This is a genomic window from Chelatococcus sp. YT9, assembly GCF_018398315.1.
GTDB lineage: Bacteria > Pseudomonadota > Alphaproteobacteria > Rhizobiales > Beijerinckiaceae > Chelatococcus.
Genome location: NZ_JAHBRW010000001.1, coordinates 3,548,592 through 3,605,931 on the forward strand (window position 1 = coordinate 3,548,592; position 57,340 = coordinate 3,605,931).

General features: G+C 62.6%; 51 protein-coding genes and 1 tRNA gene (1 of these 52 running past the window's edge). 26 read left to right on the forward strand and 26 right to left on the reverse strand.

Annotated features, from left to right (window positions below):
* A protein-coding gene (locus tag KIO76_RS16405) for a GNAT family N-acetyltransferase (protein ID WP_213324264.1) crosses the window boundary here: on the reverse strand, positions 1–502 show its 5' end (the start). 716 nt of this gene lie to the left of the window's left edge; 502 of the gene's 1,218 nt are visible here — the first part of the coding sequence; its start codon is at positions 500–502; its stop codon lies off the left edge, out of view.
* Between the two features lie 225 nt (positions 503–727).
* On the opposite strand from KIO76_RS16405, the gene KIO76_RS16410 reads away from it, so the two are divergent.
* Entirely contained in the window at positions 728–1,783 is a 1,056-nt protein-coding gene (locus KIO76_RS16410) for a polysaccharide deacetylase family protein (protein WP_213324265.1), read from the forward strand.
* A gap of 8 nt (positions 1,784–1,791) precedes the next feature.
* On the opposite strand, the gene KIO76_RS16415 is transcribed toward KIO76_RS16410, so the two are convergent.
* A complete protein-coding gene (locus KIO76_RS16415; protein WP_213324266.1) occupies positions 1,792–2,007 on the reverse strand; it encodes a DUF2842 domain-containing protein in 216 nt (71 codons plus the stop codon).
* A 166-nt stretch (positions 2,008–2,173) separates the two neighbouring features.
* Here KIO76_RS16415 and KIO76_RS16420 point away from each other — a divergent pair, with 166 nt between their 5' ends.
* The gene (locus KIO76_RS16420) at positions 2,174–3,241 is read left to right on the forward strand and encodes a COX15/CtaA family protein (protein WP_213324267.1); all 1,068 of its coding nucleotides are present in this window, start codon (positions 2,174–2,176) and stop codon (positions 3,239–3,241) included.
* Between the two features lie 276 nt (positions 3,242–3,517).
* On the opposite strand, the gene KIO76_RS16425 is transcribed toward KIO76_RS16420, so the two are convergent.
* From KIO76_RS16425 to KIO76_RS16435, 3 genes are all read right to left on the reverse strand, one after another.
* On the reverse strand, positions 3,518–4,810 hold the full coding sequence (locus tag KIO76_RS16425) for an O-acetylhomoserine aminocarboxypropyltransferase/cysteine synthase family protein (RefSeq protein WP_213324268.1): 1,293 nt from the start codon (positions 4,808–4,810) through the stop codon (positions 3,518–3,520).
* Between the two features lie 11 nt (positions 4,811–4,821).
* Entirely contained in the window at positions 4,822–6,111 is a 1,290-nt protein-coding gene (locus KIO76_RS16430) for an O-acetylhomoserine aminocarboxypropyltransferase (RefSeq protein ID WP_213324269.1), read from the reverse strand.
* Positions 6,112–6,254: 143 nt separating this feature from the next.
* Positions 6,255–6,755: a CoA-binding protein gene (locus tag KIO76_RS16435; protein WP_349629392.1), complete on the reverse strand. Its 501-nt coding sequence runs from the start codon at positions 6,753–6,755 to the stop codon at positions 6,255–6,257.
* 329 nt (positions 6,756–7,084) lie between these two features.
* On the opposite strand from KIO76_RS16435, the gene rplM reads away from it, so the two are divergent.
* From rplM to argC, 4 genes are all read left to right on the forward strand, one after another.
* On the forward strand, positions 7,085–7,549 hold the full coding sequence (gene rplM, locus KIO76_RS16440; protein WP_213324270.1) for a 50S ribosomal protein L13: 465 nt from the start codon (positions 7,085–7,087) through the stop codon (positions 7,547–7,549).
* A 2-nt stretch (positions 7,550–7,551) separates the two neighbouring features.
* A complete protein-coding gene (rpsI, locus tag KIO76_RS16445; protein ID WP_213324271.1) occupies positions 7,552–8,031 on the forward strand; it encodes a 30S ribosomal protein S9 in 480 nt (159 codons plus the stop codon).
* A 131-nt stretch (positions 8,032–8,162) separates the two neighbouring features.
* On the forward strand, positions 8,163–9,125 hold the full coding sequence (speB, locus tag KIO76_RS16450) for an agmatinase (protein WP_502761889.1): 963 nt from the start codon (positions 8,163–8,165) through the stop codon (positions 9,123–9,125).
* A 117-nt stretch (positions 9,126–9,242) separates the two neighbouring features.
* Positions 9,243–10,196 carry an N-acetyl-gamma-glutamyl-phosphate reductase gene (gene argC / locus KIO76_RS16455; RefSeq protein ID WP_213324272.1) on the forward strand — a complete coding sequence of 318 codons (954 nt, stop codon included), beginning with the start codon at positions 9,243–9,245 and terminating at the stop codon, positions 10,194–10,196.
* Positions 10,197–10,278: 82 nt separating this feature from the next.
* Here the strand turns inward: argC and KIO76_RS16460 are convergent, their stop codons facing one another.
* A complete protein-coding gene (locus KIO76_RS16460) occupies positions 10,279–11,130 on the reverse strand; it encodes a fumarylacetoacetate hydrolase family protein (RefSeq protein WP_213324273.1) in 852 nt (283 codons plus the stop codon).
* A 435-nt stretch (positions 11,131–11,565) separates the two neighbouring features.
* Here KIO76_RS16460 and KIO76_RS16465 point away from each other — a divergent pair, with 435 nt between their 5' ends.
* Positions 11,566–12,828, forward strand: coding sequence for an OmpP1/FadL family transporter (locus tag KIO76_RS16465; protein WP_213324274.1), 1,263 nt, complete (start codon positions 11,566–11,568; stop codon positions 12,826–12,828).
* A 129-nt stretch (positions 12,829–12,957) separates the two neighbouring features.
* On the opposite strand, the gene phaC is transcribed toward KIO76_RS16465, so the two are convergent.
* Complete coding sequence (gene phaC, locus KIO76_RS16470; RefSeq protein ID WP_213324275.1) at positions 12,958–14,766, reverse strand: class I poly(R)-hydroxyalkanoic acid synthase; 1,809 nt, start codon at positions 14,764–14,766, stop codon at positions 12,958–12,960.
* A 130-nt stretch (positions 14,767–14,896) separates the two neighbouring features.
* Between phaC and KIO76_RS16475 the strand changes: the two genes are divergently transcribed.
* From KIO76_RS16475 to KIO76_RS16500, 6 genes are all read left to right on the forward strand, one after another.
* Positions 14,897–15,298 (forward strand): hypothetical protein, encoded by a 402-nt coding sequence (locus tag KIO76_RS16475; RefSeq protein ID WP_213324276.1) that lies wholly within the window; start codon positions 14,897–14,899, stop codon positions 15,296–15,298.
* A gap of 271 nt (positions 15,299–15,569) precedes the next feature.
* A complete protein-coding gene (locus KIO76_RS16480) occupies positions 15,570–16,787 on the forward strand; it encodes an LL-diaminopimelate aminotransferase (protein ID WP_213324277.1) in 1,218 nt (405 codons plus the stop codon).
* 124 nt (positions 16,788–16,911) lie between these two features.
* Complete coding sequence (locus KIO76_RS16485) at positions 16,912–18,234, forward strand: homoserine dehydrogenase (protein ID WP_213324278.1); 1,323 nt, start codon at positions 16,912–16,914, stop codon at positions 18,232–18,234.
* 32 nt (positions 18,235–18,266) lie between these two features.
* The gene (glpX, locus tag KIO76_RS16490; protein ID WP_213324279.1) at positions 18,267–19,265 is read left to right on the forward strand and encodes a class II fructose-bisphosphatase; all 999 of its coding nucleotides are present in this window, start codon (positions 18,267–18,269) and stop codon (positions 19,263–19,265) included.
* A gap of 342 nt (positions 19,266–19,607) precedes the next feature.
* Positions 19,608–21,413, forward strand: coding sequence for a single-stranded-DNA-specific exonuclease RecJ (gene recJ, locus KIO76_RS16495; protein WP_349629393.1), 1,806 nt, complete (start codon positions 19,608–19,610; stop codon positions 21,411–21,413).
* A gap of 400 nt (positions 21,414–21,813) precedes the next feature.
* Positions 21,814–21,888, forward strand: a tRNA-Glu gene (locus tag KIO76_RS16500).
* Positions 21,889–22,012: 124 nt separating this feature from the next.
* Here the strand turns inward: KIO76_RS16500 and KIO76_RS16505 are convergent.
* The 3 genes from KIO76_RS16505 to KIO76_RS16515 all read right to left on the reverse strand — a co-directional run bounded on the left by KIO76_RS16505 (position 22,013) and on the right by KIO76_RS16515 (position 24,952).
* Entirely contained in the window at positions 22,013–23,245 is a 1,233-nt protein-coding gene (locus KIO76_RS16505) for a YbfB/YjiJ family MFS transporter (protein ID WP_349629394.1), read from the reverse strand.
* A gap of 262 nt (positions 23,246–23,507) precedes the next feature.
* Entirely contained in the window at positions 23,508–24,239 is a 732-nt protein-coding gene (locus tag KIO76_RS16510) for a glutathione S-transferase family protein (RefSeq protein ID WP_213324280.1), read from the reverse strand.
* The gene (locus KIO76_RS16515) at positions 24,236–24,952 is read right to left on the reverse strand and encodes a glutathione S-transferase N-terminal domain-containing protein (protein ID WP_213324281.1); all 717 of its coding nucleotides are present in this window, start codon (positions 24,950–24,952) and stop codon (positions 24,236–24,238) included. The genes KIO76_RS16510 and KIO76_RS16515 overlap by 4 nt, the downstream gene beginning before the upstream one ends.
* An 81-nt stretch (positions 24,953–25,033) precedes the next feature.
* Between KIO76_RS16515 and KIO76_RS16520 the strand changes: the two genes are divergently transcribed.
* Positions 25,034–25,612: a TetR/AcrR family transcriptional regulator gene (locus tag KIO76_RS16520; RefSeq protein ID WP_213324282.1), complete on the forward strand. Its 579-nt coding sequence runs from the start codon at positions 25,034–25,036 to the stop codon at positions 25,610–25,612.
* Between the two features lie 4 nt (positions 25,613–25,616).
* Here KIO76_RS16520 and KIO76_RS16525 read toward each other — a convergent pair whose 3' ends face one another.
* The 9 genes from KIO76_RS16525 to KIO76_RS16565 all read right to left on the reverse strand — a co-directional run bounded on the left by KIO76_RS16525 (position 25,617) and on the right by KIO76_RS16565 (position 35,804).
* The gene (locus KIO76_RS16525) at positions 25,617–26,621 is read right to left on the reverse strand and encodes an ABC transporter substrate-binding protein (protein WP_213324283.1); all 1,005 of its coding nucleotides are present in this window, start codon (positions 26,619–26,621) and stop codon (positions 25,617–25,619) included.
* 44 nt (positions 26,622–26,665) lie between these two features.
* The gene (locus KIO76_RS16530; RefSeq protein ID WP_213324284.1) at positions 26,666–28,090 is read right to left on the reverse strand and encodes an enolase-like domain-containing protein; all 1,425 of its coding nucleotides are present in this window, start codon (positions 28,088–28,090) and stop codon (positions 26,666–26,668) included.
* Positions 28,091–28,147: 57 nt separating this feature from the next.
* Positions 28,148–28,969, reverse strand: coding sequence for an ABC transporter ATP-binding protein (locus KIO76_RS16535; protein WP_213324285.1), 822 nt, complete (start codon positions 28,967–28,969; stop codon positions 28,148–28,150).
* A 10-nt stretch (positions 28,970–28,979) separates the two neighbouring features.
* Complete coding sequence (locus KIO76_RS16540) at positions 28,980–29,792, reverse strand: ABC transporter permease (RefSeq protein WP_249729621.1); 813 nt, start codon at positions 29,790–29,792, stop codon at positions 28,980–28,982.
* On the reverse strand, positions 29,792–30,859 hold the full coding sequence (locus KIO76_RS16545) for an NAD-dependent epimerase/dehydratase family protein (protein WP_249729622.1): 1,068 nt from the start codon (positions 30,857–30,859) through the stop codon (positions 29,792–29,794). Before KIO76_RS16545 ends, KIO76_RS16540 begins: the two co-directional genes overlap by 1 nt.
* A gap of 95 nt (positions 30,860–30,954) precedes the next feature.
* A complete protein-coding gene (locus KIO76_RS16550) occupies positions 30,955–32,052 on the reverse strand; it encodes a dihydrodipicolinate synthase family protein (protein ID WP_213324286.1) in 1,098 nt (365 codons plus the stop codon).
* A gap of 48 nt (positions 32,053–32,100) precedes the next feature.
* Positions 32,101–33,696 carry an acyl CoA:acetate/3-ketoacid CoA transferase gene (locus KIO76_RS16555; RefSeq protein ID WP_213324287.1) on the reverse strand — a complete coding sequence of 532 codons (1,596 nt, stop codon included), beginning with the start codon at positions 33,694–33,696 and terminating at the stop codon, positions 32,101–32,103.
* Positions 33,693–34,466 (reverse strand): enoyl-CoA hydratase/isomerase family protein, encoded by a 774-nt coding sequence (locus KIO76_RS16560; RefSeq protein WP_213324288.1) that lies wholly within the window; start codon positions 34,464–34,466, stop codon positions 33,693–33,695. The genes KIO76_RS16555 and KIO76_RS16560 overlap by 4 nt, the downstream gene beginning before the upstream one ends.
* A gap of 9 nt (positions 34,467–34,475) precedes the next feature.
* Positions 34,476–35,804, reverse strand: a complete 1,329-nt coding sequence (locus tag KIO76_RS16565) for an FAD-dependent oxidoreductase (RefSeq protein ID WP_213324289.1) — start codon at positions 35,802–35,804, stop codon at positions 34,476–34,478.
* 183 nt (positions 35,805–35,987) lie between these two features.
* Here KIO76_RS16565 and KIO76_RS16570 point away from each other — a divergent pair, with 183 nt between their 5' ends.
* The gene (locus tag KIO76_RS16570; RefSeq protein WP_213324290.1) at positions 35,988–36,665 is read left to right on the forward strand and encodes a GntR family transcriptional regulator; all 678 of its coding nucleotides are present in this window, start codon (positions 35,988–35,990) and stop codon (positions 36,663–36,665) included.
* 240 nt (positions 36,666–36,905) lie between these two features.
* Here the strand turns inward: KIO76_RS16570 and KIO76_RS16575 are convergent, their stop codons facing one another.
* Genes KIO76_RS16575 through KIO76_RS16585 form a run of 3 tightly spaced genes read right to left on the reverse strand, consistent with a single transcriptional unit; the run spans position 36,906 to position 39,349 of the window.
* Positions 36,906–37,796, reverse strand: a complete 891-nt coding sequence (locus KIO76_RS16575) for an N-acetylneuraminate lyase (protein WP_291977342.1) — start codon at positions 37,794–37,796, stop codon at positions 36,906–36,908.
* A gap of 40 nt (positions 37,797–37,836) precedes the next feature.
* Complete coding sequence (gene nanR, locus KIO76_RS16580; RefSeq protein ID WP_213324292.1) at positions 37,837–38,550, reverse strand: transcriptional regulator NanR; 714 nt, start codon at positions 38,548–38,550, stop codon at positions 37,837–37,839.
* A 7-nt stretch (positions 38,551–38,557) separates the two neighbouring features.
* Complete coding sequence (locus KIO76_RS16585; RefSeq protein WP_213324293.1) at positions 38,558–39,349, reverse strand: SDR family NAD(P)-dependent oxidoreductase; 792 nt, start codon at positions 39,347–39,349, stop codon at positions 38,558–38,560.
* Positions 39,350–39,595: 246 nt separating this feature from the next.
* Between KIO76_RS16585 and KIO76_RS16590 the strand changes: the two genes are divergently transcribed.
* The 5 genes from KIO76_RS16590 (at position 39,596) to KIO76_RS16610 (ending at position 44,667) form a co-directional block, all read left to right on the forward strand.
* Positions 39,596–40,492, forward strand: a complete 897-nt coding sequence (locus KIO76_RS16590) for an ABC transporter permease (RefSeq protein ID WP_213324294.1) — start codon at positions 39,596–39,598, stop codon at positions 40,490–40,492.
* A 146-nt stretch (positions 40,493–40,638) separates the two neighbouring features.
* Complete coding sequence (locus KIO76_RS16595; protein ID WP_213324295.1) at positions 40,639–41,631, forward strand: ABC transporter substrate-binding protein; 993 nt, start codon at positions 40,639–40,641, stop codon at positions 41,629–41,631.
* Positions 41,628–42,536, forward strand: a complete 909-nt coding sequence (locus KIO76_RS16600) for an ABC transporter ATP-binding protein (protein ID WP_502761860.1) — start codon at positions 41,628–41,630, stop codon at positions 42,534–42,536. The genes KIO76_RS16595 and KIO76_RS16600 overlap by 4 nt, the downstream gene beginning before the upstream one ends.
* Before the next feature lie 14 nt (positions 42,537–42,550).
* Positions 42,551–43,471, forward strand: coding sequence for a dihydrodipicolinate synthase family protein (locus KIO76_RS16605; protein ID WP_213324296.1), 921 nt, complete (start codon positions 42,551–42,553; stop codon positions 43,469–43,471).
* The gene (locus KIO76_RS16610) at positions 43,471–44,667 is read left to right on the forward strand and encodes a mandelate racemase/muconate lactonizing enzyme family protein (protein WP_213324297.1); all 1,197 of its coding nucleotides are present in this window, start codon (positions 43,471–43,473) and stop codon (positions 44,665–44,667) included. The genes KIO76_RS16605 and KIO76_RS16610 overlap by 1 nt, the downstream gene beginning before the upstream one ends.
* A 24-nt stretch (positions 44,668–44,691) precedes the next feature.
* Here KIO76_RS16610 and KIO76_RS16615 read toward each other — a convergent pair whose 3' ends face one another.
* Positions 44,692–45,600 (reverse strand): MBL fold metallo-hydrolase, encoded by a 909-nt coding sequence (locus tag KIO76_RS16615; protein WP_213324298.1) that lies wholly within the window; start codon positions 45,598–45,600, stop codon positions 44,692–44,694.
* 276 nt (positions 45,601–45,876) lie between these two features.
* A complete protein-coding gene (locus KIO76_RS31615; protein ID WP_213324299.1) occupies positions 45,877–46,641 on the reverse strand; it encodes an IclR family transcriptional regulator in 765 nt (254 codons plus the stop codon).
* A gap of 344 nt (positions 46,642–46,985) precedes the next feature.
* Here KIO76_RS31615 and KIO76_RS16625 point away from each other — a divergent pair, with 344 nt between their 5' ends.
* Genes KIO76_RS16625 through KIO76_RS16650 form a run of 6 tightly spaced genes read left to right on the forward strand, consistent with a single transcriptional unit; the run spans position 46,986 to position 54,235 of the window.
* Positions 46,986–47,942, forward strand: a complete 957-nt coding sequence (locus KIO76_RS16625) for an ABC transporter permease (protein WP_213324300.1) — start codon at positions 46,986–46,988, stop codon at positions 47,940–47,942.
* Positions 47,939–49,183 carry an amidohydrolase family protein gene (locus tag KIO76_RS16630; RefSeq protein ID WP_213324301.1) on the forward strand — a complete coding sequence of 415 codons (1,245 nt, stop codon included), beginning with the start codon at positions 47,939–47,941 and terminating at the stop codon, positions 49,181–49,183. Before KIO76_RS16625 ends, KIO76_RS16630 begins: the two co-directional genes overlap by 4 nt.
* A 36-nt stretch (positions 49,184–49,219) precedes the next feature.
* The gene (locus KIO76_RS16635) at positions 49,220–50,443 is read left to right on the forward strand and encodes a pyridoxal-phosphate dependent enzyme (protein ID WP_213324302.1); all 1,224 of its coding nucleotides are present in this window, start codon (positions 49,220–49,222) and stop codon (positions 50,441–50,443) included.
* A 37-nt stretch (positions 50,444–50,480) separates the two neighbouring features.
* Positions 50,481–52,052: an ABC transporter substrate-binding protein gene (locus KIO76_RS16640; protein WP_213324303.1), complete on the forward strand. Its 1,572-nt coding sequence runs from the start codon at positions 50,481–50,483 to the stop codon at positions 52,050–52,052.
* A gap of 19 nt (positions 52,053–52,071) precedes the next feature.
* Positions 52,072–53,016: an ABC transporter permease gene (locus tag KIO76_RS16645; protein WP_213324304.1), complete on the forward strand. Its 945-nt coding sequence runs from the start codon at positions 52,072–52,074 to the stop codon at positions 53,014–53,016.
* Positions 53,009–54,235 (forward strand): amidohydrolase family protein, encoded by a 1,227-nt coding sequence (locus tag KIO76_RS16650; RefSeq protein ID WP_213324305.1) that lies wholly within the window; start codon positions 53,009–53,011, stop codon positions 54,233–54,235. The genes KIO76_RS16645 and KIO76_RS16650 overlap by 8 nt, the downstream gene beginning before the upstream one ends.
* Before the next feature lie 79 nt (positions 54,236–54,314).
* On the opposite strand, the gene KIO76_RS16655 is transcribed toward KIO76_RS16650, so the two are convergent.
* Together KIO76_RS16655 and KIO76_RS16660 are read right to left on the reverse strand one after the other, a co-directional pair.
* Positions 54,315–55,535, reverse strand: coding sequence for an MFS transporter (locus tag KIO76_RS16655; RefSeq protein ID WP_213324306.1), 1,221 nt, complete (start codon positions 55,533–55,535; stop codon positions 54,315–54,317).
* 302 nt (positions 55,536–55,837) lie between these two features.
* Positions 55,838–57,283, reverse strand: coding sequence for a GntP family permease (locus tag KIO76_RS16660; protein ID WP_213324307.1), 1,446 nt, complete (start codon positions 57,281–57,283; stop codon positions 55,838–55,840).
* Positions 57,284–57,340 lie beyond the last annotated feature (57 nt).

The window sequence follows — 57,340 nt, forward strand, 5'->3', positions numbered from 1 at the left end:
GATTGGGGATGCCCTGCCATTCCGCGGGCTGGTTGGAGAAGGCAAACACATCGATGCTGCCGGTGGCGTGTGCGATCTCGTTCAGGATCTTGCGACAGGCGGCCCCGTCGAGCAGCGGAAGGGCATCCGGATCAAACAGCGGCATATGGAAGTTCGCCTGCTTGCCGCCGGGTAACGTCGCGACAGTGGTCGACTTGTGGCGGCGCAGCGCCAGCGGAAGCAGCATGACGAGCTCGCCCGCCGTGTCCTCCACGGTGGCCACGATCAGGGTTTCCATGTTCGCCCGGCCCAGGGTATCGGCGTAGGCCATCACCCAGGCGTACATCTGGTATGGGGTGCCAACCGCGCGGGTGCCGAATTCACGCCAGAGGCCGGCGATCGCGGCAACGTCGCGATGAATCCTGACAAGGCCGAGCCTTCGTGTAGCGGCAGGCGTGAGGCTGACATCGAGGCGAGGAGCGATTTTCATCATCGCGGCCCCTTCGCTCGGCATGCTGCTCATGGCGATCCTATCCTGTGCTGAAGGCGTTTTCTTCGGCCCCGCCCGCCGTGGTCGAGTGACAATGGCCCAATGGGGAGGTAGCGGGGGAGGAGAGCGGCGTCAATCGATGCTTGTGAAAGCAGTTAGCGGACGTGAAATCAGACCGCGTCCACTGAACCCGCTCACTTGAAAAGATTGGATCAATCTTTCTCGCTCATGGTGCTGGCGTGATGAGGGGGAGATGACATGAGCATCCGCTATTCCGTGTTGCGCATGGGCTTTGCCATGATTGCCGCCACCCAGGCGAACCGGTGGCTCGGACCCTTTGCACGGGGCCGGGGGCTGATCCTGACGCTGCACCATGTCCGACCGAGGGTGCCGCGCGACTTTGCTCCCAATGCTATTCTGGAGATCACACCGGACTTTCTCGATCAGGCGCTCCACACTCTTGCGCGCAGCCATGATTTCGTAGCTCTAGGCGATATCCCACAGCGCCTTCGAGAGCCGGACGGACGTCCATTCGTCGCGGTGACCTTTGACGACGGCTATCGCGATAACGCCGAATTCGCCCTACCAGTGCTTCAGCGTCATGGAGTGCCGTGGACCCTGTTCGTGACGCCCGGCTTCGCCGATCGCAGCGCGCAGCTCTGGTGGCTCGAGCTCGAGGAAGCGATCCGTCGCCTCGACCATCTCGAGGTCGAGGTGGGAGGGAGTGAGCCGCTGTCTCTCAGCCTGCCTGCCCGAAGCGCGACCGAGAAAGCAACAGCGTTTGACCAGCTTTATTGGCAGTTGCGCGCCGGAACAGAAGAACGCCTGCGTGCCGTCGTGGCCGAACTCGCGCAGCGTACGGGCGTCGATGGCATCGAGATGGTGGAACGCCTCTGTCTCGATTGGGATGGCCTGCGCGCGCTGTCAGGTAAGGCGGGCGTATCCATCGGCGCCCACACGATGACCCATCCGATGCTGGCCAAGCACAGTCGGGAGACCGCGCGGGCGGAGATGTACCAGAGTCGCGAAACGATCGAGCGCGAGCTCGGCATAGATGTGCGGCATTTCGCCTACCCGGTCGGTGATCGAGGTTCTGCCGGCCCAAGGGAGTTCGACATGGCCGCCGAAGCGGGGTTCGAGGTCGCGGTGACGACGCGGCCGGGCCATATCTTTGCCGAGCATGCCGGACATTTGCAGGCGCTGCCGCGGGTTTCGCTGAACGGCGCCTTTCAGACAGGTGCTGCCGTCCAGGCGCTTGCCTCCGGCGTCCCGTTCCTGCTTTGGAACCGTGGACGGCATCTCAATGTCAATTAGAACACCGCTCAGCGGTCGGTGGCGTCCGGGCGTTCCATCCAGCGGATGAGGGGTAGCAGCGGCAGGATCCAGGCGAGCCCGACAATCACGTAGAAGGCCATCTGGACGCCCTTCGACGAGGCCTGCACGCGCCCTTGCGCCAGGGCCATGGCCACCAGCGCATAGACGCAGACGAAGACCAGCATGAAGACCGTACCAAGAAACTTGCGCGTGCGCCGGCGCATGACCATCCATTCCTGCAACAGGCTATGACCAAGGGTGCGGCGGCAGGAAGCGTTGTTCCCGCGGCCGCCGCGGACTATGTGTCGGTTGCACGCCGTCCGCAACCCCCGCCGAACTGCAGGGGGTGAGGGACCGTGCTGCTGCATGAGAGCATGGGTGAGGGTATCGATGGCCAGCGTCGCAGAGATCAACGGCACGGTTCGCGCGGATGGCGCTGCGCGCGTGCGCGCTTTGCGGACGTGGCTGTTCAGCGTCGCGGGGCTCGTCTTCGTCATGATCCTCGTGGGGGGCGCGACGCGGCTGACCGATTCCGGTCTTTCCATCACCGAATGGAAGCCAGTCACGGGGGCCTTGCTGCCCTTCAGTGAAGCGGCTTGGCTCGCCGAGTTCGAGAAATACAAGCAGATTCCACAGTATCATCTTCTCAACCAGGGAATGAGCCTCGCGGAGTTCAAGCAGATCTATCTCTGGGAGTGGGGGCATCGCTTCCTGGGCCGGCTCATCGGCGCGGCCTATCTCCTCCCGTTGATCGTCTTTGCCGCGAAAGGGTGGGTGCGGGGCCGCTTCTTGATCGTTCTGCTTGGCATCGGGATGCTTGGCGGTCTCCAGGGCGCGATCGGCTGGATCATGGTGACTTCCGGCCTCAAGCCCGGCATGACAGCTGTTGCGCCGGTGAAACTGATGGCTCACCTCATGGCGGCCTCGGCCATCTTCGTCGCGCTGCTCTGGGTGGCGGTCGGCCTCAGGCCCCGGCCTGTCCGGGAGAGCGAGCGCGGACTCGCTTTCGGCGCCAGCCTCGTCCTGGTTCTCATTCTGGTGCAGATCGCTCTTGGCGCCTTGGTAGCGGGTCTGGACGCAGGGCTCGCCTTCAACACATGGCCTTTGATGGACGGAGGCCTCACGCCACAACTGGACACACTGCTACCGATCAAACCGCTTTGGCTGAACTTCATTGAATCCATTGCGGCGGTGCAGTTCAACCACCGTCTCGGCGCCTATATCCTGTTGGCGGTCGTCTTATGGCATGCCTGTCAGGCCCGTCGGGTCGCGGCAGGCACACCGGCGGCGCGCCGGGCCGGGATTCTGGCCGCGTTGGTCGTTATTCAGGCGGCTATCGGCATCGTGACCCTGCTGCTCGTAGTCCCGGTCTGGGCCGGCCTTCTGCATCAGGGTTTTGCGATGCTGCTCCTTGGCCACGCCACCGCGCATCGCCGGCTGCTGGTGCGGCCGGCCTGAATCATTTTATGCGGAAGCTTCGCTAAGCTCCTGTGAAGATTCGCAGACGAGCAAAACCGCTGTCGCCAGCGTCCTCTCTCCCGAATGGAAATTTTTCCGCTTTCAAGGGCGTATGTCCGTCACCCGTGCCGGCGGCGCGATGTCTCCCGCGCCGGAGAGGGGGGAGCCCTTATCCCGGTGGTAGCCCTTCTCCCCGGCGGGGAGAAGGACAGGATGAGGAGAGGCGCGCCACTCGCGGCCCGTCCGCCAAGGAAGGAAGAGCTGAAACCTTCAGTCTCACGTCGCGGCGAGAGCCTGTTCAAGGTCGTTGATCAGGTCCTTCGGGTCTTCAAGGCCGATGGACATGCGGATGACCTCCGGGCCGACACCGGCCTTTGCCTGCAGCTCCGGCTTCATGCTCTTATGCGTTGTCGTCGCCGGGTGGATGGCGAGCGAGCGGGTCTCGCCAATATTGGCGAGATGCGAGAAGAGCTTGACGTTCTTGAGGAAACGCCGCGCGCCTTGCTCCCCGTCCTTGTGGGCGAAGGTGAAGACCGAGCCCGGCCCAAGCGGGCTGTAGCGGAGCGCGAGCTCGTGGTTGGGATTGCCTGCGAGGCCGGGATAGCTCACCGAGGCGACGGCCGGATGAGTGGCAAGATAGCCCGCTACGGCATGGGCGTTGGCGCAATGGCGCCTCATGCGTAGCGGCAGCGTCTCTATGCCGGTCAGGATCATAAACGAGTTGAACGGGGAGAGGCCCGGCCCAAGATCGCGCAGGCCGTAAAGGCGCGAAGCCACGGCGAAGGGGCTCGCCGGGAACTTCTCAGTCAGGATCATGTCGCCGTAGTCCGGCCAAGGCTCCGAAATCATCGGGAAACGCTTGTCGCCCGTCCAGTTGAACCGACCGCCATCGACGATGGCCCCGCCGATGACCTGTCCATGGCCGCCGAGGAACTTCGACGCGGAATGGAAGACGATGTCGGCGCCGTATTCGAAGGGGCGGATCAAGAAGGGAGTTGCCAATGTGTTGTCGACCACAAGCGGCAGGTTGTGCTTTTGCGCAATCTTCGCAATAGATTCGATATCAACCACTTCCCCCGAAGGGTTGACGATAGACTCGATGATGATTGCCTTCGTCTTCGGCGTGATGGCGCGCTCGAAATTCTCCGGCTTGTCGGCATCGACGAAGATCGGTTTCACGTCGTTACGCTTAGCGAGGCGCCCCATCAAGCCGAGGGACCCGCCGAAGAGGATGCTGGCCGCCAGATACTCGTCGCCGCTTTCAAGCAGGGTCATGAGAACGACGAGGAGCGCGGCCTGCCCGGAGCCGATGGCGACCGCGCCCGTGCCTCCTTCGAGCGAGGCAATCCGCCGCTCGAGCGGCGCGGTCGTCGGGTTGGAGCCCCTTGAATAGGAAAAGCCGGTCTGGCGCATCGCGAAGATGTCAGCGGCCATGTCCGGACCATCGAAGACGAAGCCGTTGGTCAGGAACATGGGCGTGGCGCGGGCTCCGGTCGCCGGATCGGGCACAGCCCCGGCCTGGACGGCGCGGGTTGCGAAAGCGAGAGGCTTCTGGGCTTGTTCTGACATGATTGGGCTCCTCAGGCGCTGGCGGCGGCAAGCGCCTGGTCAAGATCGGCGATCAGGTCGTCCTTGTCCTCGATGCCGATGGACAGGCGCACCACGTCAGGGCCGGCGCCGGCAGCGACCTTTTGCTCATCGGTAAGCTGCTTGTGGGTGGTCGAGGCCGGATGGATGACGAGCGACCGCGTGTCGCCGATGTTGGCGAGATGCGAGAAGAGCTTCAGGCTGGAGACAAGCTTGACGCCCGCGTCGTAGCCGCCTTTCAGACCGAAGGTGAAGACGGCACCGGCGCCGCGCGGCAGGTAGCGCCGGGTGAGCTCATAGTAGGGGCTCGTCTCGAGGCCGGCATAGCCGACCCAAGCAACGGCCGGGTGTTGTAAGAGATGCTGGGCGATCGCGAGCGCGTTGTCGGAGTGCTGCTGCATTCTGAGAGAAAGCGTCTCGACGCCATTGAGGATGAGGAAGGCATTGAAGGGCGACAGCGCCGGCCCGAGATCGCGCAGGCCGAGCACGCGCGTCGCGATGGCGAAGGCAAAATTGCCGAAAGTCTCGCCAAGAACCATGCCGTTGTATTCTGGGCGCGGTTCGGAGAGCAGCGGATAGCGCTTGTCACCGATCCAGTTGAAGCTGCCGCCATCCACGATCAGACCGCCGATCGAGTTGCCATGGCCGCCGAGGAACTTCGTCGCGGAATGCACCACGATGTCGGCGCCGTGCTCAATAGGGCGCCAGAGGTACGGTGTTGCCAGGGTATTGTCGACGATGAGCGGCACATTGGCCTTCTTGGCAATCGCTGAGATCGCCGCGATATCGACGATGACGCCGCCGGGATTGGCGATTGATTCCACGAAGATCGCCTTGGTCTTCGGCGAAAGTGCCCGCTCGAAGCTTGAGGGGTCCGTGCTGTCGGCCCAGACGACATTCCAGCCGAAGCTCTTGAAAGAATTGTTGAACTGATTGATGGAGCCGCCATAGAGCCGATTGCCGGCGATGAACTCGTCACCAGGTTGCAGCAGGGCATGGAAGGTCAGGAACTGCGCGGCGTGGCCGGAGGCGAGGGCGAGCGCGGCGGTGCCGCCCTCAAGGGCTGCGACGCGCTCTTCGAGCACGGCGTTGGTCGGATTGCCAATGCGCGTGTAGATATTGCCGAACGCCTGCAGCCCGAACAGAGAGGCCGCATGCTCGACGTCGTTGAAGACAAAGGATGTCGTCTGATAGATGGGTGTCGCACGGGCACCGGTGGTTGGGTCCGGATGGGCACCGGCATGGATGGCCAGCGTGTCGAAACCGGGTTCTTTATCAGCCATTGCCAACTCTCCTCGGTGGTGCGGCCACGCTCACCTTTTATAGCATTTCCTGTTTAACGGCCGTACTGTTCGATAAACCGAACGCGCGAGCGGGTCAACGTCCAAATCGCCGTCTCACCTGGGTTGCATCTTTGGAGGCTGCCTCAGTGGGCTGGTCCACCAAGAAGGCGCGGTCGCTCGATGGCAGGGCAGCGGTCCATGATGACCGTTACACCTTTGGCCTCGGCTCGCGCTGCCGCTGCGTCGTTGCGAACACCGAGCTGCATCCAGATGACCTTTGGCAGGGGAGCCAAGGCCAGCGCTTCATCCACGACGGCGGCCGCAGCGTCGGAATTGCGAAAAACGTCCACCATGTCGATGGGCACCGGCACTTGGCCGAGGCTTGCATAGACCTCACGACCCAGAAGTGTCTGGCCGGCAAGCCCCGGATTGACGGGATAAAGCGTGTAGCCGGCATCGATGAGATAAGCCATGACACCGTGACTTGGTCTTGCCGGATTGTTCGACGCGCCGATCAGCGCGATGGTTTTGGTGTCTGTCAGAACACGGCGGATCAAGTCGTCGCTATAGTCGTCGTGGGACATCGAAATTTCCTCAAGCCTCGCGCCGGAGGCGAGTTCAACCTCCAGGCGGCTTCCCCGCATGCGCACGTCAGGGCTTTGCGGCCCGTCTGCTTCTCATCAAAGACGCACAGGAGACGGTAGCGCAGGGATCGTTGGAGCGAAACGGGCGCTGATTGCTTTATCGGCGCTACAGGGTGAAAAATAACGCATGCCGCATCAAAGAAATCAGGTATTATACTACCACAAAATGTAAGCTGATGTTTTATATGCGATTTTTCGTTGCTCATATGAATCGTATCGCTTGACAGCGGCGCTTGTCCTCAGTATGCGAACGTCACTCTCGCGCGGCGGCTTGTCCGTATGCGCTGTGGCAGCGCGGCTCACCGCCGTATCAGTTTCGGAAGACCCTCATGAAGACTTATTCGGCCAAACCAGCCGACGTCGAGAAGAAGTGGGTGCTCATCGACGCCTCCGGGCTCGTTGTCGGCCGCCTCGCTACGATCGTCGCCCTCCGGCTGCGTGGCAAGCACAAGCCCTCCTTCACTCCGCACGTGGACGATGGTGACAACATCATTGTCATCAATGCCGACAAGGTGGTGCTGACTGGTCGCAAGCGCGACCAGAAGGTCTATTATCACCACACCGGCTATCCCGGCGGCATCAAGGAGCGGACCGCGAAGTTCATCCTTGAGGGGCGTTTCCCTGAGCGCATCGTGGAGAAGGCCGTGGAGCGCATGCTCCCGCGTGGCCCGCTCGGCCGCAAGCAGCTCGGCAATCTGCGCGTCTACAAGGGCTCTGCCCATCCCCACGAAGCCCAGCAGCCCGTCACGCTCGACGTCGGCGCTATGAACCGTAAGAATGTGAGGAGCGCCTGATCATGGCCGAGACCCTCCAGAGCCTTTCCGAGCTGGGTGAGCGCATCGCGCCGTCCGCTCCTGACGCACCGGTCCATGTCCAGAAGCTGGACGCGCATGGCCGCGCCTATGCCACCGGCAAGCGTAAGGACGCCATTGCGCGCGTCTGGATCAAGCCCGGCGCCGGCCAGATCACCATCAACGATCGTCCGGTCGACGTCTACTTCGCCCGTCCGGTGCTGCGCATGATTCTGCGTCAGCCGCTCGTCGTCGCCAACCGCGTCGACCAGTACGACATCAACGTTACCGTTCTTGGCGGCGGCCTGTCCGGCCAGGCCGGCGCGGTGCGCCATGGCTTGTCCAAGGCGCTGACGCATTACGAGCCGGAGCTACGCTCCGTGCTCAAGAAGGAAGGCTTCCTCACCCGCGACAGCCGCGTGGTCGAGCGTAAGAAGTACGGCCGCGCCAAGGCTCGCCGTTCCTTCCAGTTCTCGAAGCGCTGATCCCCTGGGGTGCTTCGGCGTCCCTGCCACGGATATGCAGAAATTCAAGAAAGGGCGGCTCCGGCTGCCCTTTTTTCTTGCGCCTGAATAGATCCAAGGGCTGAACTTCAGAAAAGGTCTTTGATGAGGGAATCACGGTGCCGTCTGACGAGCCACATTCCGGACCCGCCGTCGACAATGCCTTTCTTGGACCGGTGAGGGGAGGGGCGAGCGATCCCACCTTCGCCGGGGCGCTCTCCTTCATGCGCAGACGCTATAGCCGCGATCTCGGCGGCATCGACACGGTGATCTGGGGCGTACCCTACGATTGCAGTACATCGAACCGGCCGGGGACAAGATTTGGCCCGCAGGCGATCCGCCGTGCCTCGGCAATCTTCGACGGCGATCCGCAGTTTCCATCCGGGCTCGATCCCTTCGCCGAATGCAGTGTCGTCGATTGGGGCGACTGCGCTTTCGACTACCGCCGTCTCCATGAGGTGGCGGGCGTTATCGAACGCGAAGCAAGCCATATCCTCGGTCATGGCTGCCATCTCGTTACGCTAGGCGGCGACCATTCCATCACCTTGCCGTTGCTTCGTGCCCATGCGGCCATGCATGGGCCGCTCGCGCTCGTGCAGTTCGACGCTCATCAAGATACCTGGGGCGATGACGCAGGTCAGGGCCACGGCAGCTTCGTCACCACTGCCGAGGCCGAGGGCCTCATCGACACCTCACGGTCGATCCAGCTCGGCATCCGTACGGTCGCACCCGATGATTTCGGCATCGAGATCATCGATGCCTATGAGGCGCGTGAGCTCGGCGTGAAGGCCATCATCCAGCGCATCGAAGAACGTGTCGGCGGCGCTCCTGCCTATCTCTCCTTCGACATCGACGCGCTTGATCCCGCCTTTGCGCCCGGCACGGGCACGCCGGTGGCGGGCGGCTTCAGTTCGGCGGAGGCCTTGATGATCCTCTGGGGGCTGCGCGGGTTGGACTGGCACGGCATGGACGTCGTCGAGGTTTCTCCGCCCTACGACCATGCTGATGTGACGGCGATCGCTGCTGCCTCCATCGTTCAGCACTACCTGCAGATTCTGGCGGAAAAGGACGAGTGAGCGCGCCGCGGCGAGCCACGTTTTTCCCTTGAAGTTTTGGCGCAACGCCGTACATCCCACGGACAAGCCGGGCAATCGTCGGCGTCGGGTGTAAGCACGACATCAGGAGTGCAGGATATGAGCGCAGCGTCCTTCAAGGATGGAACCGTGCCGAGCGTCTTCATCGACGGTGAGGCGGGAACGACCGGCCTTGGCATTCGCGAGCGCCTGCAGGCGCTCGGCGGCATCACAGTGAAGAGCATCGATCCTGAATTGCGCAAGGATCCGAAGGCGCGCCAGGAAATGATGGCGGCCGTGGATCTTCTCGTGCTGTGCCTGCCGGACGCCGCGGCTCGCGAGGCGGTGACGCTGGCGCGTGATCTCGGAGCCAATGCCCCGCGCATCCTCGATGCGAGCACCGCCCATCGCACCGATCCCGCCTGGACCTACGGTTTTGCCGAACTCGCTGAGGGACAGGCCGATGCCATTCGCACGGCGAAGCTCGTCGCCAATCCCGGCTGCTACGCGACGGGCGCAATCGCGCTTCTCCGGCCGCTCGTCGATACTGGGCTCATCCCCTCCGACTATCCTCTGACTATCAACGCGGTCAGTGGTTATTCGGGCGGTGGCCGTACGATGATCGAGGACTACGAGGCCGGCCGTGCCCCGGCTTTCGAGCTCTATGGCCTCGGCTTCAACCATAAGCATCTGCCCGAGATCACGGCTCTGAGCAGGCTGGACGTCACCCCGATCTTCATCCCCTCTGTGGGCAACTTCCGGCAGGGCATGCTGGTCAGCGTGCCGCTGCATCTTGCGAGCCTTCCCGCGCAGCCTCCGGCAGAGGATCTAGCTGCCGCGCTTGCTGCTCATTATCGCGATAGCGAATTCGTGCGCGTCGTGGGCATTGACGAGGCCAACGCCCTCGGCGGGCGCATTGAGCCCGAGGCACTCAACAATACGGACAGGCTCGAGCTTTTCGTGTTCTCGGATAAGGACGGCGGCCGTGTGGCCCTCATCGCCCGGCTCGACAATCTCGGCAAAGGTGCGTCGGGCGCTGCCGTGCAGAACATCAAGCTGATGCTGGGGCAGTGAGGCCAGCTTTCGCGAACAAAAAAGCCCGGCCTGATCCGATCAGGCCGGGCTTCTTGTTCTGGCGGATGCCGAAAGGCAGTGGTCAGCTGGCCTTGTAGGGCACCACGGTCTGGCGCTGCGAGCCGAGGCCCTCGATGCCGAGCGTCATGACGTCCCCGGCTTTGAGATACACCGGCGGCTTCATGCCCATGCCGACACCCGGAGGCGTGCCGGTGGTGATGACGTCACCAGGCTCGAGCAGCATGAACTGCGAGATGTAGTGGACGAGGTAAAGCGCGCCGAAGATCATCGTCTTCGTTGAACCTGTCTGTGCGCGCTTGCCGTTGACATCAAGCCACATGCCCAGATTCTGGATGTCCGAGATCTCGTCGGGCGTCACCAACCACGGACCGAGCGGGCCGAAGGTGGGGCAGCCCTTGCCCTTCATCCACTGGCCGCCGCGCTCGGTTTGCCAGGCGCGCTCGGAGACGTCGTTACAGACGCAGAAGCCGGCGACGACCGAAAGTGCATCGGCTTCCGAGACGTTGGAGGCCCTCTCGCCAATCACTATGGCAAGCTCCACTTCCCAGTCCATCTTCTCGGAGCCGAAGGGCACCATCACGTCGTCATTCGGCCCGACAATGCAGGAACGCGCCTTGTTGAAGAGGATGGGTTCGCTCGGAATCGGCGAGTTCGTCTCGGCCGCGTGGTCGGCGTAGTTGAGGCCGACAGCGATGAAATTTCCCACATTGCCGATGCATGCGCCGAGGCGGACACCAGCATCGACCTTGGGCAGTGAAGCTGGGTCCAGCTTCGCTAGTTCTGCCAACTTTGACTTGGACAGATAAGGACCAGTTACATCCGGCACGACGCCGCTGAGGTCACGAATGGCCCCGTCAGCATCGACCAGACCCGGCTTTTCCTCGCCCACCTTGCCGAAACGCACAAGCTTCATCAGCGCTCACTCCTGTTAGCTCGGAAGATGTGTAACGCCTCCGGCAAATGCCGCAAGTACGACCTGACATGTCGGACGAAATAAGCAACCGTTATTCGATGTGTTGCAAAGGAAATAAACTTTAAGTTGTGTGAACGTACTGCCCTCGCTCAACATGTGGATCTCGACATTGACTGATTCCCAGCATGTTCGAAGTGATGAGGCTGGCGCCAGGAGGGAAAGAAGTCGGCCGCGAGACAGGCCGGCGAGATCGCCGAAGTGTGTCACCGGGCGTGTAGGACCCGATCAGGACATGCCGCAGACATGCAGTGGTGCGTTGCGTTTCCGTTCGGCGCTGGCCTGGGCCGCGCCAGCGACCGGTGGCAATCGTGACCATGGAGCATTCAGATGGGTGGCGGTCGGTTCTGGTGGTGGGCGTTAACCTTGGTGTTTTGCATGATGGAAGGAAGTAGGGGCGCGGCGGCTGGAGCCTTCGGCGCGCGCGAGCAGAATGCCCGCAGCCAGGGTGCCGCCTACGCCGGGGTGGCGGCCGGGAGCGGAGGCCTTGGCTCCATTTTCTGGAATCCAGCCTCGATCGCGCTGTTTCCTGGTCTGCAGAGCGAAAGCGACATCAGTCTGTCCGGAACGCAAGCACGGTTGTCTCCAGACCTTTACACGCTTTCCTCGATCAACGGAGTGGGAGGCAGCCCCTGGCCATCGGGTGATATGGGCATGTGGCGATATACGGCCTCGAGCTACGCCAGCTTCCAACTCAGTAATTCCTGGTGGGTCGGGGCGGCCCTGAATGCGCCTTACGGTTTCGTTTCGAAACCCCGACAGGATTGGGTGGGCCAAACTTACGCCCGTTCGTCCCATCTCATGAGCGCCGCGATTACACCGACCCTTGGCTACCGTGTGAATGATTGGCTGACTTTAGGTGGAGGTGTAACGGCGCAATATCTCGACCTGACCTTCAAAAGGGCGGTGTCTGTGGCTCCAGGCGCGCCGAGCGCCATCTTTCAGGGCGATGATCTCGGTCTCGGTTTTTCCCTCGGCGCAACGATGCAACCGCGACCGGGCACGATGGTAGGTATCGGCTACCGATCTCCCGTGCATCACGAGATTTCCGGCGAGTGGTCTCCGAACCTTGGCATACCGATGCGAGCGAAAGCCGGATTAACCCTGCCGGAAATGGTCACTGTCGGCGTTTCCCAACAACTCAACCCCCGTTGGACTATCCTCGCGACTGGTGAATGGACCAATTGGAGTCGGCTGGAACGCTCAGCGGTTTTCAACCGCGTGACCGGCTTGCCGACCAGCAGTCTTTCGTTTGGCTATCGGGACGGCACGTTCCTGTCCTTGGGCGCCGAATATCTGTGGCAAGAAGGTGTTGCCATGCGGGCCGGTGTCGGGTTCGAGAGCTCTCCAGTGACCAATGAAGTGCGCAGCCCGCGGCTGGCCGATTCCGATAAGGTCTGGGCGTCGATCGGCGCGAGTTACCAAGCCACGGACAGGCTCGGACTCGATATCGGCTACTCACGCCAGTTCATGCGGCAGGCCCCGGTCCGGATCACTGGGGCCCACCCGGATTTCAACGGCTCGCCTTTCGTCGCTGACGGCAAGGCCTCCGCCGACATCATTTCCTTCGCGTGGCGCTACCGGTGGGACGCCCCGGCGCGCCCCACTTTCGTTGATCGCTACGCTCCGGCAACGTACTGAGCGCGCAGGCCGGATGTAAAAAAACACCGCCGCCCTCGGCCATCCGCGCTCCATCAGAAACAATGGAACCGCGCCCCGATCTTCGACCGGACGGTCGCCGTTGCAGGAATAGCCAGACCATCCGCAGCGTCAGGAGATAACTTTCACATACGTGCCCGGAGCATCACAGAGCACCTCGAGCTTTCCGTCTTGGGGATCACGCGCGGGAACGCGCTCCGGTTCCAGGGCCTCCAACCAACGGTGCCAGTCAGGCCACCAGGAGCCTGGTGTCTCTTGCGCCGCCGCGAGCCAATCGTCCAGAGATTCGCCAAGCGGCCCATCTGATGTCCAGAACTGATACTTATTCTTATGTGGTGGATTGACGACACCGGCGACATGGCCTGATCCGGCGATGACGAGGCGGACGGGCCCACCGAACAGACGCGCCCCGAGATGCACGGAGCGGGCGGGTGCAATGTGATCCTCGCGGGTCGCGAGACTGTAGAGCGGCACCGTCACCTTGCCAAGGTCGAGCTTGATTCCATCGATCGCCATGTTGCCGCGCGCTAGGTCGTTGTTGAGATAACACCGGCGGAGATAGAAGGAATGTGTTGCCGCTGCCATGCGCGTCGGATCGCTGTTCCAGTGCAGGAGGTCAAACGGATAGGGGGCCTGCCCCTTGAGGTAGACATTAACGTAATAGGGCCAGATCAGGTCGTCTGGGCGTAGCATGTTGAAGGTCGTGCTCATATGCATGCCTTCGAGATAGCCGACCTGCTTCATCTTTGCCTCGATGGCAGCGATCTGCTCCTCATCGGCGAAGACCTTGAGATCACCGGCCCGGGAAAAATCCACCTGTGCGGTCAGCAGCGTTGCAGCGGCAATGCGGTCAATACCCTTGGCCGCCATATAGGCCAGGGCCATCGACAGCATGGTTCCGCCGATGCAATAGCCAATGACAGCCGCACGTCTTTCCCCGGTATTCACCTCGATCGCGTCGAGCGCGGCGAAAAGGCCCTCGCGCATATAATCCTCGAAGCTCTTGGCCGCGAGGCGCGCGTCCGGGTTGACCCAGGAAATGCAGAAGACCGTCAGCCCTTGCCCCACCATCCAGCGGATGAGGGATTTGTCCGGGTTGATGTCGAGAATGTAGTACTTGTTGATCCAGGGCGGCACGATGAGCACGGGGCAGCGGAGCACCGTCGCTGTGGCCGGCGTATACTGGATCAGCTCCATCATATCGTTGCGAAATATGACTTTGCCCGGAGTGATCGCCATGTTCTCGCCCAGCTTGAAGCGGGCGGGGTCGCTCTGGCGAATTTTGAGCTCGCCATTTCCAGCCTTGATGTCCTCGGCGAGCATTTTCATGCCGCGCACGAGATTGGCTCCATTCTCCCGCATCGTCTCGCGCAGGAGTTCCGGATTGGTGGCAAGGAAATTCGACGGGGATAATGCGCTTGCCATCTGCTTCACATAGAAGCGGGCCTTGTCGCGGGTATGCTCATCGAGCCCGTCGGCACCCTCTACAAGCTGCTTGGCCCAAGTAGTGGTGATGAGGTAGGCCTGTTTGACGAAATCAAAGACCGGATTGTCCTGCCATTCCGGGTCAAGAAAGCGTTTGTCGCGAGGATGAGCGCTGACGACCGGTTCGCTCGGTTCGCCGCCGAGACGCTTCAGGCTTGAACTCCACAGGGCGAGGTAGCTCGAGGTCAGCTTGGCTTGGGCCTCGATTGCCCTTTGCGGATTCGCCATCCATTTCTCGGCAAGCTGACTCATCGTTTTGACGACGTCGCTTACCTCCTCTGCCTTGCCGACTTTCGGACCGTTCTCCTCAATAGGGCGCAGATAGGCCGCAGTGACTTTGCCCGCTTCCTCGACGAGTTGTGCGATGTTGCGGGAGAGCTCATCGAGATCCGTCAAGCCCGCTTCACGCGGTTCCTTGTCGGTGGTCTTCGTCATGTCGGCTCCATTCAGCGGCGAATGCATCGTCGATACCCGCGCGTCCCATATTTTCGACTTAATATTAAAGCCAGTTCGATTACAAAGGCACCATTGGCGATGCCGGCATACAGCAGGTAATGAGATGCGGGTGCTGCAGAATGGTGACAAGGGGCAAATGATTATGGGTTTCGCGCCACGCGCAGGAAGTACCGGCTTTGCCATCGGTCTCGCCTTTGTCCTCGCTGGCCTGCTCACAGCGTGCAACCCCGTGCGGGATATCGCGGTATCCACGGGGTTCGGCGCTAAGGAGCCGGAGCCGGCGCAATTCGTCCGTGAGAGCCGGCGCGGCGATGGCGGCTATTTGCCCGTAGGCGTGCGTGCTCCCGATCGCCCCACCAGAGCGCTGCCGAAAGCCGATGTCGAGGCGCTCACGAAAAGCATCGATGCTCGTCGACAGGCCAATGAAGCCGCGGGTGCGACGGCCCGGTCTATGGGGGCGGAGACGAATGCCCGGCCAGTCCCGAAGCCGCCGGCACTACCTGCGGAGTAGGTGGGAGCTCGAGCGAATAGAAAGCAGGCTGCACAATACGGACGTGCGCCGGATTGTCGCGTTTCTGCTAGAATTCGAGACGCAATAAACGTCTTTGGAACGAAAGCCGGTATACATAAGGGATCCAGCGCCAATCGGCTGGCTCTAGGATCAACGACATTCAGCCGCGTCGCCGGCGGTTGGAGGAATAGCCTGTGCCCCTGGCGAGGGCATCGAAGCACCGGTCCACTACGCGAGAGAGTCGTCCCGGACCATTGATTGGAACGAAGCCATGTCGGATTTTCACCGCATCAAGCGTCTGCCACCCTATGTGTTTGAGCAGGTGAACCGAGCTAAGGCCGCAGCCCGGGCCAACGGCGCCGACATCGTCGATCTCGGAATGGGTAATCCCGATCTCGCCGCGCCCCGTCATGTTGTGGAGAAGCTGGTCGAGACTGCCGGGCGACCGCGCACCGATCGTTACTCCGCGTCCAAAGGCATAGGTGGGCTTCGCCGTGCGCAGGCTGCTTATTACGAGCGCCGCTTCGGCGTGAAGCTCAACCCGGACACCCAGGTCGTGGCTACGCTCGGTTCGAAGGAAGGCTTCGCCAACATGGCGCAGGCCATTACCGGGCCGGGTGACGTGGTGCTTGTGCCCAACCCGAGCTATCCCATACACGCCTTCGGTTTCCTGATGGCTGGCGGTGTCATCCGCTCTGTGCCGGCCGAGCCGACGCCGGCGTTCTTCCCGGCACTCGAGCGGGCGGTCGTTCACTCGATTCCGAAGCCCATCGCGCTGGTTGTGTGCTATCCCTCCAATCCAACAGCTTATGTGGCCTCGCTGGACTTCTACAAGGACCTTGTTGCCTTCGCGAAGAAGCACGAGCTGATTCTCCTGTCCGACCTCGCCTATGCGGAGGTGTATTTCGATGGCGAGCCACCGCCCTCCGTTCTGCAGGTGCCGGGCGCCATCGACGTGACGGTGGAATTCACGTCCATGTCGAAGACTTATTCCATGGCTGGGTGGCGCATGGGCTTTGCAGTGGGCAATGAGCGGCTGCTGGCCGCGCTCGCGCGGGTCAAATCCTATCTCGACTACGGTGCCTTCACGCCCATCCAGGTCGCGGCCACTGCAGCCCTCAACGGTCCGGACGATTGTATCGCCGAGATGCGAGACACCTATCGCCGCCGCCGCGACGTGATGGTCGATGCCTTTGCGCGGGCTGGGTGGAAAATCCCCGCACCAAGCGCTTCGATGTTCGCATGGGTGGAAATTCCCGAGCCGTTTAAGGCACTGGGCAGCCTGGAATTCTCCAAGCTTCTGATTGAGAAGGCGGAGCTGGCGGTGGCGCCTGGCATCGGCTTTGGTGAGCATGGCGATGATTTCGTGCGCATCGCATTGGTGGAGAACGAGCAGCGTATCCGTCAGGCAGCGCGAAATCTGCGGCGCTTCCTTGAAACGGCTGACAAAACGTTGCACAACGTCGTGCCACTGGCGGCTCACCGCTAGATCGTAAATGGGTGTGGATCCAATCGCTTCCACACCCTTCCGCCGATCAGCAGAGCGGACAGGCCGCCGCATGCTGGCGCATGTTCCTTCGGGGACCAACAATCAGGCCTGGTCTTAACGAACGATGACGCAAGTTTTTCGCATAGGCATCGCCGGCCTTGGCACGGTGGGTGCGTCCGCCGTGCTGATGCTCGATCGGCGCGTCAGGAGCTTGAGCGCAGGTTCCGGGCGCCAGATCATGGTCACTGCCGTCTCAGCTAGAGACCGGACGCGTGATCGCGGCTTCGACATCGATCGTTTCACCTGGTTCGATGATCCCGTCGCGCTCGCTGCCTCTTCCGAGATCGACTGTTTCGTCGAGCTCGTCGGCGGCGAGAACGGCACCGCGAAGGCAGCCGTCGAGGCCGCTCTCGAAGCCGGCAAACATGTGGTGACGGCCAACAAGGCCTTGCTCGCGCGTCATGGCAGCGAGCTAGCCGCGCTGGCGGAGGCGAAGGGCGTTTCGTTGCAATTCGAGGCGGCGGTAGCCGGCGGGGTGCCGATCGTCAAGGCCCTGCGCGAGGCGATGGCCGGCAATACGATCACGCGGGTCTTCGGCATTCTCAACGGCACCTGCAACTACATCCTATCTCGCATGGAAGCCGAAGGTCTGAGCTTCGACGTCTGTCTCGCGGAAGCGCAGAGGCTCGGCTATGCGGAAGCGGATCCGACTTTCGATATCGGCGGCTTCGACAGCGCCCATAAGCTGGCAATCCTGACGAGCCTCGCTTTTGGTACAGCGATCGATGCTGATGCCATTCATGTCGAGGGTATCTCGGCTATCTCGCCGATCGACATCCGCATGGCGCAGGAACTCGGCTATCGGATCAAGCTGCTGGGCGTCGCCGAGGCCACGCCGACGGGCATCGAACAGCGCGTGCATCCCACCATGGTGCCGCTCACCTCCGCTATCGCCCAGGTCATGGGAGTGACCAATGCGGTGACGATCGCCGCCGACGCGGTCCGCGAGATCACGTTGATTGGCCCGGGTGCAGGCGGTGACGCAACGGCTTCCGCTGTTGTGGCGGACATTGCCGATATTGCGCGGGGAGCAGGCGGCAAGCCGTTTGTGCTTCCGGTCGCTCAACTCCGCAAGGCCGAGCGGGCTCCCATGCAACTCCACCACGGGGGCTATTATGTGCGCCTCACGGTGAATGATCGGCCCGGCGCGGCGGCTTCGATCGTCAGCCGTTTCGCAGAGGCCGATATTTCGCTCGAGTCTATCGTCCAGCACCGATCCGAAGATGCGGCAACGCGCGACCCGACTGGCCGCTCGGGCGCACCTGTCCCCGTTGTCCTGATCACCTATGCCACGACGGAAGCTGCGGTACGCCAGGCCATCCACAAGGTAGTTGGTGACGGACACGTTGTCGAAACGCCGCAGATCATTCGGATCGAGCGTGAGTAGTACAATCAAGCGATGCGCAGGAGCGAAAGCTGATGACCAATCCTAGCAGCCCCAAGCCGAACCCGCATATCGAGCGGATCCTGACGCTGGAGCTGGTGCGGGTCACCGAGCGTGCGGCCGTTCTGGCGGCCCAGCTCCGCGGCCGCGGCGACGAGAAGGCCGCCGACCAGGCAGCGGTGGACGCCATGCGCCGGGAACTCAACCGCCTTGCGATCGATGGCACGGTCGTGATCGGTGAGGGAGAGCGTGACAAGGCGCCCATGCTGTTCATCGGCGAGAAGGTCGGCAACAAGTCCGGCCCAAAGGTCGACATCGCAGTGGATCCGCTCGAGGGCACGACGCTCTGTGCGCGCGATATGCCGGGCTCGATCGCGGTGATGGCCATGGCGGAAGAGGGCACGCTGCTCCACGCGCCTGACGCTTACATGCATAAGATCGCGATCGGACCGGGCTATCCCAAAGGCCTCGTCAGCCTCGACGCCTCACCCGAGGAGAATCTCAACGCGCTCGCCAAGGCCAAGGGCGTCAAGGTCGAAGATCTGACCGTGCTCATCCTCGACCGGCCGCGCCACGCTGATCTCATTGCCGCCGTCCGGCGGGTTGGCGCCGCAGTTCGGCTCATCACGGACGGCGATGTCATGGGCGTAATCTTTACTACCATGCCCGAGAAGACGGGTGTCGATATCTATATGGGCATCGGCGCGGCTCCGGAGGGCGTGCTCGCGGCGGCGGCGTTGCGTTGTGTCGGCGGCCAGATGGAAACACGCCTCATCCTCGATACCCCCGAGCAGCTCGAGCGCGCGGCGAAGATGGGTATTTCGGATCCCAATCGCATCTATCACATCGAGGACATGGCTTCGGGCGATGTCGTTGTCGCCGCGACGGGCGTGACAGATGGTGCGCTGCTGTCGGGTGTCCGCTTCGGACCTCGTTTCATCGAGACAGATACGCTCGTCTATCGCTCGGCCACAGGTACGGTTCGCCGCATCAGCGCCGAGCACCGTAACTTCGAGAAATTCCATCTCGGCTGATCAAGCTAGCGCTTCAATTTGCATCCGTGGACACGCGCGGCTCCTTCGCCGCCGTCGTGTTCACGGATGTCGTATTGATCTCCTGATCCCGCGGGAGAACCCTCGGTGCAGCTCCAGCAAACAAAAGCGAGTCGAACGCAATACGTTGGCCGCGGGCGATGAATCATTTTCACAGCAGCTGCCAGCCGGATTCTATTTCGTAAGATTTTTCGGTAAGCGCTTCCATAGATTCAGCAATTCTCCGTCTTCGCGTAATTGGCCGCGCGACGCGGTCTCGGCCCTCGGAGCATGAAAGCTTCGTGTCTCATTCCCCCACGGCCCACGCGGCCTTAAACTTACGCCGTGACCGAATCGTCCCTTTCCTCAACCTCAAGGCCCTTTCTGGGCGTCGCGCGTTCCGCGCTTGGCCAGGCTTGGCGCGATCGCCTTGACGATGCCGGCGCGGCGGCTGCGTTGGCGATGGTGCAGTCTCATGGACTTCCCGATATCGTTGCGCGGATCCTCGCGGCGAGGGGGATAGCCGGTGCGGATGCGTCCGGGTATCTCGAGCCGCGGCTGCGTGACCTTATGCCGGATCCATCAATTCTGCGGGACATGGAGCCGGCCGTCGGCAGATTGGCGGCGGCCATCAGCCGTGACGAAGCGGTTGCCATCTTTGGCGACTATGACGTCGATGGTGCTTGTTCGACCGCGCTCTTGGCCAGCTTCCTAGCGCGTTGCGGCACGCGGTTCATTATCCATATTCCTGATCGCATCACCGAGGGCTATGGGCCCAATATCGAGGCGATCCGGGCGCTCAAGGCCGAGGGCGCTGACCTGCTCGTGACCGTAGATTGCGGCACCACGAGCTTTGAGCCCCTTGCCGAGGCGGCGCGGCTCGACCTCGACGCGGTGGTGATCGACCATCATCAGGCGACCGCGGAATTGCCGCAAGCCGTTGCGATCGTTAACCCGAACAGACAGGACGACCTCTCGGGACTAGGGCATCTCGCGGCGGCCGGTGTCGTCTTCATGGTCCTCGTCGCGCTCAATCGGCGCCTTCGGAGTGATGGCTTTTGGGACGCGCGCGGCGGTCCGCCCGATCTGCTTGGAGACCTCGATCTAGTTGCGCTGGCGACCGTCGCCGATGTCGTGCGCTTGGAAGGGCTGAACCGCGCCTTCGTTCGTCAAGGGCTCGGCGTGATGCGCCAGAGGCGACGGCCGGGATTGACGGCGCTTCTCGATGCGGCCGCGCTGCGGGCACCGCCTGAGGCGTGGCATCTCGGCTTTCTGGTCGGGCCTCGCATCAATGCTGGAGGGCGTATCGGCGACGCCGCGCTGGGTGCCAAGCTTCTCCTGACCGATGACAGCATGGCGGCGGCGCAGATCGCCGGTGAACTGGACCGGCTCAATCGCGAGCGGCAAGCCATCGAGCATCAGGCTGTAGAGGAGGCGACTGCGGAGGCGGAGCGGCAGCTCAGCGAGCGGGAGGCGTCGGTTCTGGTGGTCGCGTCAGCCGAGTGGCATCCCGGCATCGTCGGGCTTGTCGCCGCTCGTTTGAAGGAGCGCTTCCGCCTACCCACCTTCGCCTTCGCCTTGACGCCGGCCGGGGGCACCGGGTCGGGGCGCTCCATTCCGGGGGTCGACCTTGGACGAGCGGTACGGGCGGCCGTTGATGCCGGCCTTGCCATCAAAGGGGGAGGGCACGCGATGGCTGCCGGTATCACCCTCGCGCCTGATGGTCTGCAGCCTTTCACGGGCTATCTCGACAGCATGCTCGCCGCGGCGGTGGCAGAGGCCCGCCTCGATAGCGGCCTCTCGATCGACGCGGCCGTGACCGCCGGCGGCGCAAATCCGGGGCTGATTGCCGGCATCGCACAGGCGGGCCCCTACGGCTCGGGCAATCCCGAACCGATCTTTGCCTTTCCCCATCATCGGCTTGCTGAGGTCTCCGAGGTCAAAGGCCATATCCGCGTATCCCTGAAAGGCGGTGATGGCAGCAGCCTTGGCGGCATGGCGTTCAGGAGCGCCGACCGCCCGCTTGGGCAGGCCTTGCTGGCGGCCCGTGGGCGTGTCCTTCATGTCGCGGGCACACTAGCGCTGGATACTTGGGGCGGGCAGGCCAAGGCGAGCCTGCGTGTGCTTGATGTCGCCGAGCCAGCCCGTTGAGACAATGCCATAGGAGCGATGTGGCATGTGTCGTTTGGGAATCAATCGCGAAGGGCCAGTCACAGCCAAGCGCTAACGCGAAATGCATTTGGCCGGCCGGCGAAGATGGCGAGGGGCCGTGTGAGCGCCGATGCATGCGTCATATGGAGCAGTCGGGCCGATGCGGCGAATACGGATGCCTCTTTGCCGAGGGTGCGTGAGTTCTTGTATAAGGTATTGATAGATAAGCAATATGTCGCTGTTGCCGCGAGTGCCGAAGCCGAGCCGGCGGCGCGTCTTATCGATCTTCCTGTGAGTTATGCCCATTGATGATCAATTGGCTTGCCAGAACGCTTGCAGCCGTTTGCGAACGCCTCTATATGTTCGCGCCAACGCAGCCGAGCGATCGGCCGTTGCCGGAGCGCTCTTCGTCTATCGGTTAGGACGCCACCCTTTCACGGTGGAGAGAGGGGTTCGATTCCCCTAGAGCGCGCCATCAGCATGTGATGGCTCCTGAGCATCGACAAGCCACGGCTTCATCCTCCCTGAACGAAAATCCCTGTCTGGTCCCCGTCTGGCAAGCCGCGTACCGCTCGACCGGAATTAGCCTTGCAGTGTCGTCAAGTGGCAGCCGTCTTCGGGATGGGCCAAATCTGGATCATCAGCGCATAGAGCAAGGCCCCGCATACCAGGGACGATGCCGCGACACCGAGGGCGAACGCGAAGCCGATGCTTGCGGACCCCGCGCGATTGACAAGGATGCCGACAAGTGGTGGCCCGGCGATCTGACCAATGCCATAGGTCGCGGTGAGAAGCCCGAAGTACCGGGCAACGTGGCGCGGCCGCAGACGGCGAATCTCTTGGACGGCAAGAAAAGTGATGATGGTAAAAGGTAAGCCGACAAGGAAGCTGCTGATGATGAAGCCGACCACGCTCTGCCAGACGAGCGTGAGGGCAACGCCGACGGCCTGAACGAGATAGGAGACGATGAGCGCGGCCCGATGATCTACCCGGGGTGGGATGCGCGTCCCGAGGAGGCACCCGATCACGACGGATAGGCCAAAAATGGGCCAGAAAAGATCGATCCACGCCGAGCCCGGCAAGGCGTCGCGTGCGATTACCGGTAAGAAGGTCGCGGTAACGATATAGCCGAAGCCAGCGATGCCATAGGAAACTGCAAAGACCGCGACCTCAAGCGGATTCTCGCGCGGGGGATCTTGTGTCTGTTGCGTTTGTGGTGGTGCAGGATTCGACGCCTGCGGGCTGATGGACGCTAAGTTGGCGGCGCTGCCCGCGCCGGCGGACGACCTGCGGTATGCGGGCCAGATGCAGGCGACGACCAGCAATGCCAGAGCGGCGAAGGCCAGCCAAGCTGAAGAAGCTCTCCAGCCCGCCGCCACCATGCCGCTGGCCGCAAGGCCGGAGAGAGCGATGCCGAGGCCTGGGCCGGTATACATGAGGCTGGCGAGATGAGCCTTGCCGCGGCTCGCCAGTTCGCGAACGCACCAGTCCGACGTGAGAACGAAGGCTACCGCACTGATCACCCCGGATAGGAACCGCAACGGCCCCCAGAGATCTACGCGCGGCCAAGCCATGCCCGCCGTGAGCGCGGCCGTCGCGATGAGGCTGACGCGGATGATGACGGTCAGCTGCCGTGTCGAGTTCCGCGGCAGAGCCATGCACAGCATTGCCCCAGCGAGATAGCCGAGGTAGTTGGCTGTCGCCAGATAGCTGCCACGTTCCAGGTCGGTGATCCCGTCGTGCAGCATCATCGGCAGAACCGCCGTGAACGCGAAACGCCCGATACCCATGGCGATGGCCAGCGACGCCGCGCTCGTGGCTGCGATCGTCACGGCGGTGTCGTACCGCATTGGCGATAGGACGGCAGGGGAAGGCTGGTGCATGGCTCGATCTGGAAGGCGGTTGACGGCGCGGCATGCCGGGCGACGTCAGAACGACGCCGGGCGGTGACTTAAGTTTGCGCGATCACTTTGGCAATCAGCCCCCGCGCGCCCCTGCCATGCGTTGTGGCAGCAGGCATGTTCCGCGCAGAGCCGCATGGCCTCGGGCGCATTGCCGAGCCTGAGAAAAAACGTTGACACATGTGGAGACCGTTCACTTGACCCGCGGCGCATCGCGCGCGAGGCCGCCATGCGCTTGGAGCAAACGGTCCCGCCAGGAAAAAACTGGATCATCCGGATCCAGAAGCTCGACCGGGCTGATGCAGCGCGCCCACATCATCATGCCGAACACGCAATAATCTGCATAAGCCGGCGCAGCGCCACAGATAAAGGGCTGCTGACGCAGCGTGAAGCGCAACGGTCCCAACGCTTGGCGTAGGCCCCGGAGAGCCGCGGCAATGTCCGCGGTGAAAGCTTCCAGCGACATCCCGAAGCGCTTTTCACGCGACAGGCGGAAATAGTCGCGGTCCTTCGCTGCAATGCCGCCGTGGATATCAAGCGTGATGACTTTCGCGATAGCGGGAACGAGCGTGCCATCAGCCCAGCTGTTGACGAACCGGGCAACGGCTCGGCCCGTATCGCCACCAAACAGGGAGGGGTGAGGAAAGCGCTCCTCCAGATATTCGGCGATGCGCCATGAATCGCTGACGACCGCCTCGCCATCGACGAGCACCGGTACGAGGCCCTGACCGGAGAAGGCGATCACATCCTTCTCCGTGAAGCGCCAGGCAACGCGCTCGGCACCGAGCCCCTTATGGGCGAGCGCCATGCGGATCTTCCAGCAATGCGGACTGAAACGCACCGCCTCGTCCGCTCCCGCCAGTTCATAGAGCTTGAGGGTGGTTGCAGGCTGGGCCGCGATATCGTCCGTGCGAGCAATCGTCATGACGCGCTCCCCGCGCGCGGCGTGTGGGAGGTCGCGGTCTGGCCGAAGAGGATGCTGTGCGCCTCCTTGCTGACGGTCGGTGCCTTGTTGATGGTGTCAGCGATCTCATAGGTACGGATCACCGATGGGCGGGCATCAAGCGCGTCATACCAGCGCCGGATGCCTGGGAAGTCGCCCAGATTCTGCCCGTGCCGCGCATGGGAGCGCACCCAAGGGTAGATTGCAATGTCGGCGATGGAGAAGTCCCCGCCGACATAAGCGCGATCAGCGAGCCGACGATCCAGCACGCCATACAGCCGATTAGCCTCTTTCACGTAGCGATCCTTGGCATAGGCGACATCTTCCGATGCGTAGTGCAGGAAATGATGCGCTTGGCCAGCCATCGGCCCCAATCCCCCCATTTGCCAGTAAAGCCATTGCAGCACCTCGAAACGCGGGCGGCGCTCGCGCGGCAGAAGCCTACCAGTCTTGTCGGCAAGATATTCCAGGATAGCGCCGGATTCGAACACCGACAGTGGCCCACCGCCATCCTCCGGCGCGTGGTCGATGATGGCGGGAATGCGGTTATTGGGGCTGACCTTGAGGAAATCGGGCTGGAACTGCTCGCCCGTGGAGATGTTGACGGGCGTAATGCGGTAAGGGAGGCCTAGTTCCTCCAATGCAATCACGATCTTATGGCCGTTGGGCGTAGTCCAGTACAGAAGCTCGATCACAGCAGTATCCTCCTGCCCACATTCTTGACAAGACTGTCAAGTTTGACGCTTATGTCAAGAATGAAATGACGAGGAGGAGCAATGGTCGGGGTACGTCAGTTCGATGAGGAGAAGCTGTTGCAGCAGGCCGAAGGTGTTTTCCGCGCGAAGGGCTTTGAAGCCACGTCAATGACGGACCTGGCCGAGGCAACGGGCGTGCAGCGCGGCAGCCTCTACAACGCCTACGGCGACAAGGAGGAGCTTTTCCTGCGCAGCTTCGCGCGTTACGAGGCCCGCTTTCTCGGGGCAGCGAAGGAAGCCCTTGCCATTGAAGATCCCCGTGCGGCCGTGACAGCGTTCCTTGAAGCCGCCATCGTCAATATGACGATGGCGCCGACGGGGGGGGGATGCCTGACGACACGCACGGCGATGGAGGCAAGGCACGCGGGCGGACGCATCCGGGACGGCCTATTGACATTGATGTCCGAGCTGGAGCGGGCGCTGTCTACGGCTTTGAATCGCCCGGGATCTGCCGATCGGCTCGCGCTGCCTCCTGAGCAGGCCGCGCGACTTCTCGTGGTCTTCACACGTGGTCTGGCCGTTATGGAGCGACTGGACGCGGCGCCGAACGCGCTACGGGCCGATGCACGCGCCCTTGTCGATTTACTCGTGCCGGTGTGAACGCTCAGGGCAGTTTGATGGACTTATCGAGGTATTCGTTAGTGAAATAGGGACCAGGGCCTAGTTTCACATTGAACAGCGTCTCGATCATCGCGACATCAGCCTGGACCCGTTCGGGGTCATAAGCGCCGATCGCGACCTTGCGACCGATGTCATCCGCGATCAGCGTCTCTACGCGTTTCCAGTTCGCCAGCACATCCTCCGCATTCTGGCTCGTCTCGGAGGCCAGCACCTCAGTGCAGGGCTTCGGATTCTCGAAGCAGGCACGAATGGCCTTCTGCGAAACCTTGAGGAATTTCCTGAGCGTTTCGGGATTGCTCTTCATATAGGCGCCGCTGGTGAAAATACTGAGCCCATAGGGGTTCACGCCGAGTTCGCGCAGCGAGACATAGCCGAGATCCTTGCCGAAGGACTTCTCATAGACGTCGTGGACGCTGTAGAGATGCGGCGAGACGTCGATGATGCCCGCTTGCAGCGAAGCGACCTTGGCCTCCGGCGCGATATTCACCCACGTCACGGAATCGGCGGGGATGCCGATATTCTTGGCGATGACAGGCCAGATGGGTCGTACCGCGTCGCCCGCCGGCGCGCCGATTTTCTTGCCAGCAATATCCTTTGGCGAGGCAATATTACCGCCCTTCTTCCAGTAAAGGCCGAATGCGGTATTGACGTAGAGCGCCATCACGCCCACGGCATCGATATTCTTGCTGCGGCCCTCGAGGATATTCGCCATGTCAGCGATGCCGACCTGAACCTGTCCGGCTGCCACGCGCGGGATCGTCGCGCCGGATCCACGCCCGCCCTCGATGGTCAGGTCAATGCCTTCATCCGCATACCAGCCCATCTTGCGTGCATAGTAATAAGGGCTATGGTCCCCTTGCGGAACCCAATTCAGAAGAATTGTCATCTTCTCTGCGGCCTGGGCGGCGGGCGCAATTGCAGCGGTTCCAAGCAGAATGCCGATCTGCGCTGCGGCGATAACAGCCAGTCTACGTGTTATACAGTTCATTCTATCCTCCCCTATGGTGCCTGCTTTGATCCGCCTAGGCGGATTTATAAGGTTGCTTTATTCTCCGTCGATGGAGATGTCTTTGAACGTATCCGAATGCTGGTGAGTGGTTCCCCAAGGCAGGGCGTCAGGATCGTGCCGAAGCCATGGGCGGCGAGTGTGGATCCAAGCTGGATCTGCCCAGCCAGAATGCGCAGGCCCTCCGGTCCGTAGACATCAGGGTGCAACGCCTCGATCGCAGCGCGCTCATCTGCTGGCAGGGCCGCGGTACCCGGTCCGAAATGGTGGCCGTTGCGCTCGCAATCGCCGACGCGAATGACGGCCGCGGCGGCCAAGTTCTGTTGCAGTGCGATGCCCGGCTGGACGCACAGGTCTTCGGCGGTGATGAAGCTGCCGGCCGCCGCTGCCCGCGCCGCATTGCGGAGGCCGTGCAACACGCCCTTGCAGGTTTTCATACTGACCCCGGCATAGCCGAGCGCCAGCGCCCGCGCAAAAGCATCCTCGCTGTCGTCTGACTCGTCGATGATAACAGGCCAGGGCAGCGCTAGCCGGCGAATGTCGATGGACAAAGCCAGCCGGCGATGGAGCGGCTGCTCCACATAGGCGATAGATGCGGCGAAGCGCTTAAGGCGTGGCCGCCGAGCGAGATTCGTCATGACGCTGGCAAAGCTGTCCAGGTCTTCGAAAGCTTCATTGGCGTCGAGGCTGATGCGGTACGAAGGACAGGCCACGTCAAGAAGGATGGCGATCGCCTCCAGCCGATCGAGCGCTTCGGGAGAACCGCCGAGCTTCACCTTGAAGCGATCGATGCCAGTGGCCTCGATCACCTCCATCAGCGTGACGGGCTTCCCATCAGCTGGGCCGTCGGTAGTGTCCGCCGCCGTGAGGGGATCGTCGAGCCCGACCGTATGGCGAACAGCAATGTTGCATGGCAGCGCGGAGCGTGATGCGAGCCAAGCGCGGTAAGCGTCTCCTCCGTCCGTCGCCACGCCGAGATGGTCCGCCGCCACGATCTCCTCGAAAGGAAGATCGCGCGCGCGACACAGGCCATCGATCGCGGCCCGTTCCACAAGCGCTGCCCCGAAAGCCCTCTCCAGCGGCGTCAGGCCGGCATCGACGAGCGTCGTATCGCTCGCCATCGCGCGTGTGAGCTCCCGCTCAAGCACGGCGACGTCGGGGAGGTCCGCGGCAATGACACGAGCCATTTCAGCTGCGCGGATCGCCGCCAGTTTCAGCCGGTCGGCGCTCTCATCCGTGCCGATACGAAGGTCTTTCTCAAACCATTTCGGCGCGGCGATCTCCGCGGCATAACCCGTGACCCTGCGTCCGCCGATCACTGCCTCGAGCGCAAGATGCACTTCCGCGAAACGCCTGACGGTGACACGGCCATAGTGGAACGGGATACGCAGCGGCCAGTGACGCTCGCCGAGCCGGGTTTCCATCACGCGTATCCGGGGCCGGTGGTCCATCAGGCTCGCCTCTTTGCCGCGCCGCAGTCTCGTCAATCGTTGCAGTGCATTCCCTGATCAGTGCATTCCAAGGAGCCCGTAAATCTCGCGGGTATACGCGGCGAAGGCGTCGTGGGTCTTGATGTCGAGGGTGCGTGGTTCTGGCAGATCGATGGTGATCCGCGCCGCCATCCGCGCCGGCCGTGCCGTCAGCACGACGACCTGCGTGCCCAGGAATACCGCTTCCGATATGCCGTGCGTAACGAAGAGGATCGTCTTGCCGCTATCCTTCCAGATCCGGCGCAGCTCGATGTTCATGCGCTCGCGCGTCAAGGCATCGAGCGCGCCGAAAGGCTCGTCCATGAGCACGAGCTTCGGATCGTGCACCAGTGCGCGGGCAATGGAGACGCGCTGCTGCATGCCACCGGAGAGCTCATAGGGGAATTTGTCCTCGAAGCCCGCGAGGCCGACGAGGGCGAGCAGGTGTCTCGCTCGCTCTCGGCTTTCCTTGACCGGCAAGCCGAGGATCTCGGCGGGTAGCATGACGTTGTCCAGGATGCGGCGCCATTTAAGCAGCAACGCCTGCTGGAACACCATGCCGATGTCTCGGCCGGGGTCGAAGGGTTGCCGATCGTTGCCGATGCGCACAACCCCTCCATCATGGCCGTGCAGACCGGCGAGGATCTTCAACAACGTGCTCTTGCCGCAGCCGGACGGTCCGACCAGCGTGATGAGCTCGCCTTCCGCGACGTCGAAACTGGCATCGGAGACGGCAAGGAATTCCTGGCCGCGCTGCCGATAGACCTTGCGTACGCCCTTGAGGTGGATGAACGGCGGCGGAGCATCCGGCGCCGGGTGGCCGTCGGCGATCGAGGCGCTTGCGTTCACAGGGGTGAGCATATCTCTTTCCTCAATCGAGCCTGGCGTCGGCAACCACGAACAGGCGCTCGCCAGCAACGACCAGCCCGTAAAGCACGATTCCGATGGCGGAGATCAGTGCGAGGCACATGAACATTGCCGGCGTGTCGAGGCTCGATTGCACCTGCAGCATGAGATAGCCGAGGCCGCGCTCCGAGCCGATGAACTCGCCGACAACTGCACCGGCGACAGCCAGCACCGCCGCGACCCGCATGCCGGAGAAGATGTAGGGCAGGGCGCTTGGCAGCTGGATCTTGGTGAAGATCTGCTGGCGGGAGCCGCGAAGCGCGCGCACGAGATCCACGAGATCCGCCTCGACCTCCCGCAGCCCCCGAGCCGTTGTGATCACGATCGGAAAGAAGCAGATCGTGAAGGCGATGACGATGTTGGGAATGACGCCATAGCTCAGCCACACGATGAGGAGTGGCGCCATCGCGACCTTCGGGATCATGTTCAGCGTGACGAGAAGCGGCATCGCCGTGCGGCCGGTGACGGGCCACCAGGAAAACACAACGGCAAGAGCAACGCCGAAGATGCTGGCGAGTATAAAACCCCCGAACACTTCGATGGTCGTAATGTAGATATGCATTCCCCAGTTATAGTGGGGCTGGAACAGCGTGCCGACAGTGTCCACCGGCGACGGCAGGATAAACCGGGGTATGCCGCCCCAAGCGGTCACGGCATACCATAGCGCGAGCAGAGCGAGATGGATGCCGATCGCAGGCCCCATCCGTCCGAGTTGCAGCGCAAGGCGCTGGGCCTCGCCGTTTCCGGCGCCCGGCGCCGCCTGGGCGGTATCGGCCATTAGAAGACTCCCGAGCGCACTTCGAACTTGCTGGGCTTGCCGTAGAGCGGTTTGCCGCTCTTCATCCACTCGGCGACCCAGCGAACCATCGGATTGATCGGCACCACGGGATTGCCGAGGAGTTCGGCGACGGCGTCGCAATTGACGAAGAGACAGCTGGTGCTCTCCTCGCCGGAGAATTTGGGCTCCACGCCGAAAAGCTCGCCAAACTGCGTGGCAATCTTGCGCACGCTCACGGCTTCCGGGCCACCAATGTTGATCGGGCTCGCGGGCACGTCGCAATGGCGCAGCAGCCGGATCATCTGCGCGCTGGCATCACCCTGCCAGATGATGTTGACGTGGCCGGTGTCGAGCGGCACGGGCTTGCCGTTGAGCACCCAGCTCGCGATCTCCTGCAGCACGCCATAGCGCATGTCGATGGCATAGACGAGCCGCGCGATCCGGCCGGGCGTCTGATGCAGGCGCGAGTAGTACTGGAAAGTGCGCTCCCGGCCCACCACGGAATTTGCATATTCGCCGGGCCGTGCGAACGGTGGAACATCCTCGGTCACGCCGCCATGCAACGGGTTGGACCAGGGGTAGACGTGGATGGTCGAGAAGGTGACGATGCGCGAGCCCGCAAAGGCGCGCGCGACGATGCCGGGGGCAATCGTATTCATCGCCCAGAGGAAGTCCTCACGGCCTTTGTAGTCGAATTTCAGGCCGGCCATGTAGATCACATTGGCCAGTTTCGGCAGTTCGCCAACCGCCTTCTCGTCGAGAAGGTCACAGCGGATTGTTTCGACGCCGAAGCTCTGCAGATGGGCCTCGAGACCTTCCTCCGAAAAGCGCGAGACGCCGACCACACGCTTGTGAGGGGCGGCTCGCTTGATCATCCGCGCCAGGCAGACGCCGACCTTGCCGGCGACGCCGAGGATGATGACGTCGCCTTCGATCTTTTCCAGGTCTTCGGCGACTTCGAGCGTCGGCAAGGACATGAAGTCCTCGAGATGCGCGACGTCGCGGAAAGCCTCGGGGAACATGCCGGGATTGAGATAATCTGAGTGGGGTCCCTGGCGGGTCAGCATGAAAATCCTCCCTTATGCCGATCGGCGTCGCATCGCTCCGCGTCGCCAGACTGTCTTTGGTGAAGCGGCTCGTGCCGTTTCCCTGTCATACTTGCTCAGGCGACCAGCGGCACGCTCGCGCCGCGCTCGGAGAGCCATCGGTCGAGGTTCGCACGGACGAAGGCATCGTCGTTCATTTCCGGGTATTGCGCATAAACGCGGTCGATCGCCTCTGCCTGTCCGGGGCTAAGACGTTCGTTTGGATCGAGACAGGTGGTGCCCGTCACAAGGCCTTGACGGCGTAGCACCTCCAGACAGCCCGGGATGCATCCCGCGAGATTGTGAGCGGCGTCGTAGATGGCGCCGTTGCAGTCAGTCACTACGGAATCCTGTGCGAGAAGATCGACGGGGACGGCCGCCTCGTCCGGAAGGGCGTGGATACGCGTGAGGAGATCGACGGCCCCCTTCGTCCAAACGCTCCAATGACCGAGCAGGCCGCCGCGGATGCGCGCCCGTTGCTCCGATCGGCCATCTGGACTGCGCACCACGAAGGGCTGCAGAAGGTCGAGCACAATGTGGTCGTCATTGCCAGTGTAGAGCGTGACACGGTCGGCCGCGCCCGCGTCAACAACGGCACGCACAATGTCGAGCGTCCGGTAGCGGTCGAACGGCGCCATCTTGATGGCGATGGCATTTTCGATCGCCGCGAATTCACGCCAGAAGCCATAGCTCAGATGAAAGCCGCCGACGGCTGGCAGCAGGGAAAAGCCGATGATCGGGATTTCCGCCGCGATACGCCGGCAGTGGTCGAGCACCTCAGTCTCCGACGCACCCTTGAAGGCCGCGACATTGAGAAGGGCGGCGTGATAGCCGAGCTCTCGGGCGACATCGGCCTCTTTCACCGCCTGCTCCGTGCGGCCGGTGACGCCGGCAACGAGAAGCGAGGGCGTGGCTTGCCAGTCCGAAGCTGTTTCCGCCGCTATGCGGAGAACAGGCTCATAGAGGCCAACGGTGCGAATCGCGAACTGTGTCGTGTGGACGCCGACCGCAACGCCCGTCGCGCCGGCATCGAGATAGTAGCGTGTCAAGGCCCGCTGGCGGGTGACGTCTAACTGCCGGGTGCTGTCGAGTGCCAGCGGGTGGGCCGGCAGGACAGCACCTTTCCGCAGCGCGGCGATCAGGCGGGGATCGATATCAGAATGATGGCGGGGCATGGGGTGAGCCTTTGTGGGGCGATCGCGATTGGTGCTCAGACCGCCATCTCAAACGGCCATGTCGAGCGGGTGGGTTTCGGATGCGAAATGGTGCGCGTCCATCAGCGGTAGCGGATCGCGGATGGCGACCGGTGCGTAGGCCATGCGGTCCAGGATATGGCTGCGCACATCGACACCGGGCGCCACCTCGGTCAGCACAAGGCCCTGCGGTGTTGCCTCGAAAACCGCGCGCTCGGTCACGACGAGCGCGGATTGGCCGCGTTCCGCTAGTCCCTCGAACACGCGGTAGGTCACGCTTTCGGCCGTCTCGACGAATTTCGAGACGCGGCCGTCGCGGATGATACGCAGCGCACTGCCCTCGACACGGGCGTCGAGACCACCCGTCGTGAAGGTGCCCGTGAAAACAAGGCGGCGCGCGTTATGGGCGATATCGATGAAGCCGCCCGCGCCTGGATTGGCGTTTCCGAAACGGCTGACATTGACCACTCCGGTGGCGTCGAATTCCGCGAAGGCGAGCGCCGCGAAACGGCACAGGCCGCCGTCGATCGCGTCGAACTGGTAAAGGCCGTCCATGATGGCATCGGGATTGAGGTTCGCCGAGAACTGCCACCCTGACATGACGACGCCGCCGTAGGAGCCGTGCTCCGTGGTAAAGTAATAGTCGGCGAGTGCGCCGTCATCGAACAGACCCAGCTCCGCCATGACAAGGGGGATATCGGCTGCGGCGCCGAAACCGAAGATCGACAGTTCGCGTTTGCGGACCTCGCGTGCGGCACGGGCCGCGATGACCTTGTCCGGCCCCGGGGCGGGACGCGGCAAGTCGCAGAGGGGACGGCGCACACCGCTGAAATAGGCGGGATCGAAGGGCGTCTCCGTTGCCATCATCATCGCGGGGTCGACCACGATGGTATCGATGAACATGCCCGGAATGGCGACGCCGGAAGCGGGACGCTCGCCTGCTGGCAGGATGCGGCGCACCTGCGCGATGACGCGGCCGCCGCTGGCCTTGGCTGCCAGCACGAGGCCAAGGTTGGACGACACCAGGGCCTCGTCTTCGAAGGAGAGATTGCCGTGCTCGTCGGCGCTCGATGCCCGCACGATGGCCACGTCGAGAGGCCAGGTCGGATAGTAGAGAAGTGTCTCGCCGTCAAATTCGATCTTGCGGACGAGGTTTTCCTCGGCCTTCGACGTGAACTTGCCACCGCCGTGGTCCGGATCGATATAGGTGCCGACGCCGACCCGCGTCATATAGCCGGGGCTCTTGCGGGCGACCTCGCGCAGCCAGTGCATGGAGGCACCGATCGGCCAGGAATAGGCTTCGATCCGGTTCTCCCGGACGAGGCGCATCAGTTCCGGCCGGCGGCCGGTGACGGGATCGACCGGATTGATGTAGGAGCCGGTGACGATCCGCTTCATGAGGCCTTCCTGAGCCACATGGTCCATGCCCTTCACACCCTGCGCGTCACCGGTGCCGCATGGAAAATAGAAGGTGAGATCCCGCGGATGGCTGGTGGCGCGGAAGCGATCCCCCAAGGCTTTCAGCACCTTGTCCGGCGTGATCCAGCCAATGACCCCGACGGAAGCGACTGTGGCGCCATCGGGGATGCTGGCTACGGCCTCGGCTGCATCGACGATCTTGATCATGACTTCACCACGAAACGTTGCAAGGTCGCTTTCGCTGGTGGTCCAGCGCAATCGGCGGCGAACATGTGGCCCGCCAGATGATCGAGCCGCTCACCATCGAGCGTCGCAAAGGGTTCAAAAAAGCGTTTGGTCGAAGCGACGGCCTCGCGCGGCAAAGCTGCGAATTTCTCCGCCAGCGCGGTTGCGCGGGCTAGCGCTTCGCCGGCCGGCGCGCTGAAATCGGCAACGCCAAGCCGTAGCGCTTCCGTGCCATCGATCGGTTCCGCCCCCCAGGTGAGAAGGCGCGCCTTGGTCGGGCCGATGCGGGCCACTAGGGCTCCGAGACCCCATGGAGGCAGCCAGCCGTTTGGCACCTCTGGCAGGTGCCAGCGCGCGTTCTCGGCAGTGACGACGACATCGCACGAAGCCGCCAGGATGAAGCCGCCACCGAGCGCGAAGCCCTCGACGGCCGCGATTACCGGCTTGCTCAGGACGCCGATGCGGCGAGCGATCGCGGCTGTCTCGGCCTCATGGCGACGCATCCCATCTACAGAGAGGCGGCCGAGTTCCTTGAGGTCGCTGCCGGCGCAGAAGGCAGGCGCCGCCCCCGTCAGAACGATGGCGCCCACCGCTTGATCGCTCTCGGCGACGTCGAGCGCCTGGGCGAGAGCGCGCATGGTTTCCGTCCCGAGCGCGTTGCGGCGTTCCGGCCGGTTGAGCGTGAGGACAGCGATCCCGTTCCGTTGGTCGAAACCGACGAGGGCACTGGGCGAAGGAGTGGCATCATTCATGATCGATCCTCAATCCAGCCGCCCGCCGTCGCGATTGAGCAGGAGGCGCAGGTCCGCGCCGTCTATGGCACGTGGCTCCATGCGCTCCCTGACGGCGAGGACCGCGGCGTGGCCGATGGCGTGGCCGTAGGAAAAACACTGGGCCGTCACACGGGCCGAGGCCACGGCCTCGTGCTCTGCGGACAGACAGCGGCCGGCAGCGATCAGGCCTTCGCCGCGCTGCGGCACGAAACAGCCGTAGGGCACCTCGTAGACATCATCGAGCAGCCACTCGACCTTGGGCTTGGCACCGGCATGCAGCTCGATCGGCCAAGGTGAGCGGGCGATGCCGTCGGCACGCTTGCGGCCAGCGACGACATCGCTGTTGGTGAGCTTGGTCGCGCCCTCGATCTGGCGTGTCTGGCGCACGCCGACCTGCACGCCGGTATCGTTGACGAAGGCGTCCTCGCAGCCGGCCAAATGGTCGCGGAAGAAGCGCGCGTATTCGCGCATCTGCAGCCGCCCCTCGATTTCGGCATCGGAAAAGTCGCGCCAGAACAAGGGATTGAGCTCGCGCCCGTCCGGACCAATGACGCGGGTGCAGTTGCAGAGCAGTTCACCTGGCCGTGTTGTCGTGAAGAGCCAGATCTTGGCGCGCGGCAGCTTGTAGCGGCCGCTCCCATTCTCCGCCTGGATCAGCTTCGAGATCGCGTCGGGCATGATTGTGTCATGGCCGTAGGCGGCTACGAAGCGCTCGGTGTCGACACCCAGCATGCGGAAGATCATAGTCGGGTTCTGGACGCGGCCTTGATCGCCAATGAACGACGGGAAACCCGCCATGGCGACGAGATCCGCGTCGCCGCTGGCATCGATCGTCACCCCCGCGCGCACCTCGAGCGGGCCTTGCTTGGTCCAGAGCGCGACGCCCTCGATTCGCTCTTCACCTTCGCTGAGAACGCCGGTGACGGTGGCGTGATAGATCACTTCAACGCCGGCGTCTCGCAGCAGCGCGTCGGCGGCCTCCCGCCACACGAGCGGGTCGTGAACCCGCGTCCAGGTTTTGCCATAGGGCAGGGGTGCGGTGAGGCCGCCGCGCACATCAAGCGCCCGCACGAACTCATCCGCGAAACCGAAAACGACCTGGCGTGGTCGGGCTTGGCGGTTGTCCGTCGCCTCATAGAGACCACAGACAGTCCCCGACAGCCCGGCGACCGCGCCGCCGCCACAGAAACCGTAACGCTCCACCAAAGTCACGCGCAGACCTGCACGGGCCGCCGTCACCGCGGCGGCGACGCCTGCGGCCCCTCCGCCGGCGACAACGACATCCGTGCTGATGCGTGAGCGTGAACGAACATCCACAGCGACATCTCCCTGGGCGCAGCTGGTTCAGCGGCGGCGACAGCTCTTGCGGCCTGTCCACGTGGTGCCGAGGTTGATCGGCAGCTGACATGGCAGTTTTGTCGGCATCTGACATATCAGTTGCCGAACAGGGCCGTCAAGGGCTATGTTGCAGGCAGTTGGAGCGCTGAGAATCGTATTTGGATGACCGATCTGACCACATCACCGGTAGAACAGGCCTCGGATTCACTCGCGGAAATCGCTTATCGTCGGATCGAGGAAATGATCGTGACCCGCGAGCTCCTCCCAGGCTCGATGATTTCCGAAAACCAGCTTGCCGATGAACTCAACTGCGGTCGAACGCCAATTCGCGAGGCGCTGCAGCGATTGAAGCTGGAGGGATTCGTCGAGATCCATCCAAGGCGCGGCGCCCTGGTGACGCCTGTCGACGTGATGCGACAGCTCGAGCTTCTGGAGGTCCGGCGCCCGCTGGAGGATCTGGTCGCGCGGCTGGCGGCCGAACGCGCGACGCCTGACGAGCGGCGCGAGATGCTGCGTTTGGCTGATGAGATCACCGCCGCCGCGGAGCGTGGTGATCAGCGGGCCTATCTCAGCGCCAACAGGGCAATCCACGATATCCGCACCAAGGCCTCGCGCAACCAGATGCTCACACGCACGATGGGGCTGGTGCTCGGCCTATCTCGGCGATTCTGGTATGCCTATATTCAGGACACGGGCAGCTTCACGGTCGCTGCAGCGCTTCACAACGACATTCTGCAGGCTATCGCGGCCGGTTCCGCAAAGGACGCCGCGGTGGCGGTGTCGAGGCTTCTCGATTTCCTCGAAAGCCTGACACGGCGCGCTATCGAGCGGCAGCTCTAGGCAGTGCGTCATTCACGCCGCTGCAGGCTTGAGGTCTGTTGCCGCGCTATTCCCGGAGGGTAGCGCCACGAGCGCCGGGTTGGCGGCGTGACACTCACCCGGTTTTCGAGGGCCCAGCCGCGCGGCCAACGGAGCATCATTTTGCCCTCGTAGGCCCCGCGGATTTCGCTGCCGTGAGGCCAGTCTCCTCTGAAGGGGAGAGAAGTGGCATCCGTCCTCCCCCGCGTCATTCCAAGCGCGTCAGTCGTTCAGATACTCCGCGGCGCAGGCTTCGAGCTTCCGCCAATCGTTGGCGTCCAGCTTGCGGAAAGGCGCGCGGCATTCGCCACAATCGAAGCCCCTGAGCTTCAGGAAGCCCTTGGTGGCCGGGAACACGCCGACGTCGATCAGTACTTCGATGACCCGATTGGCGCGCTTCTGCAGGGCAAGCGCATCGGCCATGCGACCTTCGTGGAAAGCCGTGTACAGCGCCACAAAAAGATGCCCCATGAAATTGTAGGTGGTTCCAATGGCGCCATCGGCGCCCATGGCGAGGCCGCCTAGGCACATCTCGTCATAGCCGTTGTAGATCACGGCGTCAGGACGATGCGTCTTGAAGCGTTCGAGTTGGAAGAAATCCTGCGAAGTGTGCTTGATGCCGATGACGCGGGGATCATCGAGCAGTTGCAGGATCTCATTTGGCCCGAGCTTGCCCGTGCGGCCGCCGAAATTATAGACAATGACGGGAAGTGGTGTCGCCGCCGCCAGCGTCTTGTAGTGCGCGATCAACTCGGCGGCGGAGAAATCGTAGTAGAATGGCGGGATGGCCGAAACGGCATCAAACCCGGCATCGGCCGCCGACCGGGCAATGGTGAGCGTATCCTCGGTGGCGATGGTGCCGACATGGGCAATCAGTGTGCCGCGGCCACGGGTCGCGCGAGCGACACCGGCGATGAGGCGCCCCCGCTCCTCCGGCGTTTGCAAGAAGGCCTCGCCTGTGCTTCCTCCCACGTAAAAGCCCGCCACCCCCTGGCCGAGTTCATGGTCGACGAGGCCGGCAATGATCTCGTCGTTGATGCTGAAATCAGCGCGATAGGGCGTGACGAGTGCCGACAAGATGCCACCGAACTTCTGGGCCGGGGACTGGGTCACTGAAAATCTCCTTGGATGATGTCTGCCCGGGCCATGCGACTCAATTACGGGCGTAGCGGTTGTAAGCTTCCTCGAGGTGCCGGCGCATGGCTTCCGCGGCAGCGTCGGCATTGCGTCCGGCAATGGCATCGAAAATGGCGAGATGCCCGGCGTAGCTCATGCGATTATTGGTCTCGGGATCATCCAGAGGGGGGCGTTGCCCGATGATCCACTCCACCGCCGCATCGTGCATGGCAACGAAGACAGGGTTGGCCGGCATTTCAGCAAGCACGCGGTGAAACGCGGCATCTGTGAGAGCGAATTGCCGCTCATTGCCGATCTCCGCCTCGTTGCGCTGCAGCGCGTCGCGCAATACCGCAATTTGCTGGTCGGTAGCATTGGCACAGGCGTAACGGACGAGTCCCATTTCAAGGAAAAGGCGCACCTGCTCGAAGTGCCGGACTGCGCCGGCCTGCTCCAACCAGTGACGAACGGTGCTGTCGAGCTCGCGCAGGACCTGGCGCGCCGTAGGCTCCGTCACCCGCGGGCGCTCGCCAGTCGCAAGCCGAACGAGGCCGATGCGCTGCAATGCATAGAGTGCCTCGCGGATCGAGGGACGGCCCACGCCGAACAGCGTCATCAGTTCACGCTCGGAGGGCAGTGGTGATCCCGGCGGGAACGTGCCATCGCGGATTGCTGCTTCAAGCCGCTGCACGACCTCGTCCGACAGCTTGCGCCGCGCAATGGGGCCAAGCTTTTGATCCGAATCGCTCATACCGCGCCTATTTCCACAGCGTGAAACCACCATCGACGAGAATATCCTGGCCGGTCACATAGCTTGACGCCGGCGATGCCAGAAAGAGGATCGCTCCCTTGAGGTCGATGCCATCGCGGCCCATGCGGCCCAGCGCGGTCAGATGGGAATAGTCCGCGACGAAGCCGCGCGGCATGTCGGGTCTTTCGAAGCCGCCAGGTGATATCGCATTGACGGTTATGCCCATCGGCGCGAGATAGGCCGCGAGATCGCGCGTCAGGCCGAGTATTCCCGCCTTGGCCGCGGCGTAATCGACAGGCTGGCCGGCGAGGCCATTGCGATCGTAGATCGAGCGGTCTCTTCCAACATAGGCGGCGATGGACGCAATCGAAATGATGCGGCCTGACCCTTGCTGCGCCATCAGGCGTCCGGCCTCCCGGCAGCAATAGATGGCGCCGGTCAGATTTGTGCGGATGAGGGCGTCGATATCAGCGGGGTCGCGCTCGAACAGCCGCGCGACGCTGCCGCCCGAGCCGCCGCCGCTGTTGTTGACGAGAATATCGAGCCGCCCGCCCGTCCATTCTGCGACGGCGGTCACCGCATCGCGCACCGGTTCAAAACGGCTCTGATCGAGCGCGATGCCAACCGTTCGCACCCCATAACGATCGGCGATTTCAGCAGCTGAGCGGCGCGCCTTTTCGCCGTCCCGGGACGTCACGGCCACCGAACAACCTGCTGCGGCGAGAACATCGGCCGCATCACGGCCAAGCTTGCTGGCTCCGCCCGTCACCAAGGCGAACTTGCCGCTCAAATCGAACAACTGCGCCACGTCCTGATGCAACGTTGGCCCCTTCCGTTTTCGTTTCTTGCGCCTCCGGACCGCGTTCCCCGGTCCTCTTGCAAAGTTCGTTCAGTCTGCCCTTGACACCATCATGCCGTCAAGGTGTTATACCAAAACCAAGAGAAAAGATCTTGAAGATCACAAGGAGCGACGAACCATGCGAGGCGGCGGGCCAGAGGGCCAAGCCGAGGAGCGCATGGCGACGCATCTGGCAGGGAAGGGCGCATGACAGGGCAATCCGCGGGACAGGTGTCCTCATCCTCATCCGTCGAGACGAGTGCGCGCGTGGGCGCCGCAGAGCGCACTGCCCTTCAGCAGGGTGCTCCACCCAAGGCCAACGCGCTGACGGCTTTTCTCAAACGGCGCAAGCTCGTTCTCATGACATTGATGATCATCCTGATCGCCTGGGAATTGGCGCCCCGCCTGCTTGCGATTCCGGATTATCTGCTGCCGCCGCCATCGCAGGTGTTCACGGCCTTTCTCGGCCAGTGGCAGCGAACACTCGCGGCAACGTGGATCACCACATCGGTGATGCTGGGCGGCTATTTCATTGCAATTGTGGTCTCAATCCCGCTGGCGTTAGCCATCGTCTCCTCACGCGTCGTCGAGGACACGGTTGAGCCGATTATGCTCGTGTTCCAAGTCATTCCGAAAATTGCCATCGCGCCGCTGTTCATCGTGTGGTTCGGTTTCGGCTACACCCCGAAGACGATGCTGGTCTTTCTGCTCGCTTTCTTCCCCATCACGCTAAGCGCGGTTGCCGGGTTCCGCGCGGTCGATCCGGACATCATGGATCTCGCGCGCTCAACTGGCACCTCGACCTGGACGATGTTCCGCAAGATCAAGCTGCCGCAAGCGCTGCCGCAGATCTTCACTGGCCTTAAGGTGGGGGTCGCGCTTGCTTCAACAGGAGCCGTCGTCGCGGAGTTCATCGCGTCGGACAGGGGGCTCGGCTATCTGCTGCTTGAGTGGCGGGGTGAACTCGACACGCCAATGGTCTTTGCCGGCGTCTTCGTCATCAGTCTCGTTGGCATCATCGTCTACTATTTCGTCGAGGCAATCGAGCGTTTCACCATTCCCTGGCACGTCTCGCAGCGCGAGCCGGCGGCGATGAGCGCCTGACCTTTCCGGCCGCGCGGACTCACTCGAGCCTGTGCTGCGGCCGGTGCAGTGACGCCGCGGCCTTGTGGCACGCGAAGAAAAGACGCCGATTCCGCGGCGATCTCGGCAGGATATTTCGTAGAAAAAGGACCTGAGAGGAAACGACCATGTCACCGATAAAAGTGTCAAAGGGGATCAAAGCTTTCACGACCATCGCTGCCGGTTTGATGCTCTCGACATCATTAGCCCAAGCTGCGGACCAGGTCAGTCTGCGCCTCAATACCATTCTCAACGGCTGGCACTGCCCATGGCACATGGCCCGCGACAAGGGTTGGTTCAAGGAAGCGGGCATCGAGATCAAGGAGATTGGCGAGGGACGTGGCTCGGCTGACACTGCCCAGCTCGTGGCAGCCGGAACGGACACATTCGGGCTCGTCGATCCCGCCGTCGTGATTGCTGGCGTGGCGCGCGGCCTTCCGGTGAAGTCCGTCTACAGCCTCATCAACAAGAGCCTGCTCGCCGTCGTGTCGCCTGCCGACAAGCCGATCAAGACCGCTGCGGACCTCAAGGGGAAGCAATATGTGACGCTTGCGGGCTCCGGTGCGCTGCAGATGTTCCAAGCCGTGCTGGCCGCCAACAAGATGAAGCCTGAAGACGTCAAGATCCTGACCGTCGACCCGGCCGCGCAATATGCGACGCTGATGAGCGGGCAGGTCGATGCCATTCTCATCGGCCTCGACGGCGTCCCGGATCTCGAGGCCCGCGGCTTCAAATATCACGCGGTCACCTATCCCGAGCTTGGTGTGAACACGATCTCGTCTTCCGTCGCCACAAAGTCCGACCTGATCGAGAGCAACCCGGACCTGGTGAAGCGCTTCATCGCGGTGACCCAGCGCGCCTGGGACCACGCCATCAAGAACCCTGACGATGTCGTCAAGGCCTGCCTCGCGGTCAAGCCGACAAGCTCGGAAGCAGCCTTTCGCAAGCAGCTTACGGACGTGATCGGCGCGCTTCGCTCTGAGAACAACAAGGACAAGCCGCTCGGCTTCGGCGCCGAGAAGGACTGGCAGATGACGCTGCAGGTGCAGAAGGATTATCGGGGCATCAAGACCGACAAGCCTCTGACGGCCTTCTATACGAATGAGTTCGTTCCCCAATGAGCAACGTCGCGATCTTCGAGCGCAAGGGCGCGGATACCAATGCACGTCACGGGATATCGGAGCGCGGAATGACTGCAGCGGCAACGCTCGCCTCAAGCACGCAGGACGCCGGCATCGTCGTCAAGGGCGTCTCGAAGATCTTCGACAGTGAGGGGCGCCGGGTCGAGGCGCTCCTCGATATTGATCTTGAGATCGGCAGGGGTGAATTCGTCTCGATCGTAGGACCTTCCGGTTGCGGCAAGAGCACCTTGCTGCGGTTAATCGCGGGACTAATGCCAACATCGAGCGGCCAGATCTCGGTGGCCGGCAAGGTCGTCGCTCAGCCCATAACCGATGTCGGCATCGTTTTTCAGAAGCCGGTTCTTCTGGAGTGGCGCAGTGTGATTGACAATCTGCTTCTCCAGCCTGAGTTGCGCGGGCTTGATCCCGCGGCTTATCGCGATCGTGCCATCGATCTCCTGGCCGCTGTCGGGCTCAACGGCTTCGAGGATGTCTATCCGCGCCAATTGTCCGGAGGCATGCAGCAGCGCGCCTCAATCGCGCGGGCGTTGATCCACGACCCCTCGCTTCTTCTGATGGACGAGCCTCTCGGCGCGCTCGACGCGCTGACGCGCGAGCAGGTGCGCGTCGACCTCGAGGAGCTGTGGCTTGCCACCGGCAAGACGGTCCTGTTCATCACCCACTCGATTGATGAAGCCGTGCTGCTTTCGGATCGCGTCGTCATCATGTCGCCGCGCCCTGGTCGAATCGATCGGATCATCGACATCGACATTCCACGGCCACGGGGGCTCGAAGGGCGCAATTCCAAAGTCTTCAAGGAAGCGGAAGAAGAAATCACGCGCATTTTCCTTGAGCGCGGTGTGCTGAAGCGTGGCCGGCCTTTCGCCGCCATCCGCAAGCCGTGACGGAGACAGGCGCGATGGCAACGCGGCTGCGCGGTAACTGGGCGACCCTGCTGCTGCCGATCGCCGATGATGACAGCATCGATTTCAGTCGTCTCAAGGCCGAGATCGATGCGCTGATCGATGCGGAGGTCGACGGCATCTACTCCAACGGTACGGCGGGCGAGTTCCACAACCAGACGGAAGCGGAATATGACCGTGTCCAGGCGACACTGGCGAACGCCTGCACGGCCGCCGGCATGCCCTTCGTCATCGGTGCCTGCCATTCCGATCCGATGGTGAGCCGTCAGCGTGTGGGCCGAGCGGTTGCGCTCAAGCCGTGCGCCATTCAGATCATCCTGCCCGACTGGTGGCCGCTGACCGATGCGGAAGCGGTGGACTATCTGGCACTCATCGCCGATGAGGCGAGGGGGGTGCCGCTGGTGCTCTACAATCCGCCGCACGCCAAGCGCGTGCTGACACCGCCCGAATTGCAATGGGTGTTGGCGCGGGCGCCAACGGTCGAAGCTGTCAAGCTGGGGGACGGCGATGCCGCCTGGTATGCGAGTGCCCGAGAGCATCTCGACGGCATCTCCCTGTTCGTGCCGGGACATCACCTAGCGACCGGCATGCACGAGGGGGTGGCCGCCGGTGCCTTCTCCAACGTCGCCTGCCTCAATCCGCGCGGCGCGCAACGCTGGACCGACCTGATGACAACCGATATCGCGGCCTGCCTCGACATCGAGGAACGCCTGCGGACATTCATCGACACCCATGTCTGGCCGTTCCGCCGTGACCATGGCTATTCCAACGCTGCGCTCGACAAGTTGCTGGCAGAAATCGGCGACTGGGCGCCGGTCGGCACGCGGCTGCGCCGTCCTTATCGCTTCATCGAGGCCAGCGAGGCGCGGCGTCTGCGCCCCGTCGCCCGGCAGGCCGTGCCGGAGCTTTTTGTCTGATGCCCGTCATTACGGCCGCCCGTCCAATTCTACTGAGCGCGCCCTACGCGGAGCCTGACAATCTCGAGCGCCGCCGGCACCTGACATCCGGCTACCGCACGGTCGGCCTGGTGGAGATCACCTTTGCTGATGGCTCGACGGGTCTCGGCGAAGGGTATCTCGCAGTCTTCGCCCCGCTCGTCTTCGCCGAGATCGTCAAGCTGCTGGCGCCCACGGTCATCGGCCGGGAGGGCGATGCCATCAGCGCGCGCCTGATCGACCTCAGCCGAATGACCGACTATTGGAGCCTCACGGGCGCGGCACGCCACGTTCTCTCGGCTTTCGAGATCGCGCTGGTGGATGCCAAGGCCAAGCGCCTCGGCGTGCCGGCCGTGGATCTGTTCGGTGGGCGTACCGTCGAGCGGATCGCCCTTTATGGTAGCGGTGGCGATTCCACGACGCCTGCCGCCATGCAGGCCGAGATCGACCTTCTCGCGTCGGAGGGCATCCGGCTGTTCAAGATCCGCGCGCGGCGCGATGAGGTCGAGAAGGCAGTCTGGACCATGGATCGGGCCGGCGAAGCCGGTATCGCGGTCGCCATCGATATGACGCAGAACCTCGCCAATCCGGCGCAGACCGCGAGCGACGTCATTGCTTTCGTCGAGGCCGTCCACGGGCAGACCGCGCGCCGCATCACTTTCCTTGAAGAGGCGCTCGGTCCGGCGGATATCGGCTCCTACCGGCTTCTCAGAGGCCGGCTCGCGACGAAGATCGCGGGCGGGGAGATCGCGACGACGCCGGACGAGTTATGCTGGCGCGTTGCGGAGGGCCTTTACGACATCGTCCAGCCTGATGCGACGGTACTAGGAGGCATTGGCGCCGCCATGGATGTCTTTGCGGCGGCGCGGCGGGCGGGGATCGAGACCGTGGTGCACAACTGGGGCGGTGCCGTTTGCCTCGGTGCCAATTACACCGCGGCTTTCGCCGGCGGCGCGCGTCTTGCCGAATGGCCGATGCCGCGCTTCCCGCTCCGCGACGTCTTGATGCTCTCCGCGCAGCCTATCATCGATGGCTATCTCCCGGCGCCGACAGCGCCGGGAGTGGGGGTCACGCTGACGCCTGAAATCGAGGCAGCCTACGCCTTCCGTGCCGATGCCGTCTATGATTGCTTGGGCACTGCCGCGGCTATCGATCCGGCGGTCTGGCGGGTTCATTGACCCGCCGGTCCGACCTGGCCTCCGTCAATCTGTGACCGGGATGGCATTGAAGCCATCGGCAAGCTTTTCCAGGCGCGCGAGTCCCGGGAAGGGATAGTGAAAGCCCTGAACCCGCGTACCTTCGGCTGCCAGCTCGGTGTAGATTCTAAGGCGTGTCGCGACAGCCATCTCGCCATCATAGTCAAACGCAGCCTGCCAATGCGGGTGGCGTGCGAACAGCGCGGGAAGGTTGGTGACGTCCGACTGGATAAACACCGCCTCCCCACCGAACGTTGCGCGGAACGACGTGTAGCCCGGCGTGTGGCCTGGCGTGCCGACGGCTGTGATGCCGGGAGCCACTTCCTCGTCCCACGCGAAGTGTGTGACCTGACGGTTCAACTGGTCGAACACGCGTCTTGCATTGGTGAAGGCGGCCCTCGCCCGGTCGTTCGGCGCGGCCGCCATCTGTGTGTCATCCATCCAGAAATCCCATTCCGCCTGTGGAACGAGGATCTCGGCATTAGGAAAGGCGCGATGTCCGTCGCGGGTCAGGAGGCCATTGATGTGGTCGCCATGGAAGTGGGAGATAACCACGGTATCAATCTCACGCCGGTCGATGCCGGCCGCGGTGAGATTGGTCTGAAACCACCCTGACTTGCCGCCGCTTGCCTCGATATTCGCCTCACCCATGCCGGTATCGATGACGATGCGTCGCGACCCGTTCTCGATCACAATGGGCGTGAAGGTGATCGGCACGATGTCGGGATCGCCACCTGCCGCGACCAGGGCAGCGCTGACCTCCTCGCGCGGTGCGTTGGGTACAAAACCGTCCGCCAGGGGCATCGGATTGCGGCCGTCGAATACAGCGACGACGGTCGCATCGCCCACCGTATAGCGATGGAAGGAGAAGGCTGGTGCCGCGGGGGTATCAGATGATTGAGGCGATACGCTCATAGTGGCCAACAGTCTCCCGTCATTCTGCAAAAAAAGCATACACATCAGGTTATTCTAGTGAGCGCGCACCGCAATGGCCACCGCCTGTGCGCGCGTTCCCAATCCGTTGAACGCGACGCGCGCCCATGCATACCTCCCACTAGTGAGGCCTATGGGCCGCCGGCTTGCACTTCCGATTGCATTCCGCATGGTTCCGGGCAGATTCTCTGGAAGGCGTTGTTCTCCTCGGGACATCCACCGCCGCCGGCTGAGTGAGGCGGCGAGATCAGCCTGAGCCTATCTGTAGGATCCAAGCAACGACTGCGAAACCTTGTCCGCGCTTTGTCGGAGGTGCTGAAGCAGTTCCTGTTTGCGTGTGTGGGGTGTATTGGCCGGCACCATGAAGCAAATGGTAGCAGCGGGCATCCGCACGTGGTCGAAGACGGCGGAGGCGAGGCATGTCGTGTAGGGGTCCGACAATCCGGTCGTTTCCATCATATTCGCGGCGCAGGCTTGCCGCACTTCTTGAATGAACTGCGCGGGATCGATAGCCGCGCCGTTTGGCAAGGCGTAGTCCTCTGCAGGTATGAGATCCAGGATCTCGCGATCACTCATGCCCCCGACGAGAAGTCTGCCCGATGCCGTCCAGGGGATCGGTACCAGAACGCCCACTTCCGAGCTGATGCGAAAGAGGCTAGCGCCCGGATGCATGAAGGCAACGGTGTATTTCGCGGAAACGAGCATGCACAGTTGCGTCGTTTCCCCTGTTTCCCGCGACAAGCGGATCACCTCATCGCGACCGAGCCGCACCAGCGGCTGGGACGCGAGATAGGCATCACCGTAGAGATAGACCGCGCGGCCGAAGAAAACATTGTTATCCTGATCAAGCTGCAGGATCTCCGCCTCCGCGAGCCGGCCGACGATGCTGTAGATCGATGATCGCGGCGCGTTCAGCGCCCGCGCGAGATCGCCAATTCCCACCGGGCTGCGCTTGCGGTTCAAATACTCGAGGATATCGATCGTTCGACCGATGCCGGTCGACCGCTGTGTTCCATTACTCACAGAAGTCCCCCGCGGCGAAGCTCGCGATGTTCCGCGCGGCTTGCCTCAGTCTTGCCAACAGGATGGCCTGCCTCTATTGTGTCTATAATACGGACATAGTGTCCCATATACAAGACAGAGTGGAGGTTGCGAGCCCTTGTTCTTCGTTGCGGCACAAGATGTGCTGGGTACGAGGAAGGCATCGGCGTCCGGCATGCTATCGCAGCAACGGATGCCGCTAGTCAGTTCTTCCGACGAAGCAGTGGCATGTCGAAACGCGGCGGGTGCGTGCATCGCTCCGACATGAAGCTTGAGTAACGAGGCTTGCGCGCAATGATCTTGCCTTGAATGGCTTCGATCATTCCATGGATAATTCCAACTGCGTCCATGTCGGAACGAGGCCGGACGATCCGAACACCGGGATGCATGTGACGGCCGGAACAGGCTGTTTTGGGGACGGGATCATGGTGGTGGCGGAAAGCGCGGAAGAGGTGGTTAAAAGGCGGCGCCTTCCGCGCCTGAACCTTCCGCTTCTTGCTGGAGGCATCCTGTTCACCGCCATCTTTGTCCTGTTGCTTGGGCTGCCGATCGTTGTTCCGCTTGATCCGGAGGCCCTCGACTATGCGATGATCCTGACCGGGCCGTCCGCCGAGCATTGGCTTGGTACGGACGCATTGGGCCGCGACCTTCTAGCGCGTATCGTCTACGGTGGTCATAACAGTCTCACGATCGGCGCGTTGGTGATGCTGGTTACGGCCGTTGTCGGCACGGTCATCGGTCTCATCGCCGGCACGATCCGCAAGCTCGACGGGCTCTTGATGCGGTCAATGGACGTGCTGATGGCGTTTCCGGCGCTGCTTCTGGCGTTGGCCATTCTCGCGGCCTTCGGCAATACGGCGCTGAATGTCGTTCTAGCCCTTTCGCTCGTCTACATTCCGCGCACAGCCCGGATCGTGCGCGGCGAAGCGCTCGTTCTGCGCGAGCAGACCTATGTGGAGGCTGCGGAGGCGATCGGAGTGTCGCGCCCGCGCGTTCTGCTCGTGCACATTCTGCCAGGGATCCTTCCGGCGCTGATGGTTCAGGAAACATTCCTCTTCGCCTACGCTATTCTGGGTGAGGCCGGGTTGAGCTTCGTCGGCCTCGGGCTGCAGCCGCCCGAACCGAGCTGGGGCAATATCCTCGGCGAGGCGCGATCGAGCTTTCAGCAGGCATCCTGGCTGATCTTCTATCCAGGTCTTGCCCTCGGCCTCACCGTGCTCTCGCTCAATCTTCTCGGCGATGGGCTCGGCCAGGCGATCGATCCGAAGAGGAGGCAGCAATGACTGGTGCGGCGCTCATCCGTTCGGCCGCAGTTTTCCTCGATGAGCGAGGGATGCTTGTACCTGATCAGGATATCCTGGTCGAAGCCGGCCGGATCATCCATGTCGGACCGCGCGACGAGATTGCGTCCCACTACGCTGCCGCCGGGGCGAGGGTCGTCGATCTGGGTGGGCTGTTCGTCTTTCCCGGCCTGATGAACAGTCACGTTCATTTCGCCTTCAACGGCACGGACAACGTCCGGGAGGTCTATCTGGCGGAAACGCCGGAAGAGCGTGTTGCGCGGGCGCTCGACAACGCCCGCGTTATGGCGTTGAGCGGCGTCACCACCGCGCGCGACTGCGGCTCCGATATTCCCGTGATGCAGGCGATGCTGGCCGCCGCGGATGAGGGGGAGGCGGTGCTCCCCAATCTTCTGATGTGCGGGCCGCCAATAACAGCCGTATGCGGTCACCTCCATTATATGGGCGGCGAGGCGACGACCAGTGACGAGGTGAGGGCGCTCGTCCGTAAGACCCACGCCGCCGGTGCGCGCAGCGCCAAGGTTATGGCGACCGGCGGACAGATGACGCCCGGCACCCTGCCCGAAGTGGCCGCCTTTGAATTGGCCGAGCTCACCGCCTTGGTCGAGGAAGCTAGGCGCCTCGACATGTCGACCGTCTCCCATTGCCTGTCGTCCGAGGGCACGATTCGCAGCGCGCGCGCCGGCTTCGACAGCATCGAGCATTGCGCCTTCTTCGAGCGCACGAGTGAGGGATGGCTCGAGAGGGCCTATCGCCAGGATGTCACGGATGCGATCCGCGCCAGCGGTTCGGCCGTGATGATGGGACTAGCTGCCAGCACGAATGCGCTGGAACGGGTGCGCGCGACCGGCGAGGGTTCGCCTCATGAACATTTCCGTCTCGCGCAGGAGCGGCGGATGATGAAGATCTTCAAGGACATGGCGGATCAAGGCGTTCCGATGATCTGCGGCACCGATGCGGGTACGGCCGCCACACCGTTCGACGAGACCTGGCGCGAAGTGGTCATGATGGTCGAGGCGGGCCTAACACCGCTTCAAGCCATCCGCAATGCCACGACTATTGTCGCCCGCGCCATGCGGATCGGTCATGAGGCCGGGGCGATCCGCGCGGGGCTGCGCGCTGACCTGATCGCCCTCGCAGACAATCCTCTCGATGATCCAGCAGCCTTCCGCACGCCCGCATGGGTGATGGTGCGCGGCCGCGAGATCCTGTCTCCTCAATGATGGTTCCCTGACAAATCTCCGACGAATGGCTAACTCATGACCGACGATCTCGACCGCGCATGGCTGACCAATGTGAAGACGGGCATGCGATACCCAATCGGTCCGACCTTGCGAGCGCCGGACGACGGCGGCGAATTGAGCGTGACCTTCGATCTCGATGCAGCTGCCGACGTGTTCGGCGTGCGATGGAAGACGACGGGCTCAATGTGGGAGCGCTTTGGCGCGGTACTGACGCCCTTTGACCAGTCGCATGTGGTCAGCATCGGCGAGGGCAACACCCCCCTTGTACGCTCACAACGCTTCGCCCGCGAGTTAGGGCTGAAGAACTTGTTCTTCAAGCTGGAGGGATCTAACCCGACAGGCTCGTTCAAGGACCGCCAGATGTCGGTGGCGATCAGCATGGGCCGCTCCTGGGGGCGCCGCCGCTATGCCACCGTCTCATCGGGTAATGTCGGCAATGCGCTGTCCGCCTACTGCGCCAAGGCGGGCTATGACGCGATCGTTCTGGTGGCTGAGGACACCGCAGACGGGAAGCGGGACCAGATCAGCGTCTATGGCGCCCAGCTCTATCTGGTACCGGCGCCGGTATCGGGCCATGTCCGCCGGTACTGGCAGCTTTATGCCAACCTCGGCGCGTTCTGCGCGGCTCGCGACATCGTTCCCATGATCTCAGCGCGGCCGGTGAATCCCTTCATGGTCGAGGGGACCAAGACCATTGCCTTCGAGATCGCCGCGAGCCTCGGCCAGGTGCCGGATGTCATGTACTGCTGCGTCGGCGGCGGTGGCCTGCTTGGGGGCGTCTACAAGGGTTTCCAGGAACTCGTCGGCCTCTCGCAGGCAACCTCCATTCCCGTCATTCACGGCGGGCAGCGGATCGACCGCAACTATGCGCCCATCGACAAGCTGCATGAGGAGCCCTACGCTTCCGGTGACTATTACCTGCCGCTCGACGGCGACTGGGCTGATGGCGCGATCCGCGCGACCGGTGGCACGCTGACACCGCTCGGTGCCAACGAGATTGCCGAAGCGCAGACCTGGCTGGCGACCAAGGAAGGTATCTTTGCCGAGCCGCAGGGCGCCTACGCGGCCGCAGCCTTGATGGCGGCCGCGCGTCGCGGGGAGGTCGATCCCGAGGCGACCATCACCTGCGTCATTACCGGAATTGGTCTCAAAGATATGGGCGCAGCACGGCGCTTCGCCGAATTCGCGCCCCAGCGAGCGCCCATCAGGGTGACAGGATTGGACAACCTGACGATTTGATCTGGCACAACTCATAAGACAAGAGAGGGGAACTCACATGAAAAACATGCCTGTCTCAGCATTGCTCGGCTGTCTGCTGCTCGTCGGTGCCTCGCCTGTCGCCTATGCTGCATGCGAGGCCCAGGGCGGAAAGATCCAGGCTGCGATGACGACAAACGCATCAACCATGGATGCGATCCTGTCGACGACTAATGCAAGCCGCCAGGTGGCGATTTACTTGTTCGAATCTCTCGTTACCTATGACGACAACTATCAAGTTATCCCGCAACTCGCCGAGAGGTGGGTGCGCAGTGATGATGGGCTCACCTATACTTTTACGCTGCGCGACGGCATCAAGTTCCACAACGGCAAGACATTGACCGCCGACGACGTCACGGCGTCCATTCAGCGGTTCCTGAAGGTCTCCCCCGGTGCGGGCCGGTTCAAGAACGTGCAATCCGTGGAGACGGTCGATCCGAAGACGGTCAGGTTTACCCTGAAAGCGGATTTTCCCTTTCTGAGCAATCTTGCCATCCCATCGCCAACGGTGGCGATCTACCCCTCCGAAATCGTCGCCAAGTACGGCGACAAGGAGGTGACGGGTGCCGATATCATCGGGACGGGACCCTACAAGCTCAATCGCTGGCAACCCGACGTCAGCATAAGCATGACCAAATTCCCTGACTACGTCACCGATACGCGCTTCAAGGGCCCGACCGGATTCGGCGGTGCGCGGACGGCATGCGCGGATGAGGTGAATTTCCTGCCGGTGCCAGAGGAAGCAGCACGTGTGGCTGGGCTCCAGACCGGCGATTTTGACTTTGCCGAGGCAATCTCGATCACCGCTGTGCCGCAGCTTGAGGGCGACAAGGCGCTGAAGGTGGAAATCGTGAAGCCGCGCTGGGCAATTCTGCTTGAACTCGATCACAAGGACCCCTGGATCGCGAAAAAGCCCTTCCGCAAGGCGCTGGAGGCAGCGGTCAACCCCGAACAAATTCTTCAGGCCGCCTCTTTCGGTCGCAAAGACTACTACCGGGTTCAGCCGAGCATTTTCTTCCCGGAGCAGAAGCAATGGTATTCAGAAGCCGGAGCGCAAGCCTACAACGCTCCAAGTCCCGATACCGTAAAGAAGCTCCTCGCCGAAGCGGGGTATAAGGGCGAACCGATCGTTTTCATCACCAATCAGAACTACAGTTGGATGTTCAAGGCGAGCCAGGCGCTTGCGGCGCAATGGCAGAAGGCCGGCATTAACGTGAAGCTGGAGCTGATGGATTGGCCCTCCCAGATCAAGCGCGCGCAGGAGAAGGCAGATTGGGCGATCAACCAGACAGGCTGGTCTCCGCGCCTGGATCCCTTCCAGACGCTGTCGTCCCTGCAATGCGGTACCGTCTCTGCCTTTGGCTATTGCAACCAGGAGATGGAGAGCGCGCTCGCAAAGGTCAACTCGGGCTTGCCGGATGATGAACGCACGAAGGCCTGGGAGGATGTGCAGCGCATTGTGTGGGACGATCTTCCCGTTATCCGCATCGGTGACTATTTTGAACCGGAAGGCACGCGCGCCACTTTGAAGGGCTACATCCCCTTCTACGTCACACCGCGCTTCTGGGACGTGTCCCAGACAAAGAAATAGTCGGTCCGCGAGACCTGCGATGTTCAACATGATCGTGCGCCGACTGATCCTCTTCGTTCCGATGTGGATCGCTGTCAGCGTTCTCTCCTTCGTCATTGTGCACGCGACGCCCGGCGACCCCGCCGCCGGGTTCGTCGGACAGGACACAGGCGCGGAGGGGCTGGCTATAGCGCGTGCGCGGCTCGGCCTTGATCGCCCCTATATTGAGCAGCTCGGCCTATGGGTTGCCGGGTCCCTGACGGGCGATCTTGGCAACTCGTTCTTCCTCGGCAGGTCGGTGGCTGATGCCATCATCGAGCGGCTGCCGGTCACCTTCAGTCTCGGTCTCCTCGCCCTCCTTGTTGCCATTGTCGTTGGCGTACCTTTGGGCATCATCGCCGCCTTGTCGCCGAACAGCTGGAAGGATGCGTCGACTATCGGCGTGTCATTGACATTCCTGAGCATTCCGGAATTCGTCGTCGGCATGTTGCTGATTTATTTGCTCGGCGTCGAATGGCGGCTCTTCCCCATTGGTCGTTATGAGCCGCTGAGTGACGGGCTGTTGCCATGGCTCCATCACCTGGCTCTGCCGGCACTCGCCCTTGGTCTGTCCCAATCGGCACTTCTCGCCCGGATGACACGCGCCAGTCTGTTGCAGGTATTGGAAGCCGATTTCATCCGCACCGCGCGGGCCAAGGGCCTGCCCGAGCGGATCGTGATCGGCAAGCATGCCTTCCGCAACGCGATCATCACGATCATCACGATCATCGGCCTGTCTCTGGCACTGCTTCTGAGCGGCGCCTTCATCACCGAGACGCTTTTCCAGCTTCCCGGCATCGGCAGCCTGGGGGTGCAGGCCGTGCTGCGGCGCGATTATCCCGTGATCCAAGGCCTGCTGCTCGTGGCATCGTCCTTCGTGCTCATCGTCAATATGCTGGTCGACGTCGTCTATCGGCTCCTCAATCCCATGATCGACAATGACTGACAGTCTCTGGATACGCGCTGACCATCTTTGGAGCGACCGCGAAGGTCGCTTCTCGCCCGGCTTGCTCCGCATCGAAGGCGGCCTCATCACAGCGCGTGCCGAAGCGCCGTATACCCCGCCGGCCGGCGCCCGTGTGGTCGATATGGGCCAGCGCTACCTGCTGCCCGGGCTGATCAATACCCATGTGCATCTCGAATTCAGCGCGTCCCCAAAGCCTCTCGACGAGTTCTACGCGGAGAATGACGAGGAGCGGCTGATGCGGGCCATGGGCAATGCCCATCGCATGCTCTTGAGTGGGGTGACGACGATCCGCGACTGCGGCTCAAGCTGGTCGATGCTCGCGCTCGCGCGTAGGCCAGACCTGGCACCCGTGCCGCTACCGACGATCCTGTGTTCCGGCCCACCCATGACGGTTCCCGCCGGGCACCTGCACTTCATGCACGGGATCGTGGAGAACGACGAAGATATTCTCAACCATATCGACCGCATTGAAGCCGATGGCGGGCGCAGTGTGAAGGTTATGGCGAGCGGGGGGGCCATGACACCTGGATCTGATCCGGTACAGACGGTCTTTTCGCAGGACAAGCTGGACCTTATTGCCAGTGAGGCGAAGCGACGCAATTTGCCGAGCGTCTCGCACGTGCTGTCGACCGAGAGTATCCGGCGTTCAGCCCTGGCGCACATGGATAGCCTGGAACATTGCGCGTTCTATGAGCGCGACGCCCACGGCATGATGGTTCGCCGTTATGATGCCGACGTTGCCGCCGTTGTGCGCGACAGCGGCTCGGCGATGATGGCCAATCTCTCCACCGCCACACGGTCACTGGATGCCCTCCGCGCGCGGGGAGCGACCACGGCTCAGGAGGCCCATGCACTCCGCCAGTTCGACGTGATGGTGGAGAACTTTGGCAAATTCGTCGCCCTTGGCGTGCCGATGGTCTGCGGCAATGACGCCGGGGTTCGCGATACGCCTTTTGAAGACACCTGGATGGAGATTTCCTGGCTTCAGCGCGGCGGGCTCACAGCCGCTCAGTCCATTCGGGCCGCAACCTCACAGGCGGCGAGAACGCTCCTCATCGACAAGGAGGTAGGCCAGCTTGAACCATCGCTGACAGCCGATGTGATCGCGGTCGAGAGCAATCCGCTCGACGACAGGGAGGCCTTCCGGGATGTCGTCTTCGTTATGAAGGCTGGTGATATAGTCGTTGACAGGACGTGACGGGTGACCGACGCGGCCCCGTGGTTCCATGATCTAGAAATAAAGTCATAGTCTCGGCCGGTAAGGCGACCATGTGTCATCACATGGCAGAAGGCTTGGAGTTTGCCGAAGGGGGAGCAACATGGACCGCCTGAGGCGCCACAACGGAAAATGGCCGTTCCTCATGCGCCGCCTCCGGCCGCGTGAAGGCGCGCGACAAGGCCGTGGCGGCCAGCACCCCGGCTGCCACTGCCATGAAGTAGAGGACCCCGTCGATATCGAGCCGTCCCATGATCCACGATCCGGCGATAGGACCGAAAGTGGAGCCCAGTCCGCTGATCCGAATGAGCCGGCCACTGATCGCGACCGCTCGTTCGGCTGCCATATTGTCCATTGCGTGGGAAACGCAGACTGGATAGAGCGTCGACATGAAACCCCCGAGCAGGGCCGCGGCGGGCAAAACGACAACCAGGGAGCGCGGCAGGCTGGGAAGGGCCGCCGCGACGATTGCAAAGCCCACGGCCAATCCTCCAAGCAAGATCCGCCGGTCCACTCGATCGGACAGCCAGCCGATCGGCACCTGGAAAGCGAGACCACCAAGGACCGTGCTCAGCATCAACAGGGAAATCGTGGATTGCGGGATTTCACTGGCCTGCATCCAGGCAGGCAGCACGGCATAGAACGTTGCGCTGATCATTCCCCCGATCGCGCAGCCGATCGCGGCCAGTGGCGCGGAGCGAATGAGATCGCCATAAGACAGGCCGGCCTCCCGGACGATGGCTGGCGCTTCCGCGCGGGTCGCGCTGACTATTGCGAGGGCGATGGCGAACAGCATGACGATCACATTCAGCGCGATGCTGCCATAGATCGGCAACTGGCCGATCAGCAACTGGCCGAGGGCGAGCGCCAGAAAGGTGCCGACCATATAAGTCGCAAACACGCGGCCACGGGAGTCAGGAGGCGCTTTCGCATTCAGCCAGCTCTCGGTTGTCACGAACAGCCCTACGCAGCCAAAGCCGATCATCGCTCTGAGCAGCCCCCATACAGCCAGATCGGTGACAAGCGCCATCCCGGCTGACGCGGCGATGACGATCCCGCCAAACGCGGCGTAGCTCCGGATATGGCCGATCCGCTGGATCAACCGTCCGCAACTCACTGAGCCGATCGTGAATCCAACGAAGTAGGCGCTCATGACAGCGCCTTCAAAAGCAGGGTCAAAGCTTTCGAGGCCAAGTCGCAAGGCTAGCCACGTGGTGAAAAAACCGTTGGCGAGTTGAACCAGGCTCGTGGCCAAGATCAGGGCGCTAACCTGCGCCATCATGGGAGATCTCCCCGGCGTAGCTCCACGAAGATGGTCGCGAACTTTCCGTAAACATGCATTGCATTGCCGAAACGATCGGGCTGTGTTTCAAAGGCCCGTCCAGCGGCTGCGTGATATCGGCAAGCGGACGAGCACATCATAGCGTTCATGCGGAAAACGATAGGCAGGTACATGCGGCGGATCGGACAGGAGCCGGTCTCGGGGCCGCATATAGGAATGCGCCCCATGCCCGCCGCTTCCGCGCTCCGCCAGAACGACGTGAACCAAGACTAGTGGTGAGTTTCTGGTTCATCCGGACCTTTCTAGAAGGATCCGACAAACGATCCCAGAACAAGAATGGCGATCAGCGAAATGACTACGCCGACGATCACCGTCATGATCATGTCCTTGTAGCTTTCAGCATGCGTCAACTTGCTGATCTGCAGAAGCATCAGCACGGTGCCATTGTGAGGAAGTGCATCTAACGTTCCGGCGCTGATCACCGTTACCCGGTGCATCAGCGCGGGATCGATGCCGTACGTGGTCGCCAAGCTCAGGAAATGATCGCCGAGTGCGTTTAGCGCAATTGCCGAGCCTCCTGACGCGGTCCCCGTCAAAGCCGCCAGCGTGTTCATCGCCACAGTGAGCGAAATCAATGGGCCGCCAGGAATTGCGAGTACGGCATCTCGAACCTGCGCGAAGGCCGGAAGGGCTGCGATGATCGCCCCGAAGCCGACCAAGCTCGCGATCATGAGCATAGGCAGGGCCGCGGAATTCGCGCCTGCGTCGAGGCTCTCCATGAGATTGGGCATGCGGCGGAAGTTCACGAGGATGACGGTCAGGTTCGCAGCGGCGAGGGCCAGCATCACCGACCAGATACCACCAACCGCGCTGAAGTTAGTGGCCCCCCACGCCGGCTCCGACAGGAACGAGAAATCGAGGCGCGGAAGCACGACGAGCGCCATTAGAAAATTCACAACGATAACCACGACGAGCGGCAGCGCGGCCAACGCGAAAGGCGGGTAAGCTTCAGCCCTCTTCCCATGCTCAAGCTCGGCCGGATCGAAATCGCCCGTTGCCGTGGCCTGATCGCGCAGCTTCTGGTCGATCGGGGTAGGGACCTCGGCCTTAACGCCGAACCCTTCGCCCGCGAGCCTCGCCGCAGCCTCCTGGCGGGCGAGCCACCACAACCCGAAAGCGAGCGTGATCGCCGAGGCGATGATGCCGATGCCCGGAGCGGCGAAGGTCGTCGTTCCGAAATACGGCATCGGGATCGCGTTGTTGACCGAAGGCGTCCCTGGCAGCGCTGTCATCGTGAACGTGAACGCGCCGAGACCAATGGTGGCGGGCATGAGGCGCCGTGGAATATCGGCTGCCTCGAACATGCGCTGGGCCATCGGCACGAGGACGAAAAACGCGACGAATACGCTGACGCCGCCGTAGGTTACGATGGCTGACGCGAGCACGACGGACAGTATGGTCCTCTTGGTTCCCAGGCGCCGCGTCAGAAAATTGGCGATCGAGGCAATCGAGCCGCTATCGTCCATCAGCTTGCCAAAGAGCCCGCCCAGCAGGAATATGGGGAACCACTGGGCGACAAAACGCGCCGCCCCAGGCATGAAGGTCTGCGTCCAATGGGGGAGGATCGGCTCGCCAGCGATGAACGCCGCGGCGAGCCCAGCGAGTGGAGCCACCATCAGGACGCTCCACCCACGATAGGCAAGCCAGATCAGCAACGCTAACGCGACAAGGATCCCAATAAGTCCCACGGTTACTACTCCCTCGGAAGAAATCCAATGCTGCGCGTTGGGATGACTGATGCGGCT

Bases quoted from the DNA above. Each gene is read 5' to 3' on its own strand.
- KIO76_RS16545 (WP_249729622.1), bottom strand. From the start codon at position 30,859: ATGCTGACCCGCCAGGGACCCCACTCAGATTATCTCAATCCCGGCATG.
- KIO76_RS16605 (WP_213324296.1), top strand. From the start codon at position 42,551: ATGGCAACGCGGCTGCGCGGTAACTGGGCGACCCTGCTGCTGCCGATC.
- KIO76_RS16520 (WP_213324282.1), top strand. From the start codon at position 25,034: ATGGTCGGGGTACGTCAGTTCGATGAGGAGAAGCTGTTGCAGCAGGCC.
- phaC (WP_213324275.1), bottom strand. From the start codon at position 14,766: ATGACGAAGACCACCGACAAGGAACCGCGTGAAGCGGGCTTGACGGAT.
- KIO76_RS16645 (WP_213324304.1), top strand. From the start codon at position 52,072: ATGTTCAACATGATCGTGCGCCGACTGATCCTCTTCGTTCCGATGTGG.
- KIO76_RS16530 (WP_213324284.1), bottom strand. From the start codon at position 28,090: ATGGACCACCGGCCCCGGATACGCGTGATGGAAACCCGGCTCGGCGAG.
- KIO76_RS16420 (WP_213324267.1), top strand. From the start codon at position 2,174: ATGGCCAGCGTCGCAGAGATCAACGGCACGGTTCGCGCGGATGGCGCT.
- KIO76_RS16600 (WP_502761860.1), top strand. From the start codon at position 41,628: ATGAGCAACGTCGCGATCTTCGAGCGCAAGGGCGCGGATACCAATGCA.
- KIO76_RS16425 (WP_213324268.1), bottom strand. From the start codon at position 4,810: ATGTCAGAACAAGCCCAGAAGCCTCTCGCTTTCGCAACCCGCGCCGTC.
- KIO76_RS16650 (WP_213324305.1), top strand. From the start codon at position 53,009: ATGACTGACAGTCTCTGGATACGCGCTGACCATCTTTGGAGCGACCGC.
- KIO76_RS16615 (WP_213324298.1), bottom strand. From the start codon at position 45,600: ATGAGCGTATCGCCTCAATCATCTGATACCCCCGCGGCACCAGCCTTC.
- KIO76_RS16485 (WP_213324278.1), top strand. From the start codon at position 16,912: ATGACGCAAGTTTTTCGCATAGGCATCGCCGGCCTTGGCACGGTGGGT.
- KIO76_RS16525 (WP_213324283.1), bottom strand. From the start codon at position 26,621: ATGAACTGTATAACACGTAGACTGGCTGTTATCGCCGCAGCGCAGATC.
- KIO76_RS16540 (WP_249729621.1), bottom strand. From the start codon at position 29,792: ATGGCCGATACCGCCCAGGCGGCGCCGGGCGCCGGAAACGGCGAGGCC.
- glpX (WP_213324279.1), top strand. From the start codon at position 18,267: ATGACCAATCCTAGCAGCCCCAAGCCGAACCCGCATATCGAGCGGATC.
- KIO76_RS16560 (WP_213324288.1), bottom strand. From the start codon at position 34,466: ATGAATGATGCCACTCCTTCGCCCAGTGCCCTCGTCGGTTTCGACCAA.
- KIO76_RS16480 (WP_213324277.1), top strand. From the start codon at position 15,570: ATGTCGGATTTTCACCGCATCAAGCGTCTGCCACCCTATGTGTTTGAG.
- KIO76_RS16550 (WP_213324286.1), bottom strand. From the start codon at position 32,052: ATGCCCCGCCATCATTCTGATATCGATCCCCGCCTGATCGCCGCGCTG.
- KIO76_RS16465 (WP_213324274.1), top strand. From the start codon at position 11,566: ATGATGGAAGGAAGTAGGGGCGCGGCGGCTGGAGCCTTCGGCGCGCGC.
- KIO76_RS16510 (WP_213324280.1), bottom strand. From the start codon at position 24,239: ATGACGATTGCTCGCACGGACGATATCGCGGCCCAGCCTGCAACCACC.
- KIO76_RS16640 (WP_213324303.1), top strand. From the start codon at position 50,481: ATGAAAAACATGCCTGTCTCAGCATTGCTCGGCTGTCTGCTGCTCGTC.
- nanR (WP_213324292.1), bottom strand. From the start codon at position 38,550: ATGAGCGATTCGGATCAAAAGCTTGGCCCCATTGCGCGGCGCAAGCTG.
- KIO76_RS16655 (WP_213324306.1), bottom strand. From the start codon at position 55,535: ATGATGGCGCAGGTTAGCGCCCTGATCTTGGCCACGAGCCTGGTTCAA.
- rpsI (WP_213324271.1), top strand. From the start codon at position 7,552: ATGGCCGAGACCCTCCAGAGCCTTTCCGAGCTGGGTGAGCGCATCGCG.
- KIO76_RS16555 (WP_213324287.1), bottom strand. From the start codon at position 33,696: ATGATCAAGATCGTCGATGCAGCCGAGGCCGTAGCCAGCATCCCCGAT.
- KIO76_RS16635 (WP_213324302.1), top strand. From the start codon at position 49,220: ATGACCGACGATCTCGACCGCGCATGGCTGACCAATGTGAAGACGGGC.
- KIO76_RS16430 (WP_213324269.1), bottom strand. From the start codon at position 6,111: ATGGCTGATAAAGAACCCGGTTTCGACACGCTGGCCATCCATGCCGGT.
- KIO76_RS16435 (WP_349629392.1), bottom strand. From the start codon at position 6,755: ATGCGGGGAAGCCGCCTGGAGGTTGAACTCGCCTCCGGCGCGAGGCTT.
- KIO76_RS16410 (WP_213324265.1), top strand. From the start codon at position 728: ATGAGCATCCGCTATTCCGTGTTGCGCATGGGCTTTGCCATGATTGCC.
- KIO76_RS16625 (WP_213324300.1), top strand. From the start codon at position 46,986: ATGGATAATTCCAACTGCGTCCATGTCGGAACGAGGCCGGACGATCCG.
- KIO76_RS16630 (WP_213324301.1), top strand. From the start codon at position 47,939: ATGACTGGTGCGGCGCTCATCCGTTCGGCCGCAGTTTTCCTCGATGAG.
- KIO76_RS16610 (WP_213324297.1), top strand. From the start codon at position 43,471: ATGCCCGTCATTACGGCCGCCCGTCCAATTCTACTGAGCGCGCCCTAC.
- rplM (WP_213324270.1), top strand. From the start codon at position 7,085: ATGAAGACTTATTCGGCCAAACCAGCCGACGTCGAGAAGAAGTGGGTG.
- argC (WP_213324272.1), top strand. From the start codon at position 9,243: ATGAGCGCAGCGTCCTTCAAGGATGGAACCGTGCCGAGCGTCTTCATC.
- KIO76_RS16590 (WP_213324294.1), top strand. From the start codon at position 39,596: ATGACAGGGCAATCCGCGGGACAGGTGTCCTCATCCTCATCCGTCGAG.
- KIO76_RS16535 (WP_213324285.1), bottom strand. From the start codon at position 28,969: ATGCTCACCCCTGTGAACGCAAGCGCCTCGATCGCCGACGGCCACCCG.
- KIO76_RS16415 (WP_213324266.1), bottom strand. From the start codon at position 2,007: ATGCGCCGGCGCACGCGCAAGTTTCTTGGTACGGTCTTCATGCTGGTC.
- KIO76_RS16570 (WP_213324290.1), top strand. From the start codon at position 35,988: ATGACCGATCTGACCACATCACCGGTAGAACAGGCCTCGGATTCACTC.
- KIO76_RS16460 (WP_213324273.1), bottom strand. From the start codon at position 11,130: ATGAAGCTTGTGCGTTTCGGCAAGGTGGGCGAGGAAAAGCCGGGTCTG.
- KIO76_RS16595 (WP_213324295.1), top strand. From the start codon at position 40,639: ATGTCACCGATAAAAGTGTCAAAGGGGATCAAAGCTTTCACGACCATC.